Raw genomic sequence first — 57671 nt, 5'->3', positions numbered from 1 at the left:
CGAGGTCTTCGACTGGTACGTCGAGCTCTCCAAGACGACCTTCTTCGCGGGCGGTCGTCCGGCCGAAGTCTCGGGGCGGGTCCTGGGCGAGGTCCTCGACGTGATGCTGCGGCTTCTGCATCCGATCGTCCCCTTCGTCACCGAGTCGCTGTGGACCGCCCTGACCGGACGCGAGTCGATCGTCATCGCAGACTGGCCGGCAGACTCCGGCTTCCGCGACGACGCGGCCGAGAAGGAGATCGAGCTCGTCCAGCAGGTCGTCACGGAGGTCCGCCGATTCCGCAACGATCAGGGTCTTCAGCCAGGTCAGAAGGTCCCTGCCGAGCTCTCCCTGGTGGGCACGGCGCTCGCCCCCCACGAGGCGGCCATGCGTCAGCTCACGCGTCTGCAGCCCGCCGGTGACAGCTTCCACGCCACGGCGACGCTCCCGGTCGCGGGGGCCACGGTCGCCCTGGACCTCTCCGGCACGATCGACGTCGAGGCGGAGCGCAAGCGCCTGACGAAGGACCTCGGCGCAGCCGAGAAGGAGAAGGCGCAGGCCAACGGGAAGCTGAACAACGAGGCGTTCCTGGGCAAGGCACCCGACAACGTGGTCGACAAGATCCGCGGCCGGCTCGCGAAGGCCGAGGCCGACATCGAGCGGATCACCGCCCAGCTGGCGAATCTGCCGCAGAGCTGATGATCTGAGGACGAAGCCCCCGCACCCCCGACCGACCGGGGGAGCGGGGGCTTCGCCGTGGCCCGGGGGAGCGGGGCTGCGGGCGCTGCGCGCGTTGTCGGTGCGCATCCGTAGACTGGCCCTGTGAGTGAGCCCCGCCCTTCAGACCGGCACGACGCGTCAGACTCCGACGACACCTTCGAGGAGATCGTCGACGAAGCGACCCAGCGCGACCCCGACCTGGCGGTGATCGAGGCCGGGAGCCGCACGCTGCGCACCCAGTCGGGACCGCCCCAGGGCGATGTGGTCCCCGCCCGCCCCACCGACCCCGAGATCGACAGGGCGCTGCGCGCCGTGGAGCAGGAGCTCGCCGGACGCTGGGGCGAGACCAAGCTCGAGCCGTCGGTGACCCGCATCGCGGCCCTGATGGACGTACTCGGCGAGCCGCAGCGCGCCTACCCCTCGATCCACATCACCGGGACGAACGGCAAGACCAGCACGGCCCGCATGATCGAGGCCCTGCTCAACGCCTTCGAGCTGCGCACCGGCCGCTACACCTCCCCGCACGTCCAGTCGATCACCGAGCGGATCAGCCTGGACGGCGCCCCGATCGAGGCCGAGCGCTTCATCGAGACGTACGAGGACATCAAGCCGTACGTCGAGATGGTCGACGCCCAGCAGGAGTACCGGCTGTCGTTCTTCGAGGTGCTGACGGGCATGGCCTACGCGGCCTTCGCCGACGCACCGGTCGACGTCGCGGTCGTCGAGGTCGGCATGGGCGGTACCTGGGACGCGACCAACGTCATCGACGCCTCGGTCGCCGTCGTCACCCCCATCTCGCTGGACCACACCGACCGCCTCGGCACGACCCCCGCGGAGATCGCCGGCGAGAAGTCCGGAGTCATCAAGCAGGGCGCGACGGTGATCCTGGCCCAGCAGCCGGTCGACGCCGCGCAGGTCATGCTGAAGAAGGCCGTCGAGGTGGACGCCACGGTGGCCCGCGAGGGCATGGAGTTCGGCGTCGTCTCCCGTGAGGTCGCGGTCGGCGGCCAGCTGCTGACGCTCCGGGGCCTCGGCGGGGAGTACGAGGACGTCTTCCTCCCGCTGTACGGCGCCCACCAGGCGCACAACGCCGCGGTGGCGCTCGCCGCCGTCGAGGGGTTCTTCGGTATCGGTGCCGAACAGGCCCGCAGCCTCGACATCGAAGCGGTCCGCAAGGCCTTCCTCGCGGTGCTCTCGCCGGGACGGCTCGAAGTCGTACGGTCCAGCCCGACCGTCGTCCTGGACGCCGCGCACAATCCGGCAGGCGCCGTTGCCGCCTCCGCGGGGATCTCCGAGGCCTTCAGCTTCTCCCGGCTCATCGGGGTCGTCGGCGCCAGTGAGGGCAAGGACGTCCGGGGGCTCCTCGAAGCCTTCGAACCGGTCTTCGCCGAGGTCGTCGTCACCCAGAACTCCAGCCCGCGCGCGATGGACGCGGACGAGCTGGCCGCGGTCGCCGTCGAGGTGTTCGGCAACGAGCGCGTCCAGGTCGAGCCCCGCCTCGACGACGCGCTGGAGGCCGCCATCACCCTCGCCGAGGAGGACGCGGAGTACGCGGGTGCCGGAGTGCTGGTGACCGGATCCGTGATCACTGTCGGCGAGGCCCGGCTGCTTCTGGGAAGGCGCTGACCTGTGCGTACGCTCTGTGCTTCGACGCTGATCGGCGAGTTCTTCGTGATCGGCTTCGCCGGACTCGTTGCGATGAAGTCCGACGACATGTCCATGGCCACGGTCTGGACGGTCTGCGGCATCGGCATGTTGCTGTCCGTCCTGCTCTGCGGTGTCATCACCCGCCCCGGCGGGATACAGCTTGGCTGGGCGCTGCAGGTGGTCCTGGTGCTGAGCGGCTTCGTCGTCCCCATGATGTTCATCCTCGGCCTGGTCTTCGGGGTGCTGTGGTGGGCCTCGGTGCACTACGGCCGCAAGATCGACGAGGCGAAGGCACGGTGGGCGGCGCAGGCCGAGGCCCAGGAGGGCACAGAGGCTCCGGCCTGAAGATGACGCAGCGTGAGCCCGGCCGTCGGCCTGTTCCCGCACCCCTGTAATCTCGCCTCACCGCACCCGTACCCGCAGTCTGCAAGGAGCCGCACATGACTCAGCGCACCCTCGTCCTTCTCAAGCCGGATGCCGTACGGCGTGGGCTGATCGGCGAGATCGTCGGCCGCATCGAACGCAAGGCCGGCTGGACGATCACCGCGCTGGAGTTGCGTACGCTCGACCAGGAGACCCTGGAGCAGCACTACGGCGAGCACAAGGGCCGCCCGTTCTACGAGCCGCTCGTCGAGTTCATGGCCTCCGGCCCCGTCGTCGCTCTCGTGGCCGAGGGTGAGCGGATCATCGAGGGTGTTCGCGCCCTGGCCGGCCCCACCGACCCGATCGCCGCCGCGCCCGGCTCGATCCGTGGCGACTTCGGGACGGTCACCCGGGAGAACCTCATCCACGCCTCGGACTCCGAGGAGTCCGCAGAGCGAGAACTGAAGCTTTTCTTTCCCGGACTTTCCTGACTTCGGCTCGGCCAATCAGCGCTCATGACCTGGGGCGACCGAAGTAATTCGGTCGCCCTTCGGCATAGGGTCCCGGATCGCGGGAACGCATCCTTCCGACGTAACGTCACCATGGGTGGGACGGGCAGCCGTTCCGCTCACATTGGCGAAGGACCCTCGCGCTGTGTCCGTGCTCACGGCACTACGATGGAAGCTTCCACGCCCGCAGCGCCAACCCTCGCCTACCTAAAACAAGCCATTCTTCGCTTCTTGGGAAGGCCCGACGCATCCTCATGGGGAACAAGGGGAACTCAATGTCGTTCATCGGCCGTGACATGGCTATCGACCTCGGGACTGCCAACACGCTGGTGTACGTCAGGGGGCGCGGCATCGTCCTGAACGAGCCGTCCGTCGTGGCCATCAACACCAACACCGGCGGAATCCTGGCGGTCGGCTCCGAGGCCAAGAAGATGATCGGCCGTACGCCGGGCAACATCGTTGCCGTACGGCCTCTGAAGGACGGCGTGATCGCCGACTTCGAGATCACGGAGCGCATGCTCCGCTACTTCATCCTCAAGATCCACAAGCGCCGCTACCTGGCCCGTCCGCGGGTCGTCGTCTGTGTGCCCTCCGGCATCACAGGGGTCGAGCGACGCGCCGTGATCGAGGCGTCGACGCAGGCCGGCGCCCGGCAGGTGCACATCATCGAAGAGCCCATGGCCGCGGCCATCGGCTCCGGCCTGCCGGTCCACGAGGCCACCGGCAACATGGTCGTCGACATCGGTGGCGGCACCACCGAGGTCGCGGTGATCTCGCTCGGCGGAATCGTCACTGCCCAGTCCATCCGGGTCGCCGGTGACGAGCTGGACAACGCGATCATCCAGCACATCAAGAAGGAGTACTCGCTCCTCCTCGGTGAGCGGACCGCCGAACAGATCAAGATCACGATCGGCTCGGCGTTCGACCTCGAGAAGGAGGAGCACACGGAGATCCGTGGGCGCGACCTGGTCTCGGGGCTGCCCAAGACCGTGGTCATCTCCGCCACGGAGGTCCGCAAGGCCATCGAGGAGCCGGTCAACGCGATCGTCGACGCCGTGAAGACGACGCTCGACAAGTGCCCGCCGGAGCTCTCCGGCGATGTCATGGACCGCGGCATCGTCCTCACCGGTGGCGGCGCGCTCCTGCGCGGCCTCGACGAGCGGCTGCGCCACGAGACGGGCATGCCGATCCACATCGCCGAGGACCCGCTGGACTCGGTGGCACTCGGGTCCGGCAAGTGCGTCGAGGAGTTCGAGGCACTCCAGCAGGTGCTGGACGCCCAGCCCCGACGGTAGAACCCGACGTTCCGCCGTACGGGTGCTGCCGCTCCCGTACGGCGGAACGTTGATATACAGGCACCAATATTCCGACGAGGAAGGCACGGCCGCCGCACGTGAGGGACACACGAGAGAGCCGGCTGCTCCTGGTGCTGCTGATCGCCATCGCGTTCGCTTTGATCACGGTGGACATCCGCGGTGGCGAGGAGTCGCCGGTCGACGGCGCCCGGCAGGCCGCCGCCACGGTCTTCGGACCGGTCGAGAACGGCGTAGCAGCGGCGGTGGACCCGGTGGGCAACGCCATCGGCGCCGTACGGGACTCCGGTGAGAGGCACGACCGGATCGCGGCCCTGGAGCAGGAGAACGCCGCGCTGAAGGCGAAACTGGGCAGCGACGACCGCAACAGCAGCAAGGTCCGCCAGCTCGACAGCATGCTCAAGGCCGCCGGAGCCGGCCAGTACGGCATCAAGGGCGCCGAGGTCATCGCCATAGGAGCGGCCCAGGGCTTCTCCTGGACGATCACCATCGACGCGGGATCCAACGACGGCCTCAAGCGCGACATGACCGTACTCAACGGTGAAGGACTCGTCGGCCGTGTCACCACCGTCGGTCCGAACACCGCGACCGTCCTGCTGGCCAACGACCCCGACTTCACCGTCGGCACCCGGATGGAGAAGACCGACGAGCTCGGCTTCGCCACCGGACAGGGCTCCCGGCCGCTCTCGGTCCAGTTCCTCAACGGCAAGGCGAAGGTGAGGAAGGGCGACCGGCTGGTCACCTTCGGATCGAGCAAGGACAAGCCCTTCGTCCCCGGCGTCCCGGTCGGCGAAGTGGTCCGTGTCGACCCGTCGGGTGGCGACCTGACCAGGACCGTCTACGTCCGCCCGTACGTCGGCTTCACCAAGCTCGACATCGTCGGCATCGTCGTCCAGGCACCCCGTGAGGACCCGCGCGACATGGTGCTGCCGAAGCAGCCCAAGAAGCCGGAGAAGCCGAAGCCCACCCCGACCGTCACCGTCACGGTCCAGCCGAACGGCGACCTGGTCGACGGCAGCGGCAAGGTCGTCGGGAACATCAACGAGAAGCCCGACGCGGACGCCTCCGGGAACGCCGACGCGAACGCGACCGGCAACGCCGACAACGCGGCCGACGAGCAGGAATAGAGCTGATCCCCATGCGCTTCAACCGGACTCTGCTCTCCGTCACCCTGGTCGTGGTCGCCCTCGTCCTCCAGGTCTCCGTACTCGCCCGCCTCCAGCTCCCCGGCGCCACCCCCGACCTGCTGCTGCTCGTCGTGCTCGGACTCGCCTTCGTGTACGGGCACGTCAGCGGCGCGCTCATCGGGTTCGGCGCGGGCCTCCTCGCCGACCTGGCGCCGCCCGCCGACCACGCCGCGGGTCGCTATGCCCTGGTGCTCTGCGTCATCGGATACCTAGCCGGTCTGGTCCGCCCCGAGAACGGCCAGCTCAAGTCGGCCTTCGCCCCGATGGCCGTCGTCGTCGCCGCGGCGATCGGGTCGACCCTGCTGTACGCCGGTGTCGGCGCCCTCGTCGACGACACGGCGGCCCGTCATGTGGGACTGGGCAGCCTGCTGTTCACCGCCGCCGTGTACGACCTGCTCCTCGCGCCGTTCACGGTTCCGCTGATCATGGCGCTCGCCAGACGTACCGAGAACGATCCGATCGCCGACAGTTCCGGTGGCGGCGATGTCGCCGCCGGCTGGCTGGCCTCGGGCACCGGGCTGCGGATCGGCAGCCAGCGGGGCGGACTGCGCGTCAAGGCCGCCCGTAACCGCGCCGCACGCGCAGGAAGGATCAAGGGGGTCAAGCGGCTGTGAGCAACATCCCGGAGACGGGCCGGACCCAGCGGGTCCAGATCCGTCTCGTCGTCATCCAGGTCCTCGTCTTCTCCCTGCTCCTGACGCTCGGCGGCCGGCTCTGGTACCTCCAGATCCGCAACGGCCAGGAGTACACCGACGAAGCCAAGAACAACCACGTCCAGCAGGTCGTCCAGCCCGCCGTCCGCGGCGCCATCCTCGACGCGCGCGGCGTACCCCTCGCCGACAACGAGACCCGCCTCGTCGTCTCCGCCAGCCGTACCGAGCTGATGAAGATGAAGGACGACGGCGTCGGCGTCCTCACCCGGCTCGCCGGCGTCCTGGACATGAAGCCCAAGGACGTCCGGGACAAGGTCCGGCTCTGCGACGCCAAGACCCCGCAGCCCTGCTGGAACGGCTCGCCTTACCAGCCGATCCCGGTCACCGACGAGGCCACCACCCAGCAGGCCCTCACCATCCGTGAGCGTGCCGAGGACTTCCCCGGCATCACCGCCGAACCCACCGCCGTACGCCGTTACGCCGCGCCCGGCAAGGCCAACACCTCCCAGGTGCTCGGCTATCTCTCGCCCGTCACCGACGAAGAGGTGACCAAGGCCCAGGACAGCGACTCGCCCTACCTCCGCTCCGACCAGGTCGGCCGCTCCGGTCTGGAGCGCACGTACGACAAGGAATTGCGCGGCAAGGCCGGCGTCACCCGCTACGAGGTCGACAACCTCGGCCGCGTCATCGGCCAGGCGCAGAACGACGAGGCCGAGCCCGGAGCCAGCGTCGTCACCTCCATCGACGCCCGGGTCCAGGCCGTCGCCGAGTACGAGCTCAACAAGGCGATGGAGACGGCCCGCAAGGAGATGGACCGCAACACCAACGAGCTCTACAAGGCGGACTCCGGTGCCGTCGTCGTCATGGAGGCCAAGACGGGCCGCATCGTCTCGATGGCCTCCCTGCCGACCTACGACCCAAACGCCTGGATCGGCGGCATCTCCGCCAAGGACTACGCGAAGCTCACCGGCAAGAAGTCCAACTTCCCGCTGCTGAACCGTGCCATCCAGGGAACCGCGGCCCCCGGGTCGATCTTCAAGGTCATCTCCTCGACCGCCGCGGTCAACGCCGGATACGAATTCGACGGCAACTACCCGTGCCCGAGCTCGTACTCCATCGGCGGCCAGGTCTTCAAGAACTTCGAGTCCCAGGGCTACGGCAGCATCAGCCTCGGCCGTGCCCTGGAGGTCTCCTGCGACACCGTCTACTACGGCCTCGCGCACAGGGAGTGGCAGAAGGACGGCGGCAACAAGCCGAAGAAGAACACCAACGACTGGTTCTACAAGACCGCGCACCAGTTCGGCCTCGGCAAGGAGACCGGCATCGACCTCCCCAACGAGGTCCCCGGCCGTGTCCCCGACCGTCAGTGGAAGCAGAACTTCTACGACGCCAACAAGACCTCTTGGTGCAAGCAGGGCAAGAAGGACGGCACGTACGTCGAGAAGATCGCGTACGAAGGCTGCCTCGAGGGCTACAAGATGCGCGCCGGTGACTCCGTCAACTACTCGATCGGCCAGGGCGACACCCTCGTCACCCCGATCCAGATGGCGACCATCTACGCCGCGATCTCCAACGGCGGCACGCTCTACGACCCGACCGTCGGCAAGGCCGTCGTGAGCGGGGACGGCAAGACGGTCCAGGAGATCAAGCCCCAGGCGCACGGCAAACTGCCCTTCAAGGGCGACACGCGCGACAAAATAGACGAAGCCCTCGCGGGAGTCGCGACCCGGGGCAGCGCCGCCTGGCGATTCGGCGGTTGGCCCCAGGACAAGATCCCGATGCACGCCAAGACGGGCACGGCCGAGGTCTACGGCAAGCAGACGACCTCCTGGTTCGCCACGTACACCAAGGAATACTCGATCGTCATGACGATCTCCCAGGGCGGTACGGGCTCCGGCGCCTCGGGCCCCGCCGTGCGCAACATCTACAACGCGCTCTACGGACTCGACTCCGCCGGGAAGCAGGACCTCAAGAAGGCTCTGCTGCCCAAGCCCCAGAAGACCCTGCCGAAGATCCAGCCGGACGGGCAGATCGAGTCTCCGAAGATCAAGCCCTACGTCCCCGAGCCCCCTGCCGAAGAGGGCACCCAGGCACTCGCGCTCGCCGGAGTGCCGTGGAGGCGGGACTGATGGCCGGATTCTCCGTTTCGCGCTACGCCCCCGAGCGTTCCTCCTGGGCCAAGCTCACCGCACGCGACTCCGTCGTACGGCGGCTGGACTGGCCCCTGCTCGGGTCGGCGCTCGCCCTGTCCTTCATCGGATCGCTCCTCGTCTGGTCGGCGACCCGCGGCCGTGACTCGCTCACCCACGGCGACCCGTACTACTTCCTGTTCCGGCACGCCCTCAACACCGGCATCGGTGTCGCCCTGATGGTCGGCACGATCTGGCTCGGCCACCGCACCCTGCGGGGAGCCGTCCCGGTCCTCTACGGCCTCTCGGTGCTTCTCGTCCTGGCGGTCCTCACGCCGCTCGGCGCCACCGTCAACGGCGCGCACGCCTGGATCCTCCTTCCCGGTGGCTTCTCCCTCCAGCCCTCCGAGTTCACCAAGATCACGATCATCCTGGGCATGGCGATGCTCCTCGCCGCCCGGGTCGACGCGGGCGACCAGCTGCATCCCGACCACCGGACCGTCGCCAAGTCGCTCGGCCTGGCGCTCATCCCGATGGCCGTGGTCATGCTGATGCCCGACCTCGGATCCGTGATGGTCATGGCCGTCATCGTGCTCGGCGTCCTGCTCGCCTCCGGCGCGTCCAACCGCTGGGTCTTCGGACTCCTCGGCGCGGGGACGACGGGCGCCGTCGCCATCTGGCAGCTCGGCCTGCTCGACGACTACCAGATCGCCCGCTTCGCGGCCTTCGCCAACCCGGCGCTGGACCCGGCCGGTGTCGGCTACAACACCAACCAGGCGCGCATCGCCATCGGTTCCGGCGGGCTCAGCGGCACCGGGCTCTTCAAGGGCTCCCAGACCACGGGCCAGTTCGTTCCCGAACAGCAGACCGACTTCGTCTTCACCGTCGCGGGTGAGGAGCTCGGCTTCCTCGGCGCAGGCCTGATCATCGTCCTGCTCGGCATCGTCCTGTGGCGCGCCTGCCGGATCGCCCGTGAGACGAGCGAGCTCTACGGGACGATCGTTGCCGCCGGCATCATCGCCTGGTTCGCCTTCCAGTCCTTCGAGAACATCGGAATGACGCTCGGGATCATGCCGGTGGCGGGACTTCCGCTGCCGTTCGTGTCCTACGGAGGATCATCGATGTTCGCCGTCTGGGTGGCGATCGGGCTGCTCCAGTCGATCAGGGTGCAGAGGCCGATAACGGCCTGAGCCGGTACCGGCCACCCGCGGGGCCCCCTGCCCATCGGCGCGGAACACGTCTAGATTCGGTTTATGGCGGACTCGAAGCGTGAGATCGAGCGTAAGTACGAAGCGACGCCCGGAACCCGGCTGCCCGACCTGACCCGTGTGGCCGGGGTGTCGGCCGTCGTCCACCGTGGCCTCAGGGAACTCGACGCCGTCTACTACGACACCGAGGACTTCCGGCTGGCCGCGGACTCGCTCACGCTCCGGCGCAGAACGGGCGGGGACGACGCAGGCTGGCATCTCAAGTTCCCGGTCTCCACCGGCATCCGCGACGAGATCCACGCCCCGCTCGCCGACACCCTGCCGCACAGCCTCGCCGCGCTGCTCCGCTCCCGGGTCAGGGACGCGGAAACGGTCCCCGTCGTCCGGCTGCTCTCCTCCCGGGACGTCCACCACCTGCTCGACGAGGACGGCGCCCTGCTCGCCGAGCTCAGCATCGACGCGGTCCGCGCCGAACGGCTCACCGCCGAGGCGCACGGCGCCGAGGCAGCCTGGACCGAGATCGAGGTCGAGCTGGCCGACGACGGAGACCCCGCCTTCCTCGACGCCGTCGAGCGGCGGCTCCACAAGGCCGGCGTACGGTCCTCGGCCTCGGCGTCGAAACTGGCCAGGGCCCTGGCCGAGACCGCCCCGAAGGAACAGCGGCGGAAGAGGAAGAACGGCGCGGCGGCCCCGCTCACGGCAGGCGACCACGTGCTCGCCTACGTACGTGAGCAGATCGAGGCCGTCATCGGACTCGACCCGGCCGTACGCCGCGACCTCCCGGACTCCGTGCACCGGATGAGGGTCGCCACCCGACGGCTGCGCAGCGCCTTCAAGACCTACCGCAAGGTGCTGGACCGGACCGTCACCGACCCCGTCGGCGAGGAGCTGAGATGGCTCGCCGCCGAGCTCGGCATCGACCGCGACCAGGAAGTGCTCGACGAGCGGCTCGGCGACCGGATCGCCGCACTGCCCCGCCCCCTCGTCCTCGGCCCCGTCCGCGGCCGCCTGCGCCTGTGGTCCGTCGCAGGGCGTGCCGGATCGCGGCGCCGGATCATCTCCGTACTCGACGGCAAGCGGTATCTGGCCCTGCTGGAGACCCTCGACGCCCTCCTCGCCGACCCGCCCCTGCGGCCCGGTGCCGCGGAGGAGCCGCAGGAGACCCTGCCCCGGGCCGTGCTCAAGGACTACGAGCGCCTCGCCACCCGGATCGGCCGTGCCCTGGAGCAGCCCCCGGGCGAGGAGCGGGACCTCGCCATGCATGAGGCCCGCAAGGCCGCGAAACGCGCGCGGTACGCGGGAGAGGCCGCCCGGCCCGCCCTGGGCAGGCCGGCCAAGAGGTTCGCCAAGCGCATGAAGGCGGTGCAGACGGTCCTCGGGGAGCACCAGGACAGCGTGGTCGCCCGGGACGCGTTGCGCACGCTGGCGGTCCAGGCGCACGGCGCGGGGGAGTCCGCCTTCACCTGGGGTCTGCTGTACGGACAGGAGGAGGCCGCGGCGGCCGACCGGGAGCGCGAACTGCCCGAGGTGTGGGCCCGGGCATCGGATCCGGAACTGCGATCGGCGCTGAAGGGCTGAGTACCGGGTTACGCTTGATGGTCACCCCTGCCAGCTCACGAAGGTCCCCAGATGTCTGCCGAGTCGGTCTTCCCGCAGCTCGAAGCTCTGCTCCCGCATGTGCAGAAGCCCATCCAGTACGTCGGCGGTGAGCTGAACTCCACCGTCAAACCGTGGGAGGAATGCGACGTCCGCTGGGCACTCATGTACCCGGACGCCTACGAGGTCGGACTCCCCAACCAGGGCGTCATGATTCTGTACGAGGTGCTCAACGAGCGCGAAGGCGTCCTCGCCGAGCGCACGTACAGCGTCTGGCCGGACCTCGAGGAGCTGATGCGCGAGCATCAGGTGCCCCAGTTCACCGTGGACAGCCACCGCCCCGTCGGCGCCTTCGACGTGTTCGGGCTGAGCTTCTCCACCGAGCTCGGCTACACCAACATGCTCACGGCCCTGGACCTCGCGGGCATCCCGCTGGAGTCCAAGGACCGCACCGTCGATCACCCGATCGTGCTGGCGGGCGGCCACGCCGCGTTCAACCCCGAGCCGATCGCGGACTTCATCGACTGTGCGGTCATCGGCGACGGCGAGCAGGCCGTCCTGGAGATCACCGAGATCATCCGCGCCTGGAAGGCCGAGGGCCGGCCCGGTGGCCGCGAAGAGGTGCTCTTCCGGCTGGCGAAGACGGGCGGGGTCTACGTCCCGGGCTTCTACGACGTCGAGTACCTCCCCGACGGCCGCATCGGCCGCGTCGTGCCCAAGAAGTCCGGCGTGCCGTGGCGCGTGTCCAAGCACACGGTCATGGACCTCGACGAGTGGCCGTACCCGAAGCAGCCCCTCGTGCCCCTCGCCGAGACCGTCCACGAGCGGATGTCCGTGGAGATCTTCCGCGGCTGCACCCGCGGCTGCCGTTTCTGCCAGGCCGGCATGATCACGCGCCCCGTGCGGGAGCGAAGCATCACCGGCATCGGCGAAATGGTCGAGAAGGGACTCAAGGCCACCGGTTTCGAGGAGGTCGGCCTCCTCTCGCTGTCCTCCGCGGACCACACCGAGATCGGTGAGATCGCCAAGGGCCTCGCCGACCGGTACACGGACGACAAGATCGGCCTCTCGCTGCCCTCCACCCGCGTCGACGCGTTCAACGTCGACCTGGCCAACGAGCTGACCCGCAACGGCCGCAGGTCCGGTCTCACCTTCGCCCCCGAGGGCGGCTCCGAGCGCATGCGCAAGGTCATCAACAAGATGGTCTCGGAGGAGGACCTGATCCGCACGGTCGCCACCGCGTACGGCAACGGCTGGCGCCAGGTGAAGCTGTACTTCATGTGCGGCCTGCCCACCGAGACCGACGAGGACGTCCTCCAGATCGGCGACATGGCGGTCAACGTGATCGCCAAGGGCCGCGAGGTCTCCGGCCAGAACGACATCCGCTGCACGGTCTCCATCGGCGGCTTCGTCCCGAAGCCGCACACCCCGTTCCAGTGGGCACCGCAGCTCGGCGTCGAGGAGACCGATGCCCGGCTGAAGAAGCTCCGCGACAAGATCCGCGACGACAAGAAGTACGGGCGCTCCATCGGCTTTCGCTACCACGACGGCAAGCCCGGCATCATCGAGGGCCTGCTCTCCCGGGGCGACCGCCGGGTCGGATCCGTGATCCGCGCGGTGTACGAGGCGGGCGGCCGTTTCGACGGCTGGCGCGAGCACTTCAGCTACGACCTCTGGATGAGCAGCGCCGAGAAGACGCTGCCCGCATTCGGCGTGGACGTCGACTGGTACACCACCCGTGAGCGGACGTACGAGGAGGTCCTGCCCTGGGACCACCTGGACTCCGGCCTCGACAAGGACTGGCTCTGGGAGGACTGGCAGGACTCGCTCGACGAGACCGAGGTCGAGGACTGCCGCTGGACCCCCTGCTTCGACTGCGGGGTGTGCCCCCAGCTCGACCTGGACATCCAGATCGGTCCGACGGGCAAGAAGCTCCTGCCGCTCACCGTGGTGAAGTAGCACCGAGACAGCCGTCCGGGTGACAGCCCGGTGAAGAAGGCCCGGCCGGGGAAACCCCTGGCCGGGCCTTCGCGTCATGTACTGCATGGACCACGACGAACGGCCGACGCCCGAGCGGTACGAAGGCGGGGAGGGCTGCCTGACCACCCTCATCAGGATTCCGGTACGGATCGTCGTGCTCGTCCTCGTCCTGCCCGTACGGATGATCTGGGACGTGCTCGTCGCGGGGCTGAGGGTCCTGGAGCGTGTGCTGCTGCGTCCGCTGCGGCGCGCCCTGGAGTGGCTGTACGACACCGTGCTCGCGCCTGTCGGACGCGCGCTCGCGTGGCTGGCCGTCGCCGTCCTCGTATGGCCCTGGATCGGGCTGTGGCGGTACGTCGTCGTCCCCGTCGTCCGCTACGGGATCGTCGCCCCGCTGGTGTGGCTGCACGGGGCCGTCCTCACCCCGGCCGGGCACGGCCTGCGGTGGGTGTACCGCAGGCTGCTCGTCCCGGCCGGCCGGGCGCTCGGCGCCGCCGTCGCCGGACTGTTCACCCTGCTCCTGGTGTGGCCGGCGACCGGCCTGTGGCGCTACGTCCTGAAGCCACTCGGAATCGCCGCCGACTGGCTCGTCACACACCTGGTCGTCATGCCCGTCGCCTGGGCGTACCGGTATGCGCTCACCCCGGTCGGGCACGGCATCGTCTGGGTGCTCACCCAGCTGGGGCGCGGGATCTCCGCCACCGGGCGGGGGCTCGTGGCTGCCGCCGTCTGGCTGATCATGACGCTCCTCTTCCTGCCCCTCGCCTGGGTGTACCGGCATGTCCTGGCTCCCGTCGGCCGGGAGGTCGCTGCCGCGGCCGGGGTCGCCTGGCGGATCGCCGGATACATCTCCCGGGCCGTCGGGCGCGCCCTGGCGTGGCTGGCGTGGCGTCTGGTCGGCGCGCCGGTGACCTGGGTCTGGCGCACGGTGTGCACTCCGGTCGGACACTTCGTACGTGACGCGGTGTGGGCCCCCGTCAGACAGGGCGCCCTGGAGGCGGGGCGCACCGTCCGCAGCGCGCTGAGCGCGGCCCGCGAGAGCGTGCGCACGGCCCGCCGCGACGCATGGCGCGCACTGGTGGGACCGCCGCAGGTCACAGAGGTGCGGGAACTACGGGGGTCCGCTGCGCGTACCCTGGGTAGAACAACGACTGTCCCCAGCGAGGCGCCCGCGCCCGAGATCTCCCTGCTCGCCGACAAAACCGTCGAGCGGGGGTGAGCCGGAGCGGCACCCCGGGGCACCCTGTACTTCGTGGGCGGTGCGCCACCGCGTCCGCCCCGCACCGAGGAGAAGAACCACTGGGCAAGCGACAGCCCGAAGGCCCGCCGCCCGCACCGGCGGTGCAGCGCATCAGACTGCGCTACACCAAGCGGGGCCGCCTCCGGTTCACCAGCCACCGAGACTTTCAGCGCGCCTTCGAGCGGGCACTGCGCCGCTCCGAGGTGCCCATGGCCTACTCGGCGGGCTTCACCCCGCACCCGAAGGTGTCGTACGCCAACGCCGCCCCCACGGGTACGGGCAGCGAGGCCGAGTTCCTGGAGATCGCCCTCACCGAGGCGCGGGACCCAGGAAAGCTCCGCGAGCTGCTCGACGCGTCGATGCCGGACGGCCTCGACATCATCGACGCGGTGGAGGCCCACACCTCGGGCCTCGCCGACCGGCTGACCGCCTCCGTGTGGGAGATGCGCCTGGACGGAGTCGACGTCGAGGACGCCCGCAAGGCCGTTGCCGCGTTCCTGGACGCCGAGACCGTCGAGGTCCAGCGGCGTGCGAAGAACGGGATGCGGAGCTTCGACGCCCGTGCGGCCGTCGCCGAACTACAGGCTCTTGATCCACAGCCTGATAGGTCCGGGGACAGGCCTTGTGCGATACTGCGCCTGGTAGTGCGGCACGTGACACCTGCCGTGCGACCCGACGACGTCCTGTCCGGTCTCCGAGTTGTGGCCGACCTGGCGCCGCCGGTCCCCGCAGCGGTGACCAGGCTGGCGCAGGGGCTCTTCGATGAGGAGTCCGGCACGGTGACCGACCCGCTCGCGCCTGACCGCGAGGCAGCCACGGCCGTTCTTGTTCCGGCCGACCGGCCCGCCGTCGCGACGGCGCCGGAAGGTGCAGGTTCCGCGTAAGGCGGTCGTTGTAGCGCAGCCCTTGGACTCGGGAGCCACCTGGGTCGGGCCGCGCACCGCCCCATAAGACTTTCGCCAGGCCGTGCGTAATCGCGTACGGAACCGGCGAGCCAGACATCAGCTCCCGTGCGGCGCCCGCGCCCCGGACGGCGGTATCGCGCACATCACGCGTACCGTGCCGGACCGGAATCAGGCGCGGCGCCCGGGAGCGTGACGGGAGAACCGCCCGCATGCTCGAGCCGATCGAACCCGGTACCACCGGGAACACAGAGGACAACACCCCCGGGGACAAGCTGCCTCCGCGCCGCAGGCGCCGCGCAGCCTCCCGCCCCGCGGGCCCGCCGTCGGGCGCACCGGGTGCGGCCGTCGCCGAGGACGCCACGCCGGCCATACCGGCCGAGGAGGCCGCGGTGACCGGTACGACCGGCACCGGGACGGCCGAGACCGCCGAAGCGGCGCCGCCGGTACGTGCCCGCCGTCGCGCGGTCCGCAAGGCCACCGCTCCCGCGGGTGCGCCGCAGACCCCCGAAGCCGTGGAGCCCGTCGCCGCGGCACCCGTGGAGACCCCGGCCGAGGCCGAGGAAGCCCCTGAGGCCGCAGAGCCGGCGCCGCCGGTACGTGCCCGCCGTCGCGCGGTCCGCAAGGCCACCGCCCCCGCGGGTGCGTCGCAGAGCGCCGAGGCCGCCGAGATCGTGGCCGAGCCGGCCGCGCAGGTCGCCGTGCCGGTCGCGGAAGTCGCCGAGCCCGTTGCCGAGGCGCCTGTCGTCGAGGCCCCGCGTGGTCGTCGTCGCGCCACCCGTAAGGCGACCGCTCCGGCAGGTGCCCCGCAGAACGCGGAGGCCGCCGCCGAGGACATCGTCGTGGCCGAGCCCGCAGAGCCCGTTGCCGCGGAGCCCACCGAGACCCCCGAGCCCGTCGCCGCGCCGCGCGGCCGTACCCGGCGCCGTGCATCGGCTCCGGCCGGTACGCCGCAGGGCACGCAGGCCGCCGAGGTTCCGGCCGAGACCGTGGCCGAGCCGGTCGCGGAAGTCGCCGAGCCCGTTGCCGAGGCGCCTGTCGTCGAGGCCCCGCGTGGTCGTCGTCGCGCCACCCGTAAGGCCACCGCTCCGGCAACTGCCCCGCAGCCGGCCGAGGAGGCTGCCGAGGAGGCCGCCGCCGAGACCGGTGAGAGCCTTCCCGCGGCTGTCGCCGAGGAGCTCGCCGCCGAGGCCGAAGAGGTCGAGGAAGCCGCGCCGCGAGGCCGCCAGCGCCGCCGGGCCACCGCCGCCGCGGGCAGGCCCGAGTTCACCGGCAAGGTCGAGGAGCCGGCACGCAGGAGCCGTCGTGCGACGCGCCCCGCCGTGGCCGTCTTCCAGGCACCGGTCTTCGCCGAGCCGATGTTCCAGACCCCGGAGACCGCGGCTGCCGCAGCGGCTGCCGCCGGTTCCGGATCGCAGTACGAGGACAACGACGAGTTCGAGGAGCCGAAGGCCCCCGAGCGCGCGTCGCGCAAGGCCGCGCCCGCACAGGCCGTCGAGGCTGAGCCCGCGGCGGAGGCCGCCGCACCCGCGCAGGCCGCCGAGGCCGCGCCGCAGGGCGGTTCGCGCCGTCGTCGCCGCCGTCGCGGTGAGGCGGTCGAGACCGAGCCGGCAGCAACGCCCATCACCCTCCCGGTGGAGGAGCCCGTCGAGGACGAGCACGAGGCCGAGCCCGAGGCGGAAACCGAGCACGAGGACGACTCGGACGAGTACGGCGACCGCCCCTCGCGCCGCCGTCGTCGTGGCGGCCGCCGTCGCCGTCGCGGTGAGACCAACGACGCGGACGACGCCGAGCAGCACGACGAGGCCTCCGAGGACGAGCAGGAGCAGGACGAGGACAACGACGAGGACAACGAGTCCTCGGCGTCCGGATCCAGCAGCAGCCGTCGCCGTCGCCGTCGTCGCCGCCGCAGCGGGGACGCCTCGGGCGAGGACGGCCCCTCGGGCCAGGACGACCCGGAGCGCACGGTCGTCAAGGTCCGCGAGCCGCGCAAGAAGGAAGCCGAGCGCGAGCCCGGCACCGGCTTCGACGAGGTCCAGTCCATCAAGGGCTCGACCCGCATGGAGGCCAAGAAGCAGCGTCGCCGCGAAGGCCGCGAGCAGGGCCGCCGTCGCGTCCCGATCATCACCGAGGCGGAGTTCCTGGCGCGCCGCGAGGCCGTCGAGCGCGTCATGGTCGTCCGCCAGAGCGGCGAGCGCACCCAGATCGGTGTCCTCGAGGACAACGTGCTCGTCGAGCACTACGTCAACAAGGAGCAGGCCACCAGCTACGTCGGCAACGTCTACCTGGGCAAGGTGCAGAACGTCCTGCCGTCCATGGAGGCCGCGTTCGTCGACATCGGCAAGGGCCGCAACGCGGTGCTGTACGCCGGTGAGGTCAACTTCGAGGCGCTCGGCATGGCCCACGGGCCGCGCCGTATCGAGACCGCGCTGAAGTCCGGCCAGTCGGTCCTCGTGCAGGTCACGAAGGACCCGATCGGTCACAAGGGCGCCCGCCTGACCAGCCAGGTCTCCCTGCCCGGCCGCTACCTGGTCTACGTGCCCGAAGGCTCCATGACCGGCATCAGCCGCAAGCTGCCCGACACCGAGCGGGCCCGGCTGAAGACCATCCTCAAGAAGATCGTTCCCGAGGACGCGGGCGTCATCGTGCGCACCGCCGCCGAGGGCGCGAGCGAGGACGAGCTGCGCCGCGATGTCGAGCGGCTGCAGGGCCAGTGGGAAGAGATCCAGAAGAAGTCGAAGAGCAGCGGGAGCACCAACGCCCCGACGCTCCTGTACGGCGAGCCGGACATGACCGTCCGGGTCGTCCGCGACATCTTCAACGAGGACTTCTCGAAGGTCATCGTCAGCGGTGAGGACGCCTGGGAGACCATCCACGGCTACGTCTCGCACGTGGCACCGGACCTCACGGACCGTCTGTCGCGCTGGACCTCCGAGGTCGACGTCTTCGCGACGTACCGGATCGACGAGCAGCTGATGAAGGCACTGGACCGGAAGGTCTACCTGCCCAGCGGCGGCTCGCTCGTGATCGACAAGACCGAGGCGATGGTCGTCGTCGACGTCAACACCGGCAAGTTCACCGGGCAGGGCGGAAACCTCGAGGAGACCGTCACCAAGAACAACCTGGAGGCGGCCGAGGAGATCGTGCGCCAGCTGCGGCTGCGCGACCTCGGTGGCATCGTCGTCGTCGACTTCATCGACATGGTGCTGGAGTCCAACCGGGACCTGGTCCTGCGGCGACTGCTGGAGTGCCTGGGCCGGGACCGTACGAAGCACCAGGTCGCCGAGGTCACGTCGCTGGGCCTGGTCCAGATGACGCGCAAGCGCGTGGGCCAGGGTCTGCTGGAGTCCTTCTCCGAGACCTGTGTCCACTGCAACGGCCGCGGCGTGATCGTGCACATGGAGCAGCCGACGTCCGTCGGTGGCGGCGGTGGCGGCGGCAAGCGCTCGAAGAAGCGCGGACGCGGTGGCGCCGGCCAGGAGCACGACCACGACCAGCACGTCCAGGACCACGAGCACGACGAGCATGAGGTCGAGAGCGAGGACGAGGTGGCGGCCGAGGTCGCAGCCCCGATCGCGCTGCCCGAGCCGGAGTTCGTCGCGGACGAGGAGCTGTACAGCAGCCCGGCCGAGGCGGAAGCGGCGGCGACACGCGGCCGTGGCCGTCGGCGTGCGACCCGCAAGGTGTCGGCTCCGGCCGGCGCGCCGCAGGCCGCAGCCCCTGCTCCGGTGGCCGAGCCGGCCCCGGCCGTCGAGGCCGAGCCGCAGGCGGAGCCGGTCGCCGAGACCCCGGCGGCCGCCCCGGTCCCCGAGGCCGAGGCCGCACCCGCGGGGCGTACGCGCCGCAGGGCGACCCGGAAGGCGACCTCTCCGGCCGGTGCTCCCAAGCAGGCCGACGTCGCGCCGCCGGTCACCCCGGCCGAGCCCGCCGCGGAACCCGTAGCGGTCGAGGACCCGGTCGTCGAGGCCCCCGCGGCCGAGGCTCCGGCCCCCGAGGCACCGGCAGCCGACGAGGTGTCCGCTCCGGCCGCCCCGCCGCGTGCACGCCGCCGGGCGACCCGCAAGGCAACCGCTCCGGCAGGTTCGCCGACCGGTGCGGACGAGGCCGCGGTCGTCGTGGTCACGGGAAGCTCCGCGGCCGAGCCGGCCCCGTCCGACGCCCCGGCGGCGGACGAGTCCGGGACGGAGACGGAAGCCCCGGTCAAGAAGGCGGTCCGCAAGGCCGCCAAGAAGGCCCCGGCCAAGAAGGCGGTCACCAAGACGGCCGCTAAGAAGACGGTCGCGAAGAAGACGACCGCGAAGAAGACGACAGCGAAGAAGGCAACGGCCAAGAAGACCGTCGCCGCCGAGCAGTCGTCGCCTTCCGTGACCGCTTCCGCGCAGGCCGACGAGTCCTGAGCAACGGTCGACTGAGCATTTCGTAATCGGTTGTTCATCGATCCGTGTCCCGCCCCGAAGCCTTCGGGGCGGGACACCTGCTTTGTTTCAGAACTGATGCACTGGCGGGTTAACGGGCCCGAAATCGCCTAGGAAATCCCTGATAATGTGACGGCGGTCGTCGGCCTGTTCAGGTCCCTTCGCGGGACTACGGTCGGTGACCGACCCGGTTCAGGACTGACTGGGCCCAGATTCCTCGGTAGGGCGTCGGCATTGTGCCGGTGGGGTTATGCGCGGCCTCGTAATGACGTCCCGCACCCCAGACCTCTGCCTGTAAAGAGCTCTTGCGGTGTTGTTCAAGGAGGACGTCCATGACGAGCATCAACGAGCAGCCGATTCCTGCTGCCCGCCCGGTCATCGGTGAAGAAGAGATCGAGGCTGCGGTACGCGTGCTGCGCAGTGGCCGCGTCGTACAGGGGCCGGAGGTCGCGGCGTTCGAAGAGGGCTTCTCCGAGCTGGTCGACGGACGGCACTGCGTCGCCGTCAACTCCGGTACCTCCGCGCTGCATCTTCTGCTGCTTGCCCTCGGCGTCGGCCCGGGCGACGAGGTGATCGTTCCCTCCTTCTCCTTCGCGGCCTCCGCGAACGCGGTCCGCCTCGTCGGCGCCGATGTCGTCTTCGCCGACATCGAGCCCGGCAGCTACGGTCTGGACCCCGCCGCGGTCGAGGCGGCCATCACGCCGCGCACCGCCGCGATCATGCCGGTGCACCTGTACGGTCACCCGGCGGCGATGGACAAGCTCATGCCCATCGCGGCGAAGCACAAACTCGCTGTGGTCGAAGACGCGTGCCAGGCCCACGCCGCCGCCCTGAACGGCACCCCCGTGGGCGCCTTCGGCGAGGGCGGAACGTTCAGCTTCTACCCGACGAAGAACATGCACTCCCTCGAGGGCGGCATGGTCACCACGGCCGACGCCGAGCTCGCCCGCACCCTGCGCCTCCTGCGCAACCAGGGCATGGAGCAGCGGTACGCCAACGAGATCGTCGGCGCCAACGTGCGCATGACGGACGTTGCCGCAGCCGTCGGCCGCGTGCAGCTGACCAAGGTCGGTGGCTGGACCGAGCAGCGCCGCTCCAACGCCGCGTACCTCGACGCGCACATCACCGCGCCGAACGTGACGACGCCGCCGGTCGCCGAGGGCGCCCGCCACGTCTACCACCAGTACACGATCCGGGTGCAGGGCGACCGCGACGCCGCGATGGCGAAGCTCACCGAGGCGGGCATCGGCAACGCCGTCTACTACCCGACCCCGATCCACCGGCTGAAGCCCTACTGGGAGCCGGACCAGAAGGCCGGCCGCACCTGGGACCTGCCCGAGACCGAGCGGGCGGCCGCCGAGGTCGTCTCGCTGCCCGTCCACCCGTCGCTCAGCGAGGGTGAACTGGAGCGCATCGCCAACGCCGTGAACGCACTGGGGGAGAGCCTGTGACCGCCGCCGTACTGAGGGCCGGGCTCATCGGCCTCGGCTCCATGGGGCGCCACCACGCCCGTGTGCTGGCCGGACTCGACGGCGTGAGCCTGGTCGGCGTCGTCGACCCGATGGGCGACAAGAACGGCTGGGCGCAGGGCGCCCCCGTCCTGTCGACCGTCGAGGAGCTCATCGCCCTCGGTGTCGACTACGCGGTCGTGGCCTGCCCGACCGCGCTGCACGAGACCGTCGGCCTGCAGCTGGCCGACGCCGGTGTCTGCGCCCTGATCGAGAAGCCGCTGGCCGACACCGTCGAGGGCGCCCGCCGCCTCGTCGAGGCCTTCGAGTCGCGCGACCTGGTGGCCGGAGTCGGCCACATCGAGCGCTGCAACCCGGCCCTGCGTTCGCTGCGCAGCCGTCTGGAGGCCGGCGAGCTCGGTGACGTCTTCCAGGTCGTCACCCGCCGCCAGGGCCCGTTCCCGCACCGGATCGCGGACGTCGGCGTGGTCAAGGACCTCGCCACGCACGACATCGACCTGACGGGCTGGGTGACCGGCCAGACGTACACGTCGATCGCGGCCCACACCGTGTCGAAGTCCGGCCGCCCGCACGAGGACATGGTCTCCGCCGTGGGCCAGCTCTCCGACGGCACCATGGTCAACCACCTGGTCAACTGGCTGAGCCCGCTCAAGGAGCGCTTCACCTCGGTCACCGGTGAGCGCGGCTGCTACATCGCCGACACCCTCACCGCCGACCTCACGTTCCACTCGAACGCAGCGGTGACCACCGAGTGGGAGGCGCTGCGCGCGTTCCGCGGGGTCTCCGAGGGCGACATGATCCGTTACGCGATCCCGAAGCGCGAGCCGTTGCTTGTCGAGCATGAGCTCTTCAGGGACGCTGTGCTGGGTACCGAGGCCGATATCTGCACCCTGCGACAGGGTTTGCGTACCGTTGAGGTGGCGGCTTCGGTTCTGGAATCGGCCCGGAGCGGTCGCACGATTGTTCTTGAGACAGGAGAGCCCGCTCATCATGGCGGTTGAGAGTTCGGTGGCGGTGGCGCAGCGTAGCCCCCGTGGCAAGATCGTCATGCTGGTCGACAACGGCGTGAACGGCGACTCACGTGTGCAGAAGGAGGCGCGTTCAGCGGCCGCGGCCGGCTGGGACGTGGTCCTGCTGGGCAAATCGCCGACGAAGAAGGAGCAGACCTGGCAGCTCGGTGACGCCGAGGTGCGACTGCTTCACGTTCCGACGCCCATGCACCGCAGACGGCACGAGTACCGCCGCGCCATACTGCGGTCGCCGCTCGCCTACCAGCCGGGCCCGCTGGCCGCCTACCGCAGGCAGCGGATGAAGGCCTGGCGGACCGAACTGAACATCCAGGTCATCCAGGCGGGACGGCAGGGGTCGGCCGTCACCAAGCTCAAACTGCTGCCCCCGCGGCTCCTTGCGCGCTTCGCGAGCAAGTGGGTCTCCCTGCGCGTGAAGCAGACGAACGCCCTCGAGCAGCGCCGCAAGGACATGAAGTCCCCGCTGGACCGCTTCACCACGGCCTTCTGGGTGCGCACGATGGGGAACCGTTCCTGGCGCCGGCTCGACCCCGCACTGTGGGACATGGAGCTTGCGTACGGCAAGGTCATCGACAGCCTCGAGCCCGACCTGATCCACGCCAACGACTTCCGCATGCTCGGCGTGGGAGCGCGGGCGAAGCTGCGGGCCGAGGCCAAGGGCCGTTCCGTCAAGCTCGTCTGGGACGCCCACGAGTTCCTGCCGGGCATCAAGCCGTGGAACTCGCACCCGCGGTGGCACGTCGCGCAGTGCGCCTACGAGCGGGAGTTCTCGCAGTACGCCGACGCCGTGACGACGGTCTCCGAGACCCTCGCCGACATGCTCGCCGAACGGCACGGCCTCAAGGCCAAGCCGGAAGTCGTGCTGAACGCGCCCGACGCGGAGATCTCTCCCGAGCAGGCTGCCGAACCCGTACCGGACCTGCGGGAGATGTGCGGGATCGGGCCGGACGTGCCGCTCACCGTCTACAGCGGTGCCGCCGCCCCGCAGCGAGGCCTCGACATCATGGTCGAGTCGCTGCCGCAGCTCCCGGGAACGCACGTGGCGTTCGTCGTCCTTCGGCCCACGTCGGACTACATGAACCAGCTGACCGCGCGGGCCGAGGAACTCGGTGTGTCGGATCGTCTGCACATCCTGCCGTACGTGCCGCACTACCAGGTCGTCCCGTTCCTGGCCTCGGCGGACGCGGGAGTGATCCCGATCCACCACTGGCCGAACCACGAGATCGCCCTGATCACCAAGTTCTTCGAGTACTCGCACGCCCGCCTCCCCTTCGTCGTCAGCGATGTCAAGACGATGGGCGAGATGGTGGCGCAGACCGGGCAGGGTGAGGTGTTCACCGCGGAGGACGTGGCGGACTACGTCCGCGCGGTCAAGGCCGTGCTCGCCGATCCGAAGAAGTACCGCGACGTCTACGAGACCAAGGGGCTGCTCGACGAGTGGACCTGGGAGGCGCAGGCGGAAGTCCTCGACGGCGTCTACACCCGCGTACTCGGCGGAGGCACCCACAGCAAGGCGACGGTGCCGGTTGCCCAGGTGGTGGCATGAGCGGAAGACCTGATGCCACCGTCGTCGTAGCCGTCTACAACACGATGCCCTACCTGACGGAGTGCCTCACCTCACTCGTCGGCCAGAGCATAGGACTCGACCGCCTCGAGATCATCGCGGTCGACGACGGATCGACGGACGGCAGCGGCGCCGAGCTCGACCGGTTCGCCGAGCTGTACCCGGGTACGGTCAAGGTCATCCACCAGGCCAACTCGGGCGGTCCCGCCGCGCCCAGCAACAGGGCGCTGGAAGTGGCCACCGGCCGGTTCGTCTACTTCATAGGTTCCGACGACTACCTGGGCGAAGAAGCCCTGGAGCGGATGGTGGCCTACGCGGACGAGCACGAGTCCGACGTGGTCATCGGCAAGATGGTCGGAACCAACGGCCGGTACGTCCACCAGAAGCTGTACAAGAAGAACGACCCGGACGTCAGCCTGTTCCACTCCAGCCTGCCCTTCACGCTGGCGAACACCAAGCTCTTCCGCCGCGAGCTGGTCGAGAAGCACGGACTGCGCTTCCCGGAGGACCTGCCGGTCGGCAGCGACCAGCCGTTCACCATCGAAGCGTGCTTCCGGGCCCGGAAGATCTCGGTGCTCTCGGACTACACCTTCTATTACGCGGTGAAGCGCGGTGATGCCAGCAACATCACCTACCGGGCCAATCACCTGTCCCGGCTGCGCTGCACGGCCGCGATCATGAAGCACGCGGCCTCACTGGTCGAGGCGGGTCCGGACCGGGACGCCCTCTTCCAGCGCCACTTCACCTGGGAGCTCGCCAAGCTCGTCCAGGACGACTTCCCCGCTCTCGACGCCGAGACGCGGCGCGAGGTCTGCGAAGGCATCGCGGCGCTCGCCGACGAGTACTTCACCGACGCGCTCAGGGACTCCCTGGACGTCAAGCGCCGGGTGCGGATCTGTCTTGCGCGCGCGGGTGCCGTCGACGAACTGATCCGGGCGATCACCGAGGAGGCGGAGCAGGGCGCCCCGCCCTTCCGTATCGAGGGCGACAAGGCATTCGCCCTGTACCCCGGCTTCCGCGACGAGTCCCTCGGCCTGCCCGACCGCTGCTACGAACTGGTCGGCGAGGCCGTTCCCGGGCGGCTGGCGCAGGGCACGGAGCTGCTCGCCGCCGAGTGGGACCAGGCGGGCGACAACCTGCACCTCGTTCTCTCGGCACGGATCGGTGTCCTCGGCGACACCGGCTCGGTGACCGTGCGCATGGCCAAGGGGGCCATGCCCAAGAGCGCGGACAAGCCCGGCGCGCGACGACTGCAGCCGGACCACGAACTGCCGGCCCCGGAGGGTGAGTTCACCCGCGGCACCACCGACGACGGACGGGCGACGACGCTGCAGGGCCGGATCCCCGTCCACGCGGTGAAGTCGAAGCTCGGTGTCCGCGTGTACGTGGACCTGGCAGGCTCGACGTACGAGATCCCGGTGAAGACCGGCGGCAGACCGCTGCCCCTGGCCCGCCGCTGGCGGCAGGCCGTCCCGTACAGGGTCGCGGCGAACCAGAATCCCAAGGGCCGTCTCGTGATCACGACGGCACCCCTGTGGGAGATCAAACCCGGTGCGGGCAAGCGGCTGCGCCACATGCTGTCCAGGCTGAAGAGGAAAGTAACCCGATGAACATCTGTGTAGTCGCGCTCGGCAAGATCGGCCTTCCGCTCGCCGTGCAGTTCGCCGCCAAGGGCCACAAGGTCATTGGCGCGGACGTCAACGAGAAGGTCGTCGAGCTGGTCAACGCGGCCACCGAGCCGTTCCCCGGCGAGTACGACCTGGACGTCAAGCTCAAGGAGACCGTGGGCGCCGGCCTGCTCTCCGCGACGACGGACACCACGGCCGCGGTGGCCGCGTCCGACGCCGTCGTGGTGGTCGTACCGCTCTTCGTCGACGCCGAGGGCACCCCCGACTTCGGCTGGATGGACGCCGCGACGAAGGTGATCGCCGCGGGCCTCAAGCCGGGCACCCTCGTCAGCTACGAGACCACGCTGCCGGTCGGTACCACGCGTACCCGCTGGGCGCCGATGCTCGCCGAGGGCTCGGGCCTCACGCCGGGCAGGGACTTCCACCTCGTCTTCTCCCCGGAGCGGGTCCTGACCGGCCGCGTCTTCGCCGACCTCCGCCGCTACCCGAAGCTCGTGGGCGGCATCGACGAGGCGTCCGCGCAGCGCGGTGTGGAGTTCTACGAGGCCGTGCTCGACTTCGACGACCGTGAGGACCTGCCCCGTGCGAACGGTGTGTGGGACCTCGGTACGGCGGAGGCCTCCGAGCTCGCCAAGCTCGCCGAGACCACCTACCGCGATGTCAACATCGGTCTGGCCAACCAGTTCGCCCGGTTCGCCGACAAGAACGACATCGACATCAAGAAGGTCATCGAGGCCTGCAACAGCCAGCCCTACAGCCACATCCACCAGCCCGGCATCGCCGTCGGCGGCCACTGCATCCCGATCTACCCGCGGATGTACCTGTGGAACGACCCGGAGGCCACCGTCGTGCGCTCGGCCCGTGAGGCCAACGCCGCGATGCCCGAGTACGCCGTCGACCTGCTGGCCGCCGCCTACGGCGACCTGAACGGTGTCGGTGTGGTGGTGCTGGGCGCCGCCTACCGCGGTGGCGTCAAGGAGACCGCGTTCTCCGGTGTCTTCGGAGTCGTGGAGGCGCTCAAGGCGCGCGGCGCGATGCCGTTCGTCTCGGACCCGATGTACACGGCCGACGAGCTGACCGCCCACGGCCTCGTGCCGCACGAGGGCCAGGCCGTCACTGCCGCGATCCTCCAGGCCGACCACGCCGAGTACCGCGAGCTGGCCGCCGCCGACCTTCCGGACGTCCGTGTCCTGGTCGACGGCCGCCGTACGACCGACCCGGCCAACTGGGCCGGCGTCCGCCGCGTCGTCATCGGCGGCTGACCGCTTCCGGCGCCTTCTCCGATTGGAAACGAAATGACTGCAGTGAAGCGCCCAGGGCGCGTGGTCATGCTGGTGGACAACACGATCGACGGCGACTCCCGGGTGCAGAAGAGTGCCCGGGCGATGGCCGAAGCGGGTTGGGAAGTCCACCTTCTTGGGAAGGCGCCGAAATCCGGCAGGGACGAGTACGGCATAGGTCCCGCACGGGTGCTGCGTGTTCCGCTCAAGCACCTCATCGTCAAGAAGACGCTACGGCTCCGGCTCCACCGGTTGCGCTACCCGCTGGCGTACACCGCGAAGAACCGGATCGAGTTCAAGCAGAACCAGGTCGAGGTCGACCGTGCCGAGTTGCAGGTCGGCAGCATCGGTGACGCGGCGCGCACCGGGATCTCCCGCAGGCGCTCCACCCGGGGCAGGGTCCCGCACGGTGTGCAGCGTGTGACGGCCAAGGTCCGCCGGTCGTTCATCGCCGCGCGGTCCAGGCAGACCCCGGGCGCGCTCGACGCGCGGGTGAAGCACGACGGTGTGCTCGAGGACATCGAGGCCAGGTTCTGGCGGGCGGTCATGGGGGACCGGGCATGGCGTCGGCTGGATCCGCTGCCCTTCCGGTACGAGATCAGCTTCAGCGCCGAGATCGACCGGCTGAAGCCCGATCTGATCCATGCCCATGACTTCCGCATGATCGGTGTGGCGGCACGCTACGTCGCCCGTGCCCGCCGGGCGGGGCGGACCATCCGGCTGGTCTACGACGCCCATGAGTTCGTGCCGGGCCTCAACGCTCCCGGCAAGAAGTGGCTCGCGGCCCAGATCGGCTACGAGCGCGAGCACATCGGCTACGCGGACGCGATAGTCACCGTGTCACCGGCACTGGCCGAAATGCTCGAGGAGTCCCACGGTCTGACGGAACGCCCGGAAGTGACGCTCAACGCCCCGCCCAAGCTGGTTCCCAGCCAGCGCGGTGCGTGGGCGTCGGAGAGCGGTGCCAAACACGTGCGGGAGGCGTGCGGTCTGGACGACGGAACTCCGCTCGCGGTCTACTGCGGTGCCGCCGGCCCGCAGCGCGGGCTGCACACCATCGTCGAGTCGCTGGAGTACGTCCCCGGCCTGCACGCCGCCTTCGTGATCAACAACCTCGACGGCGCGTACGTGAACTCGCTCCGTGAGCGCGCGGAGGGTCTGGGGGTCGCGGACCGGATCCACCTCATGCCCTACGTGCCCTACGACGTGCTCGTGGGCTTCCTGTCGACCGCTGACGTGGGCATTCACCCGCTGCGCAAGGGTCCGGTCAATCACGAAGTCGCGCTGAGTACGAAGTTCTTCGAGTTCATGCAGGCCAGGCTCCCGGTGGCGGTGAGCGATGTGAAGGCCATGTCGGACGAGGTGACCCGGGTCGGCAACGGGGAGGTCTTCCGGTCGGAGGACAGCAAGGATCTGGCCAGGGCGGTGGGCCTGATCCTCAAGGACCGCGCGCGCTACACGGCGCCGTACGAGCAGCCCGGCATGCTCGACGAGTGGAGCTGGGAAGTGCAGACGGAGAAGTACGTCGCCCTGTACGAGAGGCTCTTGAAGGACCTGGGCTGAGACCCGCGGCCGCAGGACAGGGCCGGATGTGAAGCGAGGGCCCACCCTGTCGGGTGGGCCCTCGCTTCACATCCCGGTCAGCCGCGGTTGCGCAGTGCCCGCTCCATGAGCTCCACCACACGCCTCGCGGCGGTCCCGTCGCCGTACGGCACCCCGCGTGCGGCCGACGGTGCGGGGCGGGTCGCCACCGCGGACCAGTCGGCGGCAGTCATCTCGTGGGGGTCGGGGACCAGCTGGTTCCAGCCGTCCTCCAGCGTCTCGACCCACTCGGTCTCCGGCCGGACGGTGGTGCAGACACGGTCCAGCAGGTACGCCTCCTTCTGCAGGCCTCCGGAGTCGGTCACCACACCCGTGGACGCCAGAACCGCGGCGACGAGCCCGGCGTACGGAAGCGGACGGCCGACGTGGACCGAGCCCTGCGCAAGTTCGATTCCGTGCTCCCGCGCCCGCGCCACCAGGCGGGGGTGGGCCAGCAGGGCCACCGGGACAGGCAGTCCGGCCAGTGCCCCGACGAGAGCGGACAACCGCTTCGGGTCATCCGTGTTGTCCGGCCGGTGCAGCGTGGCGAGCAGGAACGGCTCGGCGGGGTCGATCCCCTCCGGCAGCGCCGGGGCCGGGTGATCCCCTGCCAGTACGGCGTCCCGGATCCGCAAGCAGATGTCGACCATCACGTCACCGGCCAGCTCCGCCCGGTGGGAGAGGCCCTCGTTGGCCAGGTGGCGCATGGCCTCGGCGGTCGGAGCCAGCAGAAGATCGGCACAGTGGTCGGTGAGGACCCGGTTGTGCTCCTCGGGCATCCGCCGGTTGAAGGATCGGAGGCCCGCTTCGAGGTGCGCGACCGGCAGGTGCTGCTTGACCGCGGACAGCGCCCCGGCGAGGGTCGAGTTCGTGTCGCCGTACACCAGGACCCAGTCGGGCTGTTCGGCCTCGAGCACCGGGTCGAGGGCGGAGAGCACGGAACCGGTCTGAACACCGTGACTGCCGGAACCGATGCCCAGGTGTACGTCCGGGTCGGGTATGCCGAGACCGGAGAAGAAGACGTCCGAGAGATCCGCGTCGTAGTGCTGTCCGGTGTGGACGATGACGTGCTGATGACCGGTCCCGGCGAACGCCGCGGCCACGGCCGCCAGCTTCACCAACTGGGGGCGGGCGCCGACGATGCTGATGACTTTCATTGGACGCTCTTCTTCTCGGGCTCGGACAGGGCAGGGCAGGGTGTGGCCGGCTCGGGGAACCCGTCCTGCCCGGAGCCGACCGGGCGGGACGGCGCTTTGCCCGAGCCGCCGCCCGGCCCCGCGCGGCGGAGCAGGCGCTCCAGCGGGTGCTCCACCCAGTGGTAGGCCATCGCCGCGAGGGCCAGGCTGATGACGAGCGTCAGCAGCCAGATCTTCGCGGTCCCGGTCTGCGTGACCGGCCGGCCGAGCCAGCCGAGCAGAGCGCGGATCACGATCTCGTGGAACAGGTACCACGCGAAGGACCAATGCCCGAGCCGGACCATCCAGGGGCTGCTCAGGCCGGTCCTGCGACCCTCGAGGTCGGCGGTGGCCGCAGCAGTGACAAGCAGGGCGAAGAGCGGCGCCGACAGCAGGTGCGACGCACTGTAGGGGCTGTACCAGAGGCTGTCGGGAACCGCCCGGGACCACGGGACCAGGGCCATGTGCCCGGCTACGACCAGGACGATCGCGGCCGGGAGGCCGACCGGCGGCCGCCATCCTCGCTTCACCGCCAGTCCCGCGACCACGCCCAGAACGAACTGGAGCGTACGCGTCGGCGGGAAGTAGTCGAGGGCCCAGACCCGGAGAGCCGGTTCGCTGAACAGCGACCCCGATGCCCACACGGCCACCGGGACGACGCACAACGCGACCGTGCACCACGTCCTCCCGCGGGCCGATCGCAGCAACGGCAGCATCATCAGCAGAGGGAAGAGGAGATAGAACCAGGCTTCGTCACTGAGCGACCACGCGGCGGGATTCCCGCCGACGAGGTACTCGCGCCCCGGGGCCCAGGAGTTGACGAGTCCCAGCGTGGCGGCGACACCCTTGAGGGAGATGTCCGTTCCCAGCGCGCGCCACACAGCCACGGAGACAGCCGTGGACACAGCCAGCAGGGGCCAGATCCGGGCGAAACGCCGCCAGAGGAAGACCGTGGTGGGCACGGTCTTCCCGTCGTACGTCCATGCCAGCACGAAGCCCGAGAGGACGAAGAAGAAGGTCACTCCCGTGCGCCCGTACCAGGTGGCGTCACTGATCCAGGGGAGCTTCCCCGTCAATCGTGACAAATGGTAGAAGACGACCACCAGGGCGGCCCAGAAACGAAGTCCGGTCAGGGACGCGAGCCGGTCGCGTGTGCCCGGACCCGGTATTCGGCCCTCCGGCGCGGGCGCCGCCGATTCCCGCGCGCGCATGATGCCGGACAACGGGCTCAGGCCGCGCGCTCGGAGAGGGCGCCCTCGGACTCGTCGTACAGGGCGCCGGTCTGCGGGCACTCCCAGACACCCGGCTCGCCCGTACGCTCGACGAGCTTCACCCCGGTGCGGCCGACCCAGCCGATCCGGCGGGCCGGTACGCCGACGACCAGACCGAAGTCCGGGACGTCCTTGGTCACCACGGCCCCGGCGGCGACCATCGCCCACCGGCCGATTCGCACGGGCGCCACACATACGGACCGCGCGCCGAGCGAGGCACCCTCGGCGACCTTCACACCCACGGCCTCCCAGTCACCGCCCCGCTTCTGCTTGCCGTCCGGATCCACGGAGCGCGGATTGTGGTCGTTGGTGAGGACGACGGCGGGACCGACGAAGACGCCGTCGCCGAGCTCGGCGGGCTCGTACACCAGGGCGTAGTTCTGCAGCTTGACGTTGTTGCCGATCTGAACACCGGTGCCCACGTAGGCGCCGCGGCCGACCACACAGCCCTCGCCGAGCTTGGCTCCCTCACGGATCTGGGCGAGCTCCCAGACACTGCTGCCGTCGCCGATCTCGGCACGGTCGTCCACCTGGGCAGTGGGCTGGACTCTGTAGGTCACGTGCGGCACCTTTCGGGGAGCGGATCAGGGGAAAGCATACGATCCCCGAACGCCGCCGCCGCGAGGCGGTACGCAACTTCTCCGGGCCATGGCAGCCCCCGTCACGCCCTGCCTCCACAGGCTGCGCGATTTGCGCCGAACCCGCCCGGCGGACGTTGCCGGCGGGCGTCGCGAGAGGGCCCCTCGCGGTGCCGCGACGGACGCGAACGATCATGACGGCGGAGCCCGCGTGGGCGGAGTTGCGACCGATCCGCCGCAGTGATCAAGCCATGCGGTCGAGGCAGGTGTGGAGATTCGGCCAGATGGGGTCGGTGGCCAGAGTTCCGGATTCGAACGTGCATATGTTTTCGCAGCGCATCGGACGCGGTTGGCATCGACGAAGGGCTCACCATGGCATGGATCCGTAAGACCACTCTCGCGGTCGGCGCGATGGCGATGGCGGTCGGCGGGCTCGCGGCGACCGCGACGCCCGCGGCAGCGGTAGGCGGTTGCCCCTCAGGGAAGCTGTGTCTGTACGAGTACACCAACTACAGCACCTTGGCGCTGACCTCGACGAGCACCAAGGCCTGCTTCATCCTGTCGGCGTACCCGTACACCATTTTCGACATCGGGTCGTATGTGAACAACCTGTCGGTGAACGCGGCCATCTGGGAGATCGGGGACAACTTCCGCTGGGAGCTGGCCGGCACGATCGGGCCCGGCAAGTTCAGCAGCAACGCCGGTTCCGGCTTCGGGCAGAACGGGGCCGTATGCATGGGCGGCCTGAACCCCAACGAGTACTTCGGCTGACCGGGGCGGACTCATCGGGGCAGGGGCAGTCGTGCCCCACGACGGCGCTGGGCAACGGGGACGGCATCGGTGCCACGGCGAGAACATCACCGCCGTCACCCACTGATGCGCGTCCCGGCCCGGCCGTGCGCCTCCAGACGTTCCCGAAGTGACGTCCCACCCGACATTTCGGCGTCGGGTGGGACGTCGAGGTGCGTCGCTTCCGGCGGGTGATGACGGCCCGCGGTCGGGGGCGCGGGCGACGGGACCCCGGTTTGACCCCCCGCGCCCCGCCCCGTAGCCTTGACCTTCGGCGTGTTTCCGTGCGCCTACCCCTGAGCACATCCCTCGCGGTGGATTCGTCCCCGGGAGAGGCCGCTCATCCTTCCGGACTGTCGTGGGCCCCGGCCTGCGCGAACGGCTGGCTTCAGGGGGATCCGTTCCGAGTGAGAGAGAGATCCGCGTGTACGCCATCGTGCGCAGCGGTGGTCGCCAGCACAAGGTTGCTGTCGGCGACATCGTTGAGGTTGACAAGATTCCCACCGCCAAGGTTGGCGACACGGTCGAGCTCTCGACCCTGCTCGTTGTCGACGGCGACGCCGTGACCAGCGACCCCTGGGTCCTGGACGGCATCAAGGTCCAGGCCGAGATCGTGGACCACCACAAGGGCGCGAAGATCGACATCCTTCGCTACAAGAACAAGACCGGCTACCGCCGTCGCCAGGGTCACCGCCAGCAGTACACGGCGATCAAGGTCACCGGTATCCCCGCGGCTGCGAAGTAAGGGACTGAGGAGACATGGCACATAAGAAGGGCGCATCGTCCACTCGGAACGGGCGCGACTCAAATTCCCAGCGGCTCGGCGTGAAGCGCTTCGGCGGTCAGGCCGTGAACGCCGGTGAGATCCTGGTCCGCCAGCGCGGTACCCACTTCCACCCGGGCACGGGCGTCGGCCGTGGCGGCGACGACACGCTGTTCGCGCTGACCGCCGGTGCGGTGGAGTTCGGTACGCACCGTGGCCGCAAGGTCGTGAACATCGTTCCCGTCGCTGCCTGATTTCAGGTTTCGACTGAACGACACAGCACCTTCCGAGGGCGGATCTCAGCTTTCCCGGTAATCGGGGAAGCGGGTCCGCCCTCGGCGCGTTACGTCTAAAGACATTCCTGTATTTATCCGCATTACCTGGAGGCCCAACCATGACCACCTTCGTGGACCGCGTCGAGCTGCATGCCGCCGCAGGTAACGGAGGCCACGGCTGCGCCTCCGTTCACCGTGAGAAGTTCAAGCCGCTGGGCGGCCCCGACGGGGGCAACGGCGGACGCGGAGGCGACGTGATCCTCGTCGTCGAGCAGGCCGTCACCACGTTGCTGGACTATCACCACAGCCCCCACCGCAAGGCCACGAACGGCCAGCCCGGTGCGGGCGACAACCGCTCCGGCAAGGACGGCCAGGACCTGGTTCTGCCCGTCCCGGACGGCACGGTCGTCCTCGACGGCGACGGCAACGTGCTGGCGGACCTGGTCGGCCAGGGCACCACCTTCGTGGCGGGCCAGGGCGGCCGCGGCGGCCTCGGCAACGCGGCGCTGGCCTCGGCTCGCCGCAAGGCGCCCGGATTCGCGCTGCTCGGCGAGCCGGGAACGAGCCGGGACATCGTCCTGGAGCTCAAGACCGTCGCCGACGTCGCTCTCGTCGGCTACCCGAGCGCCGGCAAGTCCTCGCTGATCTCGGTGCTCTCCGCGGCCAAGCCGAAGATCGCGGACTACCCGTTCACGACCCTCGTGCCCAACCTGGGCGTCGTCACCGCGGGCTCGACCGTCTACACCATCGCGGACGTCCCCGGGCTCATCCCGGGCGCCAGCCAGGGCAAGGGCCTCGGCCTGGAGTTCCTGCGGCACGTCGAGCGCTGCTCCGTGCTCGTGCACGTCCTGGACACCGCGACGCTCGAGTCGGACCGTGACCCCGTCTCCGACCTCGACATGATCGAGGAGGAGCTGCGGCTGTACGGCGGCCTCGAGAACCGCCCGCGCATCGTCGCCCTCAACAAGGTCGACATCCCGGACGGCCAGGACCTGGCCGACATGATCCGCCCGGACCTGGAAACGCGCGGCTACCGCGTGTTCGAGGTCTCGGCCATCGCGCACAAGGGCCTCAACGAACTCTCGTACGCCCTCGCCGGCATCATCGCCGAGGCGCGCGCCACCAAGCCGAAGGAGGAGTCGACCCGCGTCGTCATCCGTCCCAAGGCCGTCGACGACGCGGGCTTCACGGTCAAGAGGGACGACGAGGGCATCTACCGCGTGCGCGGCGAGAAGCCCGAGCGCTGGATCAGCCAGACCGACTTCAACAACGACGAGGCCGTCGGCTACCTCGCGGACCGCCTCAACCGCCTCGGTGTCGAGGACGCGCTGCGCAAGGCGGGCGCCCAGGCCGGTGACGGCGTGGCCATCGGGGCCGAGGAGAACGCGGTCGTCTTCGACTGGGAGCCGAGCCTGACAGCGGGCGCCGAGATGCTGGGCCGCCGTGGCGAGGACCACCGTCTGGAGGCACCGCGGCCCGCCGAGCAGCGTCGCCGCGAGCGGGAGACCGAGCGCGACGAGGCACAGCGCGAGTACGACGACTTCAAGCCCTTCTAGGCACCCCCGCCGGTCGCCCTCCCTACGGAGGGCGACCGGTTCTCACAGGGAACTGCCAGGTGGCGGCGGTTCCGTGGCCGACGATGTGCGGATTGGGTAACACGTCTGTGGAGTCCGTCACTCCGCGTACGGGGCCGGCAGGGCCCAACCTCCCTGGCCAGGCAGTGAACTGCGGGTTTCGCGGAGGCGTGCAGCGGTGGACGTCCGCCTTGCGAGACGGTCACGGAGAGTGCGACCATCACACTGTTCCCCCCTGTCATCGCAAGGTAGGTCGTCTGTGTCTTTGCCGCATGAAGCCAAGCCCCGGACCACAGCGGTCGTGCTCGCCGGTGGTACCGGTCAGCGCGTGGGACTGGCGATCCCCAAGCAGCTGCTGAAGATCGCCGGTAAGGCAGTCATCGAGCACACGCTGTCCATCTTCGAGAACGCCGAGGACATCGACGATGTCATCGTGCTGATGGCGCCGGGCTTCGTGCCCGACGTCGAGAAGATCGTCGCCAAGGCCGGGCTGACCAAGGTCATCAAGATCATCGAAGGCGGCAACACCCGCAACGAGACCACCGAGCGCGCCATCGCGGCACTCGGCGAGGGGCTCGCGGAGGGCGAGGACCGCAACGTCCTCTTCCACGACGCCGTCCGTCCGCTTCTGTCACAGCGCGTCATCAAGGACTGCGTCGACGCCCTCGACCGCTACCAGGCCGTCGACGTCGCCATCCCGTCCGCGGACACGATCATCGTGACCCGTACGCACGGCGAGGACGGGGAATTCATCACCGAGGTCCCGGACCGGTCCCGGCTGCGCCGCGGCCAGACCCCGCAGGCCTTCAAGCTCTCCACGATCCGCAAGGCGTACGCGATCGCGGCGGGTGACCCGAACTTCCAGGCCACCGACGACTGTTCGGTGGTCCTGCGGTACCTCCCCGACGTACCGATCTACGTGGTCGCGGGCGACGAGTACAACATGAAGGTGACCCAGCCGGTCGACGTCTTCATCACCGACAAGCTCTTCCAGCTGGCCTCCACCGCGGCCCCGCGCCAGGCCGACGAGGCCGCCTACCGGGAGCTGCTCTCGGGCAAGACCCTGGTCGTCTTCGGCGGTTCGTACGGGATCGGCGCGGACATCGCCACACTGGCCGAACAGTACGGCGCCACCGTGTACGCGCTGGGCCGTTCGACCACCGGCACCCACGTCGAGAACCCGGAGCACGTGGACGACGCGCTCTCCAAGGCGTACGCGGAGACCGGTCGCGTCGACTACGTCATCAACACCGCGGGCGTGCTGCGCATCGGCAAGCTTGCCGAGACCGACAACACGACGATCCAGGAAGCGCTGAACGTCAACTACCTGGCGCCCGTCCAGATCGCCCGCGCCTCCTACAAGTACCTGGCGGAGACCCGGGGCCAGTTGCTGCTCTACACCTCCAGCAGCTACACCCGCGGCCGCGCCGAGTACAGCCTCTACTCCTCCACCAAGGCCGCGATGGTGAACCTCACCCAGGCGCTGGCGGACGAGTGGGCCGGCGACGGGATCCGGGTCAACTGCGTGAACCCGGAGCGCACCGCGACCCCGATGCGGACCAAGGCGTTCGGCCAGGAGCCGGACGGCTCGCTGCTCTCCTCGGAGGCGGTGGCACGTACCTCCCTGGACGTCCTGCTCTCGGCGATGACGGGTCACGTCATCGACGTGCGCCAGCAGGACCCGACGCGTGACGTCGCCGAATCCTCCGGATTCGAGCAGGCACTCGCCTCGGTGCTGGACCGTCAGGAAGATGTGTAATAATTCTTGACAAATGTACTTTAACGGGCCTCTGTTTTCGCTGAAACGCGACTGCAGAGGCCCGAGTGCGTGAAGCCGCATCTTCACATTTCCCTCAATACGTGAAACAAACCGGCACCCCCCTTGGAGCAGGTTCTTCGTGATTTCGACAGCCATTCGCCTGGCCCGTGTGGGCAGTCGGTCAGAACTGGCGGCAGCCGTACTGATGACGCTGGGATACCCCTGCGTCATGATTGCCGCGCTTCTCCCCGATATCTGGTTCTTCGCGGCGGCCACGGCTGTCACGTACATCACGGACTGGTTCCTGCACCAGCGTGGCAGTTATCTGGTCAACCGGCTCAGCAAGGTGCGGGCGGGACTCTCGATCCGATTCCTGCTCCGCCAGCTGATGATCATCCTGCTGCTGGCGCGGCTCGATCTCGCCGAGGAACCGCTCTTCTACGCGGCGGTCGCCTGCTTCCTTCTCTTCTACGGTCTCCAGGCACCGCACGGCGCCCTGACGACGCTCATCCGGCTCCGCCGCACGATGCCGATCGTCACCCGCAACGTGGACCTGCATGCCGTCCGCATCGCAGACGCCCCGCCGCGCGCACTGCTGCACCGCTCCGCCGAGAAGATGCTGCACCTGGACATCCCCGCGGTGGCCGGCATCCTGATCGCCGCCGGAACTGGGCAGGAGATCATCGGGTTCGTCGGAGCCGGAGTGACGGTTCTGCTGGCCGTCGTCTACACCGCCCTGCTCGTCCCGTACCTGCGCCGGGCCCGCCGGGTTCCTACGGCCCCCGCCGTGCTCAAGGCCCTGGACACCTGGCTGACCGAGTACCAGCCGACCGTCGTCCTGTACTTCTCCGGCTCCAACGAGTCGGCGTACCAGGTCAACATGTGGCTGGACACCATGGCCGGCATAGAGGGCCGGCCGCTGATCGTCATGCGGGAGCGCCCGCTGGTGTCCATGCTCGCCGAGACCTCCGTACCGGTGGTCTGCATCCCCGGGGGCACGCACCTGATGAATCTGAACCTCTCCACCGTGCGGGTCTGCCTGTATCCGGCCAATGTCGGCAAGAACATCCACATGCTCCGCGTCCCGACGATGAAGCACGTCTTCATCGGGCACGGCGACAGCGACAAGCTGGCCAGCGTCAACCCGTACTCCAAGGTGTACGACGAGGTGTGGACGGCCGGCCGCGCGGGCCGCGACCGTTACGCGCTGGCCGACGTCGGCATCCGCGACGAGGACATCGTCGAGGTGGGACGTCCGCAGCTGGCGCCCATCACGAGCTGGAGCGGCACCGCGAAGAACCCCATTCCGACGGTGCTGTACGCCCCGACCTGGGAAGGCTGGGACGACAACCCCGGCAACACCTCCCTGCTGCTGGCCGGCGAGAACATCGTCCGCAGGCTGCTCGACGCGGACGAGCCCGTCCGGGTCATCTACAAGCCGCACCCCTTCACCGGCATCCGCAGTGCCAAGGCCAAGGCCGTGCACGCGCGGATCGTCGCCCGGGTGGCCAAGGCGGCCCAGGCACGCGCCGCCGACCCCCGTTGGGCCGAGGAAGCCGGCAGGGCCGCCGCGGATCAGCGTGCGGCGCAGGCCGAGCTGACGCGGATCGAGGCACGGCTGGACGTACTGGCCCAGCCCGGCCGGGCCGGTGGGGACGAGTCGGAGGAGTCGCGGGTCTCGCTCGCCGACCCGGCACGCCAGGCCGAGATGGCCACCCTGCGGGCCGAGTGGAACGACGCGTACTGGCGTTCCTTCGGCTGGTGGGAGCACAGGACGGTGACCGGCTCGCAGCCCAAGCTGTACGACTGCTTCAACCAGGCCGACGCCATGGTTTCGGACATCTCCAGCGTGGTGTCCGACTTCATCGCGAGCGGCAAGCCGTACGCCGTCACGGACTCGGCGGAGCTTGGCGCGGATGAGTTCAAGCGCCAGAACACCGCTGTTCGGGCCGCCGTCGTCCTCTCCAACAGCGCCGAGGAGATCGGCGAGCTGCTGAACGCGGTCCGCGACCCGAAGGCGGACCCGCTGGCCGAGGCCCGCCGTGAGCTGAAGAGCTATCTGCTGGGCCCGGACGAGCCGACGTCCCTGGAGCGGTTCGACGCGGCCGTGTGGGCGCTCTCGGTCAAGGCCGAGGCGCGCAACGCGGGTGTCGCCCAGCGCATCGGGGAGCAGCCCGCCCCCCTGCCCGACCCCGAAGCCTCCTCCAGCGGTGTCGGCGACGGTGCGGCCGCGGTCACCGCGGAGGCAGTGGCAGCGGCCGATCCCGATGAGACAGCCGATTCGCAGGCCGACGCGAGCATCGGCGCAGGTCCCACGATGTCTCGCTGATGGCCTGATCGGTATCGGCCAACAGATGTAATCCAGCCGTCATCCAGATGTTCGAAAGTCGTCCGGATGATGATGCAACCCCCTTGACGGCCCGTCCGTCTCCTCCTGCGGGAGGGGAACGTACGGGCCGTTCGGCGTGCCCGTACACAGAGCAGGTGATCGAACACCGCTCTATCGTTTCTCCTGATTGATGCGCATATGTACAGACCGGGGAGAGATGAGCAGCAGCACGCCAGATGTCAGCGTCATAATCGGGGCTTATGAGGCGATGCCCTATCTGATCCGCTGCCTGGAATCCGTCGAAGCGCAGACACTTCCCGCCGGACGCATGGAGATCGTCGCCGTCGACGACGGCTCCACCGACGGGACGGGGGAGTACCTGGAGGAATTCGCCGCCAGGACCGCGATCGAGATGCGTGTCGTCCGCCAGGAGAACTCGGGCGGGCCCAGCGGCCCGCGCAATGTCGGCCTCGGACTCGCCCGTGGCCGGTACGTCTTCTTCCTCGACGCGGACGACTATTTCGGCGAGGAGGCCCTGGAGCGGATGGTCGCGATGGGCGACCGGGCCGGCACGGATGTGGTGCTGGGCAAGGTCGTCGGAGTCAACCGCGGTGCCGCGAAGTCGATGTGGAAGGAAACGGTCGAACGGACCGACGTCCACTCCTCCAACATCAAATTCACGCTGAGTGCCCAGAAGCTGTTCCGTCGGGAACTTCTCGTACGGTTCGCAATGGCCTTCGACGAGGGACTGAAGACCGGTGAGGACGCGCTCTTCACCATGGAGGCGTACCTGCGGGGCAACGGCGTCTCCGTCGTCGCCGACCACGTCTGCTACTACCTGGTCGGCAGGGAGGACGGCAAACACGTGACCAAGAGCGGCAGCTACCTGCTGCGCTTCGATTCGGCCCGCGCGCTGATGGGGCTCATCGCCGCACACGTCCCGCCCGGGCCCAAGCGGGACGCCCTGATGGTCAGGCCGTTCGTCGTCACGCTGCTCCCGCAGTTCGGCCCCGTGCTCCTCAAGCAGTCCGAGGCGGTGCGGGCCAAGAAGATGGAACTGGGTGCCCCGCTGCTGGAGACCTACTGGTCGCCGGGGCTGGCCGGACGCCTCCGGGTCCAGGAGCGGTTGCGCATGCTCTGTGTGTCGAAGGGCCGGCTCGATCTGCTCCTGGACATCCTGCGGTTCATCAAGGACAAGCACGAGCCGAAGGCCGTCCGGAAGGGGCTCAGGGGCCGGCTGTACCTGGCCTATCCGCACTTCGGGGAGGGCGCGGGGCTGCCCGACTCGGCCTACGAGGTGACCGTGACCGAACGGTTCGCCGGCGGACGGACCGAGGCGCCGCCGGTCACGCAGTCCACTGCCGTCTTCGTGCGGCGCTTGGCACGCAAGGCCCGCAGGGTGGCCCGGACCACCCTGCACATGCCGCAGCGGGCGCACAAGGTCTGAGCCCGCGCAGGAGTGCGGCCCCACGTGCCCGCCGCGACAGTGGACTTCCTTCCGCTACTGCTCGGGGCGCAGCAGCTTCCTCACGGGACGGCCCACCACGCGGCGGGCGCGCCGGTAGGCGGACGGCCAGGCGGCCGCACCGTCTCCCGCCTGCACCTTGATGCTGACCGGGCCGCTCCTCCTGTCGAGCTGGCTCCTCAACATGGTGTTCTGCGCGTTGAGTTCCTCCATGCGGCTCTGCATCCAGCTGAACCGGCCGCTCAGCGACTCCGGGTCACTGTCGATCCAGGGGCGCACGGCGGGCGGGAAGGAGAGCTTGCCCAGCTGCGCGTCGAATGCCGCGCCGCCGTCGCCATGGGTGAACGTGTTCTCCAGGCCGTTCCTCTCCATGAATCCGGTGAAGCGGAGGAAGCGTTCCTTGTGACCGTTCACGAGCTCACCGAAATCGGCCGCCGCGTACAGATCCGCGGGGTCGATGTCCTTGGGGGTGTCGGTGATCTTGCGGTGCGGGATGCCGAAGTACCTGCACAGCTCGAGGGTGCGGGAGTCGCTGCAGAGCACGGTGCTCGGTACGCCGGCCAGCAGCGCCGCGATGTTCCCGTGGATGCGGGAGCCGAACGAGAAGTCGTACGCGCGCAGTTCGTCGATCCAGGTGACCGGGTCGACGAAGAGCCGGACCTTGCCCTCGCGGTACATGGGGTGGGACGGGTGGGTCGGCATCGAGGTCTGGGCGCCGATGGGGTTCGACGTCTCCCGCCAGTGCAGCAGCTGGGCCTCGAGCAGGTTCTGCCCGATGAACCGCAGGTGCGGATAGCGCTCGTGCGCCTGCCGGATGATGGCGTCCAGGCCGTGCACGCGTACGGCGCTGTGCGAGCCGTTCACCGAGATCAGGGAATCCGCGGTCAGCGCCTCGGTCTTCTTCTCGACCCGGAACGTGTCGCCGTTCAGGAACATGGAGGGGCAGCCGATGACTTCGACGTCCCGGAATCCCATGTTCTTGAGGTACTGCTCGGTGAACTCACCACGCACGCCGATGGACGCGCTGCGGTTGAGTACCTCTGTGACGAATTCCCTGACGGTCGGCTCCATCGGCTTCAGCCGGGACGCGTCGTAGGTGAGGGAGGCCTGCGCCCCGACACCCAGAACGACGACGGGAATGCGCAGCTTCTTGATCAGCTGCGTCATCCGCTTCAGCGGCCGCTCGAAGGTCGGGCGGAAGGCATTGGCGAGGGGCACGACGAATGCGTCGTACTCCTCGTTTATGCGCTCGGCCGCCGACGGGTCCGTACGGATTCCGTTGGAGAACACCTCTGCCCGCGGAGTCGTCAGAATCTTGTGCGCCGCGTCGCTGAAGATCAAGTTGCCCGCGTTGGTCGCGAAGACATCTCTGTGGAGGGATTGTTCGAGCGAGGCCACATCGAAGGGGCTTTTGCCCGATCTGAGAAGAATGCGTCTCTTGCGGGAAGGTTCATCTGTCACGCATCAAGCGTAGCCCGATGAATGACCGGTGGAGATTACGTAAATGGCTCTTTTCAGCGACATGTCACAAGGTGCCACCGGGCGGTCCGTCGGCCCTGAGACGGCGCGGCGCCACTCCGGCCTCCTCGCGTAGATTGTGGTCACCGAGCAGGACGACGTGATGGGGACGGGCGTACGTGTCAGGGGCAAGGGATACCGAAGGCGCACTCCGCACACCCTCCGGGGACGGCGCGGAGCGAAGGCCGGGCGTGACCGACGCCCGCAGGATCGTGGTCAAGGTCGGATCCTCCTCGCTCACCACGGCGTCCGGCGGCCTCGACGCCGACCGGGTCGATGCCCTCGTCGACGTACTCGCCAAAGTCAGGAGTGGCGGGGAGCGCGAGATCGTCCTGGTCTCCAGCGGAGCCATCGCTGCCGGACTCGCCCCCCTCGGACTCGTCCGCAGACCCAAGGACCTGGCCCGCCAGCAGGCCGCGGCCAGCGTCGGGCAGGGCCTGCTCGTCGCCCGCTACACGGCGTCCTTCGCCCGGTACGGCGTACGCGTCGGCCAGGTGCTCCTCACCGCCGACGACACGAGCCGGCGCGCTCACTACCGCAACGCGTACAGCACGCTCGACCAGCTCCTGGAGATGGGCGCGTTCCCCGTCGTCAACGAGAACGACACCGTGGCCACCGACGAGATCCGGTTCGGCGACAACGACAGGCTCGCCGCGCTCGTCGCCCATCTCGTCCACGCCGACCTCCTCGTCCTCCTCTCCGACGTGGACGGTCTCTACGACGGCGACCCCAGTACCCCCGGCACCTCCCGCATCGCCGAGGTGAGCGGACCCGCGGATCTGGAAGGCATCACGATCGGCAGCGCGGGCAAGGCCGGCGTCGGCACCGGAGGCATGGTCACCAAGGTCGAGGCCGCGCAGATCGCCACCGCCGCCGGGGTACCCGTCGTCCTCACCTCCGCGAGCCGGGTCGCGGACGCCCTCGCCGGCCGCGACACCGGTACGTACTTCCACCGCACCGGACGCCGCTCGGCCGACCGGCTGCTCTGGCTGGCACACGCGTCCACCCCGCTGGGCGCGCTGACCCTGGACGACGGAGCCGTCGAGGCCGTCGTCGAGCGCCGCACCTCTCTGCTGCCCGCCGGGATCTCCGCAGTGGAGGGCGAGTTCTCCGCAGGGGACCCGGTGGAGCTGCGGGACTCCGCCGGCCGGGCCGTCGCCCGGGGGCTCGTCAACTTCGACGCCAAGGAGATCCCCCAGCTGCTCGGCCGCTCCACCCGCGACCTGGCACGGGAGCTCGGCCCCTCGTACGAGCGCGAGGTCGTACACAGGGACGATCTCGTCGTCCTCGCGCCCCGCCTCACCCCCTGAAACGGCTGAAAGTCCAGCCTTCCGGCAGAGACCTTCACCAAAACCGCCCCACACCCGGCCCCGGGCTGGTCAACTTTGTCACGGGGATACAAGGGGTCAGCACAGCTACACATTCACAGGAGGCCGCCGGTGAGACGAGCGCGCCCGGGGGCGCTGCCCCGCGGAACGGGCAGCCGCGCCCTGACCAGCGTCGGAGCGGGGGCCGATTTCGGCGGTCCGCGCAGCGACCAGACCCTCGAGCAGGAACCGGTGGTGACGGAGGAGGAGCGGACCCAGTCGAAGCTGTGGCACATCACCCTCAGCGTCTCCGGCAGCGACACCCCGCTGAAGGAGGTCAGACGCGGCCTGGAGCAGCTGGCCCACGACCACCCGTTTCTGCTGACCAGCCGGTACGCCAACGACCACGCGGAGATCCGCTACTGGGAAGAGGCGCGCGACCTGCACGACGCGGCAGCGGTCGCGCTGCGCCTGTGGGGTGAGCACCGGTCGAGCGCCAAGCTTCCGCCCTGGGAGATCGTCGGCCTGGAGGTCATCGACCGGGAGACGTACCACCAGCGCATCGCCGAGGGCTACGGCCCGCCACCGGCGGCCCCGGTCGGGGTGCACCCGTACTGACCGGGCGTACGTTGCAGGGTGCACAGGTACCGGAGTGCTTGTCTCGCATCACGGGATACGTGACGGATGCCCGCAGTGTGCGCACTACCCTGCGGGCATGACCACGCTTTCGCCGTACGACAACATGTCCCCGGTCGCCCGGGCCGCCTACCGGGCACGCGCCGCCGCCGCCGACATCGCCCCGCTGCCGCGCTCCGCGAAGGACGATGCCCTGCTGGCGATCGCGGACGCGCTCGAGGTGCGTACCAGCGAGATCGTCGCGGCCAACGCCGAGGACGTCGAGCGCGCACGCGAGGCCGGTACGAGCGAGTCGATCGTCGACCGGCTCACCCTCACCCCCGAGCGGATCCGCGCGATCGCCGCCGATGTGCGCGATGTGGCGGCCCTGCCCGACCCGGTCGGTGAAGTGGTCCGCGGATCCACCCTCCCCAACGGCATCGACCTCCGCCAGGTGCGGGTACCGCTCGGCGTGGTCGGCATCATCTACGAGGCCCGGCCCAATGTGACGGTCGACGCCGCCGCCCTCTGCCTGAAGTCCGGGAACGCCGTGCTGCTGCGCGGATCGTCCTCCGCGTACGCCTCCAACACCGCCCTCGTACGGGTACTGCGGGACGCCGTGGGCGGGTCGGGCCTCCCGGCCGACGCGGTGCAGCTGGTTCCCGGGGAGAACCGCGATTCGGTCCGCGAGCTGATGCGCGCCCGCGGCCTGGTCGACGTGCTGATCCCGCGGGGCGGCGCCTCGCTGATCCGTACGGTCGTGGAGGAGTCCACCGTCCCCGTCATCGAGACCGGCACGGGCAACTGCCACGTGTACGTGGACGCGCAGACGGACCTCGACATGGCCGTCGACATCCTGATCAACTCCAAGGCGCAGCGCCCCAGCGTCTGCAACGCCGCGGAGACGCTCCTGGTCCACCAGGACGTCGCAGCGGACTTCCTGCCGCGTGCCCTGGAGGCGCTGGCCGAGGCCGGGGTCACCGTGCACGGTGACGAACGGGTGCTGGAGTACGCAGAGGGTTCCAAGGCCACCGTCGTCGCGGCGACGCCGGAGGACTGGGAGACCGAGTACCTCTCGTACGACATCGCGGCGGCCGTCGTGGACTCGCTGGATGCGGCCGTGGCACACATCCGGCTCTGGTCCTCGGGCCACACCGAGGCCATCGTGACCACGTCACAGGCAGCGGCCCGCCGGTTCACCCAGTTGGTGGATTCCACGACGGTCGCCGTGAACGCCTCCACGCGCTTCACGGACGGCGGACAGTTCGGTTTCGGCGCGGAGATCGGCATCTCCACGCAGAAGCTGCACGCCCGCGGGCCGATGGGGCTGCCGGAGCTGACCTCGACGAAGTACATCGTCACCGGAGACGGTCACATCCGGTAACCCGGTACGCCTCGGACGGGGCGGGCGAATGTGTGGGCTCTCTGCCCAAAACGCCCCGCCGCGGCTACGCTGAAGCTGTGCCGGACGACGTGGGGGGCAGGCCGTTCCCGGACGGCTGGGAGCCCGACGACGACCGCGGGGGCGCGGACGAGGACTTCGCCTCCGTGGTGTTCGACGAGGACTTCGTCCAGTCCGCCGAGATCCACGAACCCACTGCCGTCGAGCGGCTGCTCGCCGCCGCGGAGGCCCGCGCCGAGGCCGAGGCGGCCAGAGCGCATTCGCGCGGCGGCACCCTGGACGACGACCTCCACGACGACGGCTACGGGCCGGACGGCCTGTACGGCCGTGAGCGGGCCTTCGGGGATCCATGCGACCTGGACGGCCCCGACGGTGACTACGAGGACGAGAGCGGCCCCTACGGGCGTCACGGCGGGTCTCTGCGCCCCTACCGGGGTACCGCGCGCTGGCACCGCCCGGTCGCGTGGCTGCTGGCCGTGCTGATGGGGATCGGCATGGTCGCGCTGGCCTTCAGCGCCGTCTACCGCGGTGCTGCGGGCAACCGTCAGGACCAGATCCCGCCGCCGGTGACGAGCGGGGTCGACAAGCCCGGCGTCGCCCCCTCCGCCTCGGCCGACTACTCCCGCCCGGCGGTCTCGGCGATCCCACGCACGCCGTGATGTACGCCGTCGGGCCCACCGACATGCCCGCCGCTACGCACGGATGTGACGTAGCGGTGTGACGTACCGACGTGACGTATGGGCGTGACGTACGCGCGTGGCGCACGCCGTTGCGCACGGGCGGGAGCGGCAGTCGCTCATGCGCGTCTGGCGGCGCTGAGCGGGGGCGGACGGGCAGGCCGGCCGATGGGCGTGGGCGCCGGCCGATGGGCCCAGCCGGAGGTCAGACCATAGGCGGACCGCTGGGCAGACAGCGCGGCTTCCGACGCGTCGGCTTCCGAAGCATCGGCTCCCGGAGATGCGGCTTCCGGAGATGCGGCCTCCGGGCGCAGCGGCCGGAGTCACGCGGGTGGGGCAATCCGGTGGGGCCGGAAAAGGCGTAACCCGGTGGCGTAACCGCGGGCCTCCCCGACTGCGCTCCCACCTGCACGGCGTTTACCTTGATGACGATCGACCCAATCTGAAGGTATGACCCCGTGATCCCTCCTCCCGTCCCCGTCCCCGGGGAGAGGGCCCCTCACTCATCCCTGCGTCGAACCCGTGACGGACAGGTCGGCCCGGTGCCTATCGGCTGAGGTGGGCCCCCAGCGCCCGCCCTCGCCGGTGGCGTGGAGATCGGGAGAAGTCATGACAGGCCGCGGAGAACCGCCGGAAGGTCCGCCCGAGAACTCCTCGAGCGGTGAGGACGAGTACCGCTCGCTCGTCTTCGACGAATCGTTTGTCCGTGCTGCCCGTCTGCAGGAGTTCTCCGCCCAGGAACGGATGGGCGAACACGCCCGCGCCGTGCGTTCCCTGCCCGGCCGCGTCGGCCGTCGGCACTCCAGGGCCGCAGTCGCCCTCGTCGTGCTCATCGCGCTTGCTTTCGCCGCCGCGGTCTACGTCGGCTTCCGCAACCCCTATCCGACGCCCGCGGGCAGGCATGCCGAGCCGTTGCGGACGACTCTGATCCCACTCGCTCCCCGGGGCGCCGTGCCCGGCGGGACCCCTGACACGCTCTTCGCCACCGGTCCGGCAGCGGGATTCCGGACCGGCGCGGCGGGCATCAACCTGCCGGCGGTCCGGCGGACGAAGAACTTCTCCGACAGCCAGGTGACGACAGCCCTGATCACGGTCAAGGACTACCTGGTGGAGTCCTCGCTCGACCCCGATGTGCTGACCGGTGGCATCGTGCGGCCGGTCGGGCGGCTGATCGACCCGGACCAGACACCCCAGTTCGACCGGAGCATGAGCGCACCCGACGGGGACGGCCAGCACATGGCGACGGGCTGGCTCGTGCGCTTCGACCCGGCCGAGGTGGAGCTCGCGGACCCGGATATACGGGTCCAGGGCACGCTCTCCTACGCGGAGGCGGGGTCGGACACCCTGGAGGTGGTGTCCGACCACACCTTCACGTACGCCCTGCGCCCGGCCGTATCCGGCCCCCACCGAGCGGACGGCGCGTCACTGTTCACCGTGCGGCGCGAGATGCACTTCTTCGTGGACCGGGAAGACCTCAGGCTGCACCGGCTGGAGGTGCGGAGCGCCTACGTCCAGGCCGGCCCGCAGGCATGCTCCGCCGACGCGGCAGGCGCACTGCGTCCGCTGTTCGCGGGCCAGCGGGCCGACACCCGGGGCCCGGCCGGTACGGACCCGTATGCCACGGGCCTGCCCACCGCGGGGCTGTGCGGCACCCTTGCGGTCAGCCCCCCGTCGGCTCCGAGCCCTCTTCCGGGTCCGGACGCCTCCAGGTCCCACCGGAGCCTTCCGTAGTGTCCGAGGACGGGGCTCCGCCCTTGCCCGCGGCCCCACTGCCGTTGCTCCCGCCGCTCGCCCCGGTGAACTTGTCCCGGAGCTTGCCCCCCAGGTCGCCCGCACCGCCCGCGATGTCACCGACGAGCTTCATCAGCGGGTCTTTGCTGGTGCGCACCGTGTCCGCGTAGTGCGATGCGGACTCCCGGAAGGAATCCGTCACCGAGGTGTCCTTGTCCTCGTCGCGCTTGGGGTAGTGGCCGTCCATGATCCGCTGGTACTCGCGGGTCTCCGACCACTTCTTCAGCTCTGCCGCCCGCACCGTGGTGAAGGGGTGCGAGCGGGGCAGCACGTTGAGGATCTTGAGCACGGAGTCGCGCAGATCGCCGCCCTTCTCGTACTCGTCGGCCTGGGCGAGGAAGGCATCCACGTTCATCTCGTGGAGGTGGTTGCCGCCCGCGATCTTCATCAGGCCGCGCATCGAGGCCTGCTGGTCCTGCCCGACCAGAAGTCCCGCCCGGTCCGCGGACAGCTCCGACTTGCGGAACCACTCGCGCAGCGCCGTCACGATCGCCATGATCGCGACGTTGCCGAGCGGGATCCAGGCCACCTTGAGAGCAAGGCCGGTCAGGAAGAGAAGTATCGTCCGGTACACCGCGTGACCGGAGAGCGCGTGGCCCACCTCGTGGCCCACGACCGCCCGCATCTCCTCCTCGTCCAGCAGCTCCACCAGGCCCGTCGTCACGACGATGATCGGCTCGTCGAGACCGATGCACATGGCATTCGGCTGCGGGTCCTGATTGACGTACATGGGCGGGACCTTCTCCAGGTCCAGGATGTAACAGGCGTCCCGCAGCATGTCGTTGAGGTGGGTGAACTGTGCGTCGCTCACCCGGACGGAGTCCGACAGGAAGAGCAGCCGCAGGCTGCGCTCCGGGAGCAGTCCGCTGAGCGCCTTGAACACGGTGTCGAAACCGCTCAGCTTGCGCAGGGCCACCAGGGCCGAGCGGTCCGCCGGGTGTTCGTACGCCCGGGAGGAGATACCCGGGAATCGCCTGCGCTGCCTGCTCGGCACGCTCTCGTGACTGTTGTCGGTCATGGATGCCCCCTGTTCGTACGAGACGTCGCTCGTCCCCCTGACAAAACCCAGCGTAGGTGCTGGCGCTACGGTGTGCGGGGGGCTGTGGATAACTTTGAGGAGCGCCCGAAATGCCGTACACCGTCGCAGTGCTCGCTGCCGCATCCGAGGACCAGGGACCCGGCAATACGCTCCGCGTGGTGCTGCTCGTCTCGCTCGTCGGAGCCGCCCTGCTCGCCTGGTTCCTGCTGCGCGGATACCGCAACGACGACAACAACGACTGAGTCGGCGTGAGCGTGCCCGCGGCGCCCGCATACGATGTCCGCGACGTCTTCCTTCCGACTCCCGATCGATAGGTCCTGCCGAAGATGAGCCTCACGAGCACCGCGCACCAGCTGGTCACCCTCGCCTCCGAAGGTGGCGAGCAGGGTGGCAACCACGAAAGCCTCAGCCCGTACCTCACCGGCGGCGGTGCGTTCGTCGCGCTCATGCTGCTTCTGTGGATCACGACCCGCTTCAACCGAGACCGCTGAGGCAGAGGCGAACAGCTGTGCCAGTAGGGTCTGCACGCATGGGAGAGCAGGAAGTGCCTACCGGCCGCAGCAAGCGCCGACTCGGCGTGATGGGCGGGACGTTTGACCCGATCCACCACGGACACCTGGTGGCGGCCAGTGAAGTGGCCGCCCATTTCCACCTCGACGAGGTGATCTTCGTCCCGACGGGGCAGCCGTGGCAGAAGAGCCACAAGAACGTGTCCCCGGCAGAGGACCGCTACCTGATGACGGTCATCGCCACGGCGTCCAACCCGCAGTTCTCGGTCAGCCGCAGCGACATCGACCGTGGCGGACCGACGTACACCATCGATACGCTTCGGGACCTGCGTGCGGTGCACGGCGACGCGGACCTCTTCTTCATCACCGGCGCCGACGCGCTGTCCCAGATCCTCACCTGGCGTGACGCGGAGGAGCTCTTCTCGCTCTCCCACTTCATCGGTGTGACCCGGCCGGGTCACGTCCTCACGGACGACGGACTGCCTGAGGGCGGGGTCTCGCTCGTGGAGGTACCCGCGCTGGCGATCTCGTCCACAGACTGCCGAGCGAGGGTCCAGCAGGGGGATCCTGTCTGGTACCTGGTGCCGGACGGTGTGGTCCGCTACATCGACAAGCGCCAGCTGTACCGCGGCGAATGAGCCACGGAGAGGGGCACCGGTGAACGACCGACAGAACCCGTACGACCCGTACTACCAACAGCAGCCGCAGATCATCGGCTACGACGAGTACGGGCAGCCGGTCTACCAGCAGCAGGGGCAGCAGCCGTACGACCCGTATGCCCAGCAGGCCCAGCAGGACGGGCAGACGCAGCAGGCCCAGACGCAGCAGGCTTACGGGGCCGGCCAGGGTTACGGCTACGACCCGTACGCGGGTACGCAGCAGTACGACCCGTATGCCGCTCCCCAGCAGCCCCAGCAGCCCCAGCAGCAGGGCTACGACTACGACGGCGGCTACGGGAACTACGGCTACGACACCGGCCAGCAGCCCGCCGTCGACGACTCCACCCAGCAGTGGAACGCCCCGCAGCCCCAGAGCGCCCCGATGGCCGCGCCACCGGAGCCCGAGCCCCGGCGTGTGCCCGAGCCGGCTCCCGAGCCCGTCGTGCCCGAGCAGCGCCGCGCCGACCGCGACTACCGCACCGAGCAGTTCTCGTTCATCGAGGAGCCCGACGAGGACTCCGAAGACGTCATCGACTGGCTGAAATTCACCGAGAGCCGCAGTGAACGGCGCGAGGAAGCACGACGCCGCGGGCGCAAGAGGATCGTCGCGCTGATAGTCGTCATGGTCCTCGTGGCCGTCGGCGGCGTCGGCTACCTCTGGTACGCGGGCAAGATCCCCGGCCTCTCGGACCAGGACAAGCAGAACACCACGGCGACGGGCCCGCAGCAGCGGGACGTCATCGTCGTCCATCTGCACAACACCAAGAAGGGCGGCACCTCCACGGCGCTGCTCGTCGACAACGTCACCACCGAGCAGGGCACCACGGTCCTGCTTCCCAACTCGCTCTCCGTGGCCACCGACGACGGGTCCACGACCACGCTCGGCAAGTCCGTCGACGACGACGGGTCCACCGGCACGCGCGAGGCGATCGACACCCTGCTCGGTACCAAGATCAGTGGCACCTGGCGGCTCGACACCCCGTACCTGGAGAACCTCGTCGAGCTCGTGGGCAACATCGAGGTCGATACCGACATCGACGTACCCGACGTCAAGAAGGGCGCGTCGCCGCTCGTGCGGAAGGGGGAGGCGCAGACGCTGAGCGGCCAGATGGCCGTCGCGTACGCCACCTACCGGGGTCCCGGTGAGCCGGAGGCGAAGCAGCTGCTGCGCTTCGGACAGGTCATGCGCAGTGTTCTGCGCAAGATGTCCGAGGACCCCAAGGCCGCCACGGTCACGGTGGAGACCCTCGCGCAGATCCTCGACCCGTCGCTGCCCGAGCAGGACCTGGGCGCCTCGCTGGCGAAACTCGCCGGGCACGCCAAGGTGGGCGACTACAAGACGGCACTGCTCCCGGTCCAGGAGGACGGCACCCTCACGGACAAGGCGACGGAGAGCGTCGTCAAGGACATCCTGGGCGGCACCGTGAAGGCCCCGGACCAGGGTGCGGCGGTACGCGTCGGAGTCAAGAACGCGACGGGCAACGCGGACGGTACGGAATTCGCCAGAGTCCAGCTGGTCAACGGTGGATACGCGTTCGTGGACGGCGGAAAGGCAGGCGCCGAGGCGTCGTCCCAGGTCGTCTACCGGGCTGCCGAGGACAAGGCTAAGGCGGTCGAGGTCGCCAAGACCCTCGGTCTGCCGACGAGCTCGGTGAAGCAGGGCAAGCCCGCGGCGAATGCCGATGTGTCCGTCGTGCTCGGCCAGAACTACAAGATCAAGTAGCACCCGGCGTAAACGTCGTAAGGGCTGTCGGCGGTCCGTGAGACCCTAGAGGTTGATCTGACCGCCGACGAAAGCCTGCATGTGACCGCCACGGACCGCTCCATCGAGCTCATCAACGCTGCCGCCCAGGCGGCAGCCGACCGGCTCGCGCACGACATCATCGCCTACGACGTCAGCGATGTGCTGTCGATCACCGACGCCTTCCTGCTGGCCTCGGCTCCCAACGACCGCCAGGTCAAGTCGATCGTCGACGAGATCGAGGAGCGGCTGCAGAAGGAGCTCGGCGCCAAGCCGGTACGCCGCGAGGGCGACCGCGACGCCCGCTGGATCCTCCTCGACTACGTCGACATCGTGATCCACGTCCAGCACAGCGAGGAGCGCGTCTTCTACGCGCTCGAGCGCCTGTGGAAGGACTGCCCCGAGATCGCCCTCCCCGAGGACGCCCTCAAGACCCGAGGCAAGGCCGAGGAGCACGCACAGCTCCACGGTGTCACGGAAGGTGAGCAGAGCTGAACGGCAGCAAGGGCGGCAGAGGCCGCAGGATCGTCCTCTGGCGGCACGGCCAGACGGCGTGGAACCTGGAGCGCCGTTTCCAGGGCTCCACGGACATCGAGCTCACCGAGGCCGGCGTCGGACAGGCCCGTAGGGCTGCCCGACTGCTCGCCTCGCTGAAGCCTGACGCCATCGTGGCCTCGGACCTGCAGCGGGCAGCTGCCACGGCTGCCGAGCTGGCCTCGGTCACCGGTCTCGAAGTCGCACACGATTCCGCACTGCGCGAGACGTATGCGGGCGCCTGGCAGGGTCTCACCCATGAGGAGATCGTCGGCCGGTACGGCGAGCAGTACGCCGCCTGGAAGCGCGGGGAACCTGTGCGCCGGGGTGGTGGCGAGCTGGAGACCGAGGTCGCCGACCGGGCGGCTCCGGTCGTGCTGGAGCACGCCGCCAAGCTGCCCGACGCCGGCACGCTCGTCGTGGTGAGCCACGGCGGCACGATCCGGACGACGATCGGCCGGCTGCTCGGTCTGGAGGCGTACCACTGGGAAGGGCTCGGCGGGCTCTCCAACTGCTGCTGGTCCGTTCTCGGCGAAGGTGCGAGGGGCTGGCGACTGCTCGAGCACAATGCCGGGACACTCCCCGAACCGGTGCTCGGCGACGACGATTAGCGGGTGTCCGGAGGGTGTCTCCGGGCCGCGCCGGAAGGCGTCTCCGGCCCGCGGGGGCCGGATTTCACTTTCCGGCTGGTCGCAGGCTAAAGTTCTTCTTGTTCGCAGCGCGGAAACGCAGGGAAACACAGCGAACAGCGGGGCTATAGCTCAGTTGGTAGAGCGCCTGCATGGCATGCAGGAGGTCAGGAGTTCAATTCTCCTTAGCTCCACAATCACAGGATCCCGTCCCCGGTAGGGGGCGGGATCTTTTGTCGTGCCGTCGTGCCGTCGTGCCGTCGTGCCCCGCGCCCCGTGCCGTCGGTCGGGTGGGGCGTGGCAGGACTGCCGTCCTGAGGGCCGGAGCGCCCTCGCCAACTCTCCCCCTCCCCTCGGGAACGCATTCAAGCCTTCTTCGCGGGCGCGATGGCCGGTTCCGTACGGCATATACAGGCAGTCCGGCGGTCGGCGGGCTGACCCCCTTGCGGGGCCATGGCAGAATCGGATCGCCGGAGGGGGCGATGGACCGATCGGGAGGGAGCGCGATGCCTGCGAGCCGCGAACAGGTCCCGGACCTGCCCCTTACCTCCAAGGCGCCCCCGGGTCCGGAGGCCCCGCAAGAGGCCCCCCACGCGTGCACGGCCTGCGGCCACAGTCGGAGCTGACCGATGGGTGCGCACAGGCGGAAGTGCGACTGGTGCGGCAGCGGTACGCCCATCGTCAGGGACATGGATCCGGTCAATTCGGAGTTCCAGTACTGGTGCGAGGAGTGCGCGCGGGCGCTGATCATAAAAGGCGACCCCATCGAGACGTACCGGGAGCTGGAGGGGGAGCCCATCTACGGACGGCTCCTGGAGGAGCACTGCACCCTCAAGCGGTTCTACTCCTTCGCCACTGCCTGACGAGGTCCGAGTGGCCGGACCCCTCGCTGGTCAGGGCCTCCCCAGGCGGGCAAATCGGGGCAGACCGGAAACGATTTGGTGAAGGGCCGGGGGGACCGTGTAATGTTCTCGATGTCGCCGGGGGAACCGGGCGATAAGCGAGGGGCTATAGCTCAGTTGGTAGAGCGCCTGCATGGCATGCAGGAGGTCAGGAGTTCAATTCTCCTTAGCTCCACAGTGAAGAAGCGGTCCATCCGAATCGGATGGACCGCTTCTCGTTGTGCGCCGCAAGCGGTGGGGGTGGGGCTCCGGATCAACTGCGTCCGCTGCCCAGGGCCTTTCGCTGGGTGCTCGGGAGCGCCGGACGTTCGGCAGGGGCCTGCTCGATGCGGAGGGCGAGCTCCGGGCAGCGCCGTACGGCGCGCTGGGCGCGGCCCCGCAGATGCATCGGAACGGCCGTGTCGGCGAGCGCCGGGTAGCCGTCGGGGCCGAGTCTGATCAATTCGGGCACGATGTCCGCACACAGCCCGTGGCCCCGGCAGAGCGTCCAGTCGACAGCCAGCTTCTCGCCGCTCGGAATCGACTCCTCCACGTCCTCGTAACCGGGAGCGGGCAGGGGCAGCACTCCGAGCGTCTCGCGTCCGCAGCCGCCGCCGAGCACATGCGCCGCGAGGTCGTCCGTGAACGCGGACAGGGTGGACGCCAGGAAGCGCGCCGAGCCGTCCGGGTGCTTGCACGCCCCCCGGCCCTTCACCGCCTGAGTCACCTCCCGCAGCGCCTCGAGGGCTGCGGGTCCACCGCCGTTGAGCACGTCGGAGAGTCCGCCGGCAGCGGCCGGCAGCCCCAGCTTGCACGGCCCGCACTGGCCTGCGGTCTCGGCCGCCAGCCAGTTCGCGATGCGCAGCGACTCGCCGATCGGGCAGGTCTCCGGGCCGATCGGCAGGATGGCCCCCGCACCGAGCGCACCCCCCGCCGCAGCCAGGGACGCCCGGGAGACGACGGCGTCGTGCGAGGCGTTCGCATCGATCCAGTTGCCGTGATAGCCACCGGTGAGCACGCCCTGGGGCAGCGGCGGCGCACCGGCCAGCTGCAGGACGTACCGCAGGGGCACTCCGGTGGGCACCTCGATGACCATGGGGCGCGCCACGGCCCCGGAAACGGTGAGCAGGACCGTGCCGGGCTCGTCGGGCAGGCCGGTGTGCCCGTAGCGGCGGGAGCCTATCCGGGCCGCGACGGCGAGCTGTGCGTACGTCTCCGCGTTCGAGAGAAGGGTCGGGGCGCCGGCTACTCCGGACTCCGCCGCGCGCTCCCGGCGGCCCGGCGGCAGTGCGGGGCCACCGTTCACCGCGCGGATGACTGATGAGGCCTCACCCGAGACCATGCGCTCCGGGGTGCGAACGACCCGGGCGCGCAGGTGCTGTCCCCGCCGGTCCGACAGCCCGCGCTCCGCCAGGGCGGCGCGGATGGAGATCTCCGTGGAGTTGCGGGTGACGGCGACGACCAGGGTGCGCGCGCCGAGTGCCTCCGCCGCGAGCAGGGCGCCGTCGAGGATGAGATGCGGTGCGCGGTTGAGCAGGACGGTGTCCTTGCGGCAGGCGGGCTCGCCCTCACTGCCGTTGATCACGACGACAGGCCGCACTCCACGCCGGATGGAGGCCTTCGCCACGGCGCGGAGCTTCTTGCCGAACGGGAAACCTGCGCCGCCCCGGCCGCGCAGGGAGATGGACTCGGCCAGTTCGGCAAGGCGCTCGCCGTTCATCGGTTCGAGCGGGCCGTGCACCTTCAGGTGCATGGCGAGGTCTATCCGCTCGACCAGGTCGAAGCCGGTTGTCAGCTGGGGAAGGCCGACAACACGAACCTCGGGTACATCGGGGAGGGGGACATTCACGGTCGGTCTCCTGCTGGTGCGTGCCAGGGCTCTCCTGCGGAAGGCGGGTAGAGCCCTGGCAGCTGTTCGGTGTCGGCGTTGCCCCGGGCGCCACTGCCGTCGTATCCGGACGGGTCGACCGTGGGGACGTAGCCGGTCGACGTGGCATCGGGGTAGGCGTAAGCGGTCTCGGTGTACAAGGGCGTGGCGTAGGCCGTCTCGGTGGGCGAGGGCGTGGCGTACGACGTCTCGGGGGGCGAGGGCGTGGCGTACGCCGTGGACTCCTGGGTGCGCGCGTAAGCGTGCTCGGGGTCGTAAGAGGGGTCAGGACCGTAGGGAGGCCTGAGCGCCTGCGCCGGGGGCGCGGGGGACGGTGCGGGCCAGAGTCCGTCCGCCGCACCTTCCTGCGGGGGCTCGGGCGGCCGGGAGACGGCGCGGTAGGCGGCGGAGATGCCCGGCCCGGGTCCCGGTCCCCCTGTCGCCGTGGTGGCGTCGAGGCCCGGACCGAGCCGCTCGGAGCTGCGCGGCGGGGCCTCGTACAGGAGGGTCTCGTCCGGTGTCGCCCCGTACTGCGGTGCCTCGTACAGCGGCGGTGCGGGGGCGGCGAGCGTACGGGGACGGACCGGGGTGCCGCGCACCTCGCGGTCGTCACCCCACCCGGGCGCCTCGGGCGGCAGCCCTTGTCGCCGCTGTCCCTCGCGCGACTGCCGAGGCAGGTTCTCCGCGCCGGGGAGCGGGGAATTGCGTACCACCGGGGCGGGTTCCTGGGGAGGGCCGTCGGCACTGATCAGGGTGGTGACCAGATTGGTGATCAGACGTTTGGTCGGGGCGGGCAGCAGCCGCAGGCACAGTGCGGCGGCCACAGCGATCAGGCAGAGGCTGTACATGACGACGACCCAGGTCGCGGCCTGGCGACCGGCGTACAGGCCGTGCAGCAGTGCGGAGCACCAGGCCGGATAGGCGAGCGCGTGCAGCGCACGCCAGCGGCCGGCGATCTTCCCTGGGGTGGCGAAGGCGCTGCGCATGGCACCGGTTGCCGCGGCGACGATCATGAGCAGGCCGGCCAGCGAGCCGAAGCCGATGAGTCCGGCCGTGCCGCTCACGCCGAGGCCGAAGGGTATGAGGGCACCGATCAGTTCCACGTGCCCGAGCGAGACCTTCACGGTGCCGTGGAGCAGGAGGAAGCCGAGCGAGGTGACAGCGGCGGCCCGGTGGATGCCCTGGCCGATCAGCCGCTGACGGGTCGAGAGGAAAATCCGGTCGGTGGCCAGCAGGCCCCAAGCGACCGCAGCAGTGAGCGACACGAGCGTCAGGACGCCGGTCGTGAAGTCGAGTCCGGCGCGGAAGCCGTCGCTCCCTGCGACGGCGAGCAGAGGGAGGAGCACCAGCGCGCCGACGGTCAGTCCACCCTGCACCGGGCGGCTCAGTCCTGGGCTGCTGCTCATTGAGGGTGATGAGCGGATCCTGCGATGAGGCTTCATGGGGGGCGACTCCGAATGGTTCGGCAAAGCGGTCCCGTTGCCGCATGGTAAGTCGCCGCATACCGGCCAGTACGAGGTTTGAGTTGTTGCCCCGATAGAGGGCAGTACGCGGAGTAACCCCCGGAGTGTGTGGGTACTGCGTAGAGATCGTGGTGAAGTCGTGGGGCATCGGCCTGTGTGCGCGACGCCCCTGGCGGGTCCCGTGGACGGGTATGTGCCCGGCGGCGTTCCGGGGCTGTGCGGTACCCTGACGCCATGCGTGCCGTACGCCTTCTGCTTAGCGAGCCGCGCTGATCACTCCCGACCGGTGAGAATGCCTGGTCGGACTCGGCGCGGCGTCCCCTCCTGTGCGAGGGGATTTTTCGTTTCCGTAGACGTGTGTCCGTAGACGTGGGCGCCGGCAGATGACGATCGATGGAGCTTTGAGGATCATGAGCGAGACGAATTCCGCAGTCGAGGTGGCTGCGCCGCACCGCTACACGGCAGCGATGGCCGCCGACATCGAGGCACGCTGGCAGGACTTCTGGGACGCCGAGGGGACGTACGAGGCACCGAACCCCACCGGTGACCTGGCGGACAATCCGGAACTGGCCGCCAAGCCGAAGAAGTTCATCATGGACATGTTCCCTTACCCCTCGGGTGCGGGTCTGCACGTCGGCCACCCGCTGGGCTACATCGCCACCGATGTCT

The 57671-nt window shown here is 69.5% G+C and carries 47 protein-coding genes and 2 tRNA genes (2 of these 49 only partly in view); 42 read left to right on the top strand and 7 right to left on the bottom strand.

The window, feature by feature from the left end; translation table 11 throughout:
- From ACFW9O_RS09820 to ACFW9O_RS09725, 20 genes are all read left to right on the top strand, one after another.
- Positions 1–679: the 3' portion of a valine--tRNA ligase gene (locus ACFW9O_RS09820; RefSeq protein WP_384607000.1), read on the top strand. It extends 1943 nt beyond the left edge of the window; the window shows 679 of its 2622 coding nt (coding positions 1944–2622); the start codon falls outside the window, past its left edge; its stop codon occupies positions 677–679.
- Between the two features lie 123 nt (positions 680–802).
- Positions 803–2326, top strand: a complete 1524-nt coding sequence (locus tag ACFW9O_RS09815; RefSeq protein WP_384606997.1) for a bifunctional folylpolyglutamate synthase/dihydrofolate synthase — start codon at positions 803–805, stop codon at positions 2324–2326.
- 3 nt (positions 2327–2329) lie between these two features.
- Positions 2330–2692 (top strand): DUF4233 domain-containing protein, encoded by a 363-nt coding sequence (locus ACFW9O_RS09810; RefSeq protein WP_384606995.1) that lies wholly within the window; start codon positions 2330–2332, stop codon positions 2690–2692.
- Positions 2693–2787: 95 nt separating this feature from the next.
- A complete protein-coding gene (gene ndk / locus ACFW9O_RS09805; protein ID WP_329211101.1) occupies positions 2788–3201 on the top strand; it encodes a nucleoside-diphosphate kinase in 414 nt (137 codons plus the stop codon).
- A 293-nt stretch (positions 3202–3494) separates the two neighbouring features.
- Complete coding sequence (locus ACFW9O_RS09800; RefSeq protein ID WP_329211103.1) at positions 3495–4514, top strand: rod shape-determining protein; 1020 nt, start codon at positions 3495–3497, stop codon at positions 4512–4514.
- A 98-nt stretch (positions 4515–4612) separates the two neighbouring features.
- Positions 4613–5659 (top strand): rod shape-determining protein MreC, encoded by a 1047-nt coding sequence (gene mreC / locus ACFW9O_RS09795; RefSeq protein WP_384606992.1) that lies wholly within the window; start codon positions 4613–4615, stop codon positions 5657–5659.
- Between the two features lie 11 nt (positions 5660–5670).
- On the top strand, positions 5671–6333 hold the full coding sequence (gene mreD, locus ACFW9O_RS09790; protein ID WP_384606989.1) for a rod shape-determining protein MreD: 663 nt from the start codon (positions 5671–5673) through the stop codon (positions 6331–6333).
- Complete coding sequence (mrdA, locus tag ACFW9O_RS09785) at positions 6330–8501, top strand: penicillin-binding protein 2 (RefSeq protein ID WP_384606986.1); 2172 nt, start codon at positions 6330–6332, stop codon at positions 8499–8501. Before mreD ends, mrdA begins: the two co-directional genes overlap by 4 nt.
- A complete protein-coding gene (gene rodA / locus ACFW9O_RS09780; protein ID WP_351175581.1) occupies positions 8501–9691 on the top strand; it encodes a rod shape-determining protein RodA in 1191 nt (396 codons plus the stop codon). Before mrdA ends, rodA begins: the two co-directional genes overlap by 1 nt.
- A gap of 63 nt (positions 9692–9754) precedes the next feature.
- Positions 9755–11287, top strand: coding sequence for a CHAD domain-containing protein (locus ACFW9O_RS09775; RefSeq protein ID WP_384606983.1), 1533 nt, complete (start codon positions 9755–9757; stop codon positions 11285–11287).
- Between the two features lie 51 nt (positions 11288–11338).
- Positions 11339–13264 carry a TIGR03960 family B12-binding radical SAM protein gene (locus ACFW9O_RS09770; RefSeq protein ID WP_384606981.1) on the top strand — a complete coding sequence of 642 codons (1926 nt, stop codon included), beginning with the start codon at positions 11339–11341 and terminating at the stop codon, positions 13262–13264.
- Between the two features lie 85 nt (positions 13265–13349).
- Positions 13350–14504, top strand: a complete 1155-nt coding sequence (locus tag ACFW9O_RS09765) for a hypothetical protein (protein ID WP_384606978.1) — start codon at positions 13350–13352, stop codon at positions 14502–14504.
- A gap of 122 nt (positions 14505–14626) precedes the next feature.
- The gene (locus ACFW9O_RS09760; protein WP_384606975.1) at positions 14627–15409 is read left to right on the top strand and encodes a TIGR03936 family radical SAM-associated protein; all 783 of its coding nucleotides are present in this window, start codon (positions 14627–14629) and stop codon (positions 15407–15409) included.
- A 230-nt stretch (positions 15410–15639) separates the two neighbouring features.
- Positions 15640–19824, top strand: a complete 4185-nt coding sequence (locus tag ACFW9O_RS09755) for an Rne/Rng family ribonuclease (RefSeq protein ID WP_384606972.1) — start codon at positions 15640–15642, stop codon at positions 19822–19824.
- 350 nt (positions 19825–20174) lie between these two features.
- Positions 20175–21293, top strand: a complete 1119-nt coding sequence (locus ACFW9O_RS09750) for a DegT/DnrJ/EryC1/StrS family aminotransferase (RefSeq protein ID WP_351175593.1) — start codon at positions 20175–20177, stop codon at positions 21291–21293.
- Positions 21290–22312 (top strand): Gfo/Idh/MocA family oxidoreductase, encoded by a 1023-nt coding sequence (locus ACFW9O_RS09745; protein WP_351175595.1) that lies wholly within the window; start codon positions 21290–21292, stop codon positions 22310–22312. Before ACFW9O_RS09750 ends, ACFW9O_RS09745 begins: the two co-directional genes overlap by 4 nt.
- Complete coding sequence (locus tag ACFW9O_RS09740) at positions 22302–23885, top strand: glycosyltransferase family 4 protein (RefSeq protein ID WP_384606968.1); 1584 nt, start codon at positions 22302–22304, stop codon at positions 23883–23885. The genes ACFW9O_RS09745 and ACFW9O_RS09740 overlap by 11 nt, the downstream gene beginning before the upstream one ends.
- A complete protein-coding gene (locus tag ACFW9O_RS09735) occupies positions 23882–25513 on the top strand; it encodes a glycosyltransferase family 2 protein (RefSeq protein WP_384606966.1) in 1632 nt (543 codons plus the stop codon). Before ACFW9O_RS09740 ends, ACFW9O_RS09735 begins: the two co-directional genes overlap by 4 nt.
- Positions 25510–26793: a nucleotide sugar dehydrogenase gene (locus ACFW9O_RS09730; protein WP_384606963.1), complete on the top strand. Its 1284-nt coding sequence runs from the start codon at positions 25510–25512 to the stop codon at positions 26791–26793. The genes ACFW9O_RS09735 and ACFW9O_RS09730 overlap by 4 nt, the downstream gene beginning before the upstream one ends.
- 33 nt (positions 26794–26826) lie before the next feature.
- The gene (locus tag ACFW9O_RS09725; protein ID WP_384606962.1) at positions 26827–28374 is read left to right on the top strand and encodes a glycosyltransferase family 4 protein; all 1548 of its coding nucleotides are present in this window, start codon (positions 26827–26829) and stop codon (positions 28372–28374) included.
- Between the two features lie 77 nt (positions 28375–28451).
- Here the strand turns inward: ACFW9O_RS09725 and wecB are convergent, their stop codons facing one another.
- Genes wecB through ACFW9O_RS09710 form a run of 3 tightly spaced genes read right to left on the bottom strand, consistent with a single transcriptional unit; the run spans position 28452 to position 31398 of the window.
- Entirely contained in the window at positions 28452–29549 is a 1098-nt protein-coding gene (gene wecB / locus ACFW9O_RS09720; protein ID WP_384606960.1) for a non-hydrolyzing UDP-N-acetylglucosamine 2-epimerase, read from the bottom strand.
- Positions 29546–30778 (bottom strand): acyltransferase family protein, encoded by a 1233-nt coding sequence (locus ACFW9O_RS09715; protein WP_384606957.1) that lies wholly within the window; start codon positions 30776–30778, stop codon positions 29546–29548. Before ACFW9O_RS09715 ends, wecB begins: the two co-directional genes overlap by 4 nt.
- Positions 30779–30795: 17 nt before the next feature.
- A complete protein-coding gene (locus tag ACFW9O_RS09710; protein ID WP_384606954.1) occupies positions 30796–31398 on the bottom strand; it encodes an acyltransferase in 603 nt (200 codons plus the stop codon).
- A gap of 390 nt (positions 31399–31788) precedes the next feature.
- Between ACFW9O_RS09710 and ACFW9O_RS09705 the strand changes: the two genes are divergently transcribed.
- The 7 genes from ACFW9O_RS09705 (at position 31789) to ACFW9O_RS09675 (ending at position 40352) form a co-directional block, all read left to right on the top strand.
- On the top strand, positions 31789–32187 hold the full coding sequence (locus ACFW9O_RS09705; protein ID WP_384606951.1) for a proteinase inhibitor I36 SMPI: 399 nt from the start codon (positions 31789–31791) through the stop codon (positions 32185–32187).
- Between the two features lie 442 nt (positions 32188–32629).
- The gene (gene rplU, locus ACFW9O_RS09700) at positions 32630–32950 is read left to right on the top strand and encodes a 50S ribosomal protein L21 (RefSeq protein ID WP_018551604.1); all 321 of its coding nucleotides are present in this window, start codon (positions 32630–32632) and stop codon (positions 32948–32950) included.
- A 14-nt stretch (positions 32951–32964) separates the two neighbouring features.
- Complete coding sequence (rpmA, locus tag ACFW9O_RS09695) at positions 32965–33222, top strand: 50S ribosomal protein L27 (protein ID WP_056785490.1); 258 nt, start codon at positions 32965–32967, stop codon at positions 33220–33222.
- Between the two features lie 140 nt (positions 33223–33362).
- Positions 33363–34799, top strand: a complete 1437-nt coding sequence (gene obgE, locus ACFW9O_RS09690) for a GTPase ObgE (protein WP_384606947.1) — start codon at positions 33363–33365, stop codon at positions 34797–34799.
- Between the two features lie 277 nt (positions 34800–35076).
- The gene (locus tag ACFW9O_RS09685) at positions 35077–36576 is read left to right on the top strand and encodes an SDR family NAD(P)-dependent oxidoreductase (protein WP_384606944.1); all 1500 of its coding nucleotides are present in this window, start codon (positions 35077–35079) and stop codon (positions 36574–36576) included.
- A gap of 229 nt (positions 36577–36805) precedes the next feature.
- Positions 36806–38905 carry a hypothetical protein gene (locus tag ACFW9O_RS09680; RefSeq protein WP_384606941.1) on the top strand — a complete coding sequence of 700 codons (2100 nt, stop codon included), beginning with the start codon at positions 36806–36808 and terminating at the stop codon, positions 38903–38905.
- A 217-nt stretch (positions 38906–39122) separates the two neighbouring features.
- The gene (locus tag ACFW9O_RS09675; RefSeq protein WP_384606938.1) at positions 39123–40352 is read left to right on the top strand and encodes a glycosyltransferase family 2 protein; all 1230 of its coding nucleotides are present in this window, start codon (positions 39123–39125) and stop codon (positions 40350–40352) included.
- Between the two features lie 54 nt (positions 40353–40406).
- Here ACFW9O_RS09675 and ACFW9O_RS09670 read toward each other — a convergent pair whose 3' ends face one another.
- Positions 40407–41831: a polysaccharide pyruvyl transferase family protein gene (locus ACFW9O_RS09670; protein ID WP_384606935.1), complete on the bottom strand. Its 1425-nt coding sequence runs from the start codon at positions 41829–41831 to the stop codon at positions 40407–40409.
- Between the two features lie 248 nt (positions 41832–42079).
- Here ACFW9O_RS09670 and proB point away from each other — a divergent pair, with 248 nt between their 5' ends.
- The 5 genes from proB (at position 42080) to ACFW9O_RS09645 (ending at position 47620) form a co-directional block, all read left to right on the top strand.
- Positions 42080–43198, top strand: a complete 1119-nt coding sequence (proB, locus tag ACFW9O_RS09665) for a glutamate 5-kinase (protein WP_384606932.1) — start codon at positions 42080–42082, stop codon at positions 43196–43198.
- Between the two features lie 129 nt (positions 43199–43327).
- Positions 43328–43813 carry a hypothetical protein gene (locus ACFW9O_RS09660; protein ID WP_351178301.1) on the top strand — a complete coding sequence of 162 codons (486 nt, stop codon included), beginning with the start codon at positions 43328–43330 and terminating at the stop codon, positions 43811–43813.
- A 97-nt stretch (positions 43814–43910) separates the two neighbouring features.
- Positions 43911–45194: a glutamate-5-semialdehyde dehydrogenase gene (locus ACFW9O_RS09655; protein WP_351178298.1), complete on the top strand. Its 1284-nt coding sequence runs from the start codon at positions 43911–43913 to the stop codon at positions 45192–45194.
- A gap of 77 nt (positions 45195–45271) precedes the next feature.
- Positions 45272–45871, top strand: coding sequence for a hypothetical protein (locus ACFW9O_RS09650; RefSeq protein ID WP_384606930.1), 600 nt, complete (start codon positions 45272–45274; stop codon positions 45869–45871).
- A 627-nt stretch (positions 45872–46498) separates the two neighbouring features.
- Entirely contained in the window at positions 46499–47620 is a 1122-nt protein-coding gene (locus ACFW9O_RS09645; RefSeq protein WP_384606928.1) for a hypothetical protein, read from the top strand.
- On the opposite strand, the gene ACFW9O_RS09640 is transcribed toward ACFW9O_RS09645, so the two are convergent.
- The gene (locus tag ACFW9O_RS09640; RefSeq protein ID WP_384606925.1) at positions 47550–48698 is read right to left on the bottom strand and encodes a M48 family metallopeptidase; all 1149 of its coding nucleotides are present in this window, start codon (positions 48696–48698) and stop codon (positions 47550–47552) included. The two genes, ACFW9O_RS09645 and ACFW9O_RS09640, sit on opposite strands and share 71 nt — an antisense overlap.
- 110 nt (positions 48699–48808) lie before the next feature.
- Here ACFW9O_RS09640 and ACFW9O_RS09635 point away from each other — a divergent pair, with 110 nt between their 5' ends.
- The 9 genes from ACFW9O_RS09635 (at position 48809) to ACFW9O_RS09595 (ending at position 53868) form a co-directional block, all read left to right on the top strand.
- Positions 48809–48961: a hypothetical protein gene (locus ACFW9O_RS09635; RefSeq protein WP_351178289.1), complete on the top strand. Its 153-nt coding sequence runs from the start codon at positions 48809–48811 to the stop codon at positions 48959–48961.
- A gap of 84 nt (positions 48962–49045) precedes the next feature.
- Positions 49046–49210: a hypothetical protein gene (locus ACFW9O_RS09630; protein WP_189541543.1), complete on the top strand. Its 165-nt coding sequence runs from the start codon at positions 49046–49048 to the stop codon at positions 49208–49210.
- 38 nt (positions 49211–49248) lie between these two features.
- A complete protein-coding gene (nadD, locus tag ACFW9O_RS09625) occupies positions 49249–49866 on the top strand; it encodes a nicotinate-nucleotide adenylyltransferase (protein ID WP_351178286.1) in 618 nt (205 codons plus the stop codon).
- 19 nt (positions 49867–49885) lie between these two features.
- Positions 49886–51610, top strand: a complete 1725-nt coding sequence (locus tag ACFW9O_RS09620; RefSeq protein ID WP_384606921.1) for an LCP family protein — start codon at positions 49886–49888, stop codon at positions 51608–51610.
- A gap of 81 nt (positions 51611–51691) precedes the next feature.
- Positions 51692–52123 carry a ribosome silencing factor gene (gene rsfS, locus ACFW9O_RS09615; RefSeq protein ID WP_056785448.1) on the top strand — a complete coding sequence of 144 codons (432 nt, stop codon included), beginning with the start codon at positions 51692–51694 and terminating at the stop codon, positions 52121–52123.
- Positions 52120–52773 carry a histidine phosphatase family protein gene (locus tag ACFW9O_RS09610; protein ID WP_351178319.1) on the top strand — a complete coding sequence of 218 codons (654 nt, stop codon included), beginning with the start codon at positions 52120–52122 and terminating at the stop codon, positions 52771–52773. The genes rsfS and ACFW9O_RS09610 overlap by 4 nt, the downstream gene beginning before the upstream one ends.
- A gap of 139 nt (positions 52774–52912) precedes the next feature.
- Positions 52913–52985, top strand: a tRNA-Ala gene (locus ACFW9O_RS09605).
- A gap of 435 nt (positions 52986–53420) precedes the next feature.
- Positions 53421–53654 (top strand): hypothetical protein, encoded by a 234-nt coding sequence (locus ACFW9O_RS09600; RefSeq protein WP_329211167.1) that lies wholly within the window; start codon positions 53421–53423, stop codon positions 53652–53654.
- A gap of 141 nt (positions 53655–53795) precedes the next feature.
- Positions 53796–53868 (top strand) — tRNA-Ala (locus tag ACFW9O_RS09595).
- Positions 53869–53946: 78 nt separating this feature from the next.
- On the opposite strand, the gene ACFW9O_RS09590 is transcribed toward ACFW9O_RS09595, so the two are convergent.
- Entirely contained in the window at positions 53947–55521 is a 1575-nt protein-coding gene (locus ACFW9O_RS09590) for an NADH-ubiquinone oxidoreductase-F iron-sulfur binding region domain-containing protein (RefSeq protein WP_384606918.1), read from the bottom strand.
- Entirely contained in the window at positions 55518–56945 is a 1428-nt protein-coding gene (locus ACFW9O_RS09585) for a hypothetical protein (protein ID WP_384606915.1), read from the bottom strand. The genes ACFW9O_RS09590 and ACFW9O_RS09585 overlap by 4 nt, the downstream gene beginning before the upstream one ends.
- A gap of 467 nt (positions 56946–57412) precedes the next feature.
- On the opposite strand from ACFW9O_RS09585, the gene leuS reads away from it, so the two are divergent.
- On the top strand, positions 57413–57671 hold the 5' portion of the coding sequence (gene leuS / locus ACFW9O_RS09580) for a leucine--tRNA ligase (RefSeq protein ID WP_384606914.1). 2609 nt of this gene lie beyond the right edge of the window; 259 of the gene's 2868 nt are visible here — the first part of the coding sequence; its start codon is at positions 57413–57415; its stop codon lies off the right edge, out of view.

The organism is Streptomyces sp. NPDC059499 (assembly GCF_042749285.1).
In the GTDB taxonomy this organism is placed as follows: domain Bacteria; phylum Actinomycetota; class Actinomycetes; order Streptomycetales; family Streptomycetaceae; genus Streptomyces.
This window is presented reverse-complemented; position numbering and strand designations above follow the sequence as displayed.

Excerpts from the sequence above, each read along its gene's own strand:
- ndk (WP_329211101.1), top strand. The coding sequence starts at position 2,788 with ATGACTCAGCGCACCCTCGTCCTTCTCAAGCCGGATGCCGTACGGCGT.
- ACFW9O_RS09800 (WP_329211103.1), top strand. The coding sequence starts at position 3,495 with ATGTCGTTCATCGGCCGTGACATGGCTATCGACCTCGGGACTGCCAAC.
- mreD (WP_384606989.1), top strand. The coding sequence starts at position 5,671 with ATGCGCTTCAACCGGACTCTGCTCTCCGTCACCCTGGTCGTGGTCGCC.
- rodA (WP_351175581.1), top strand. The coding sequence starts at position 8,501 with ATGGCCGGATTCTCCGTTTCGCGCTACGCCCCCGAGCGTTCCTCCTGG.
- ACFW9O_RS09775 (WP_384606983.1), top strand. The coding sequence starts at position 9,755 with ATGGCGGACTCGAAGCGTGAGATCGAGCGTAAGTACGAAGCGACGCCC.
- ACFW9O_RS09770 (WP_384606981.1), top strand. The coding sequence starts at position 11,339 with ATGTCTGCCGAGTCGGTCTTCCCGCAGCTCGAAGCTCTGCTCCCGCAT.
- ACFW9O_RS09765 (WP_384606978.1), top strand. The coding sequence starts at position 13,350 with ATGGACCACGACGAACGGCCGACGCCCGAGCGGTACGAAGGCGGGGAG.
- ACFW9O_RS09755 (WP_384606972.1), top strand. The coding sequence starts at position 15,640 with ATGCTCGAGCCGATCGAACCCGGTACCACCGGGAACACAGAGGACAAC.
- ACFW9O_RS09750 (WP_351175593.1), top strand. The coding sequence starts at position 20,175 with ATGACGAGCATCAACGAGCAGCCGATTCCTGCTGCCCGCCCGGTCATC.
- ACFW9O_RS09740 (WP_384606968.1), top strand. The coding sequence starts at position 22,302 with ATGGCGGTTGAGAGTTCGGTGGCGGTGGCGCAGCGTAGCCCCCGTGGC.
- ACFW9O_RS09735 (WP_384606966.1), top strand. The coding sequence starts at position 23,882 with ATGAGCGGAAGACCTGATGCCACCGTCGTCGTAGCCGTCTACAACACG.
- ACFW9O_RS09730 (WP_384606963.1), top strand. The coding sequence starts at position 25,510 with ATGAACATCTGTGTAGTCGCGCTCGGCAAGATCGGCCTTCCGCTCGCC.
- ACFW9O_RS09725 (WP_384606962.1), top strand. The coding sequence starts at position 26,827 with ATGACTGCAGTGAAGCGCCCAGGGCGCGTGGTCATGCTGGTGGACAAC.
- wecB (WP_384606960.1), bottom strand. The coding sequence starts at position 29,549 with ATGAAAGTCATCAGCATCGTCGGCGCCCGCCCCCAGTTGGTGAAGCTG.
- ACFW9O_RS09715 (WP_384606957.1), bottom strand. The coding sequence starts at position 30,778 with ATGCGCGCGCGGGAATCGGCGGCGCCCGCGCCGGAGGGCCGAATACCG.
- ACFW9O_RS09705 (WP_384606951.1), top strand. The coding sequence starts at position 31,789 with ATGGCATGGATCCGTAAGACCACTCTCGCGGTCGGCGCGATGGCGATG.
- rpmA (WP_056785490.1), top strand. The coding sequence starts at position 32,965 with ATGGCACATAAGAAGGGCGCATCGTCCACTCGGAACGGGCGCGACTCA.
- obgE (WP_384606947.1), top strand. The coding sequence starts at position 33,363 with ATGACCACCTTCGTGGACCGCGTCGAGCTGCATGCCGCCGCAGGTAAC.
- ACFW9O_RS09680 (WP_384606941.1), top strand. The coding sequence starts at position 36,806 with ATGATTGCCGCGCTTCTCCCCGATATCTGGTTCTTCGCGGCGGCCACG.
- ACFW9O_RS09675 (WP_384606938.1), top strand. The coding sequence starts at position 39,123 with ATGAGCAGCAGCACGCCAGATGTCAGCGTCATAATCGGGGCTTATGAG.
- ACFW9O_RS09655 (WP_351178298.1), top strand. The coding sequence starts at position 43,911 with ATGACCACGCTTTCGCCGTACGACAACATGTCCCCGGTCGCCCGGGCC.
- ACFW9O_RS09645 (WP_384606928.1), top strand. The coding sequence starts at position 46,499 with ATGACAGGCCGCGGAGAACCGCCGGAAGGTCCGCCCGAGAACTCCTCG.
- ACFW9O_RS09640 (WP_384606925.1), bottom strand. The coding sequence starts at position 48,698 with ATGACCGACAACAGTCACGAGAGCGTGCCGAGCAGGCAGCGCAGGCGA.
- ACFW9O_RS09635 (WP_351178289.1), top strand. The coding sequence starts at position 48,809 with ATGCCGTACACCGTCGCAGTGCTCGCTGCCGCATCCGAGGACCAGGGA.
- ACFW9O_RS09630 (WP_189541543.1), top strand. The coding sequence starts at position 49,046 with ATGAGCCTCACGAGCACCGCGCACCAGCTGGTCACCCTCGCCTCCGAA.
- nadD (WP_351178286.1), top strand. The coding sequence starts at position 49,249 with ATGGGAGAGCAGGAAGTGCCTACCGGCCGCAGCAAGCGCCGACTCGGC.
- ACFW9O_RS09600 (WP_329211167.1), top strand. The coding sequence starts at position 53,421 with ATGGGTGCGCACAGGCGGAAGTGCGACTGGTGCGGCAGCGGTACGCCC.
- ACFW9O_RS09585 (WP_384606915.1), bottom strand. The coding sequence starts at position 56,945 with ATGAGCAGCAGCCCAGGACTGAGCCGCCCGGTGCAGGGTGGACTGACC.